Origin of the sequence: Cupriavidus phytohabitans (genome assembly GCF_000426345.1) — a bacterium.
Lineage (GTDB): Bacteria > Pseudomonadota > Gammaproteobacteria > Burkholderiales > Burkholderiaceae > Cupriavidus.
Genome location: NZ_AUFE01000006.1, coordinates 110,574 through 168,038, shown reverse-complemented (window position 1 = coordinate 168,038; position 57,465 = coordinate 110,574). Strand labels below are relative to the sequence as shown.

Below are 57,465 nucleotides of genomic sequence, written 5' to 3'. Positions count from 1 at the left end.
TCGAGACCATTCCCGGCAAGAACTACATGGGGCTGGAGCTGCCCAATCCGAAGCGCCAGACCGTGCGGCTGTCGGAGATCCTGGGCTCGCAAATCTACAACGAGAGCGCTTCCAGCCTGACCATGGCGCTGGGCAAGGACATCGCCGGCAAGCCGATGGTGGCGGACCTGGCCAAGATGCCGCATTGCATGGTCGCGGGCACCACGGGCTCGGGCAAGTCGGTGGGCATCAACGCGATGATCCTGTCGCTGCTGTACAAGGCCAAGCCGGACAACGTCCGCCTGATCCTGATCGATCCCAAGATGCTCGAAATGAGCGTCTACGAGGGCATCCCGCACCTGCTGTGCCCGGTGGTGACCGACATGCGCCAGGCCGGCAACGCGCTGAACTGGGCGGTCGGCGAGATGGAGCGGCGCTACAAGCTGATGAGCAAGCTTGGCGTGCGCAACCTGGCCGGCTACAACAAGAAGATCGACGAGGCCGCGGCCAGGGAAGAGAAGATCCCGAACCCGTTCAGCCTGACCCCGGACGCGCCGGAGCCGTTGGACAAGCTGCCCACCATCGTCATCGTCATCGACGAGCTGGCCGACCTGATGATGGTGGTCGGCAAGAAGGTGGAAGAGCTGATCGCCCGCATCGCGCAGAAGGCGCGCGCCGCCGGCCTGCACCTGGTGCTGGCCACGCAGCGCCCGTCGGTGGACGTGATCACCGGCCTGATCAAGGCCAACGTGCCGACCCGCATCGCCTTCCAGGTCAGCAGCAAGATCGACTCGCGCACCATCCTCGACCAGCAGGGCGCCGAAGCGCTGCTGGGCATGGGCGACATGCTCTACCTGGCGCCGGGCACGGGCCTGCCGGTGCGCGTGCATGGCGCCTTTGTCTCTGACGATGAAGTCCACCGCGTGGTGGAGAAGCTGAAGGAAGGCGGGGACGCCAACTACATCGAAGGCATCCTCGAAGGCGGCCTCACGGACGACGGTGGCGGCGATGGCCTTGGCGGCGGCGCCGGTATCGGCGGTGGCGGCGGCGAGGCCGATCCGCTGTATGACCAGGCCGTGGAAGTGGTGCTGAAGAACCGACGCGCGTCGATCTCGCTGGTACAGCGCCACCTGCGCATCGGCTACAACCGCGCCGCGCGACTGCTGGAAGATATGGAGAAGGCCGGGCTGGTGTCGGCGATGTCGGGTAATGGCAATCGCGACATCCTGGTACAGGGCGGTGGCGCGGCTGCGCGGGATGATGATTAAAGCGCAGGCGGGTATCCCGGCTGGCCGCGGATTGGCCCAGCGTAATATCCGGTTACCCGTGTAGCACGGGCAGCACGGAATCCTGTACCAACTGCCGGCTCTAACCAGGCACGTTGACGGTGCGGCCGGCTGCCGGAGCAGGTGCCGCACTACGGCAACGCATTCGATAACAACCAGGATCCAGAATCATGCGCAACCGCATCCTTGTGTCGGCCTGCGCCGCGCTGGCGATGTTTGCCATCCAGGCGCCGGCCCATGCCGCAGCCACCGACCAGCTGCAGAGCTTTGTCACCGGTGTGAAGAGCGCGCGCGGCGAATTCACGCAGCGCCAGGTCAAGGGCCAGGGCGCCAGTGTCAAGGTGACCGGCAACTCCAGTGGCACCTTCGTGTTCTCGCGCCCGGGCAAGTTCACCTGGCGCTATACCAAGCCCTACGAGCAGTTGCTGCAGGCTGATGGCCAGACCCTGTACATCTATGACAAGGACCTGAACCAGGTCACCGAGCGCAAGCTCGATGCCGCGCTCGGTTCCAGCCCGGCGGCGATCCTGTTCGGCAGCAACGACCTGGAAAAGAACTTCGCCATCAAGAACGGCCCGACCCGCGATGGCGTGGAATGGCTGGAACTGACGCCCAAGGCCAAGGACACGCAGTTCGAGCGCATCGGCATCGGCTTCAAGGGCGGCAACCTTGAAGCCATGGAGTTGCGCGACGCCTTCGGCAACACCACCTTGCTGACCTTCACGAACATGCAGAAGAACCCGCCGCTGGCGGCCGATGCGTTCCGGTTCACGGTGCCCAAGGGCGCCGATGTGATGAAGCAATGAGGCCCGCCATGATTGCGAACTCAGCCATGGCCGCTCGCATCGTCGCTGCCCGCGGACGCTACGGTGCAGCGATCCTGGCCGGTGCCGGCGCGCTGGCGCTGGCGGCTTGCACCAGTACCGGCGGCGGTGCCAGCAAGTTCGATGTCGAATCCTTCCTGCGCGCGCCGGACACGGCGTTGCCTGAAGTGCTCGGCAACGCGGCATTCCTGAAATCCACGCGCGTGCCGGTATCGGAATGCGCGGTCATGCTGCAGTCCGCCAACACCGGCGTGCTGGAAGACCTGCCGCCGAGCAGCAACGCGCGCGGCCCCGCCTGGCTGCTGCATCCCACGGGCAAGCCCGAGCAGGTCTGGCTCGTCGTCAGCGAGTCAGGCGGTGAACGGACGTGTCACGGCCCGTTGCCGGCCGATGCGATGAAGACGCTGGCCGACCGCGCAAAAGGCTGATCTCGCCGGCTTCAGCGCTTTCTGGCGACCGGAACGCCCCTCGCGGTCATGTGTCCAAGCATCCTCATCCATGCAAAGGAACATGACATGACCGCCATCCGAACGACTTCCCGCGGACTGCTGTGGCTGGCCGCCGGCGCGGCCTTGCTGGCAGGTTGCGCGGCGCAACCCGGCGAGCCGGCACCGATGCCCGGCCCGCAAGGCGCACGCGGCACGCCGGCCGGCTGTGCCGCCGACAAGGTTGCCGACGACACCCTGGTAGGCAAGAGCGAGGCCGAGGCCATCGGTCTGCTGCAAGGCTGCGCGTGGCGGCTGGGCGAACGCGACGGGCAGCAGTTCCCGGGCACCATGGACTACAACCCTCAGCGCCGGACCCTCGGCATCAAGGCTGGCAAGGTTACGTGGGTGAGGCGCGGCTGAAGTGATGTGAAAGCGCGTCGGTGTATCGAGTTGCAAATATTGATCTCTCAACGGGCCGCCAACATGACAAAAATGTAATTTGACCGGCTGAACAAGAATCAATATTGTTTTTGGCTGTCCGGAATCCAATAACCGGGCAGTCCCGGGTGTCCCGGATGCTGGCGACTGCCCAACCAAGCTGGGGAGCCATCCGCGTGAAGACCACTATCCGAACCTTGCTGCCGCGTGTCGCGGCGCTGGCCCTGCTGACGCTGCCGCTCGCGGCGGCGGCGCAGGAAAAGGTGCTGAACCTCTATACCGCCCGCCACTACCAGACGGACGAGGCGCTGTACGCCAACTTCACCAAGCAGACCGGCATCAAGATCAACCGCATCGAAGGCCAGGAAGACCCGCTGCTGGAGCGCATCCGCAATGAAGGCGCCAACAGCCCGGCCGACGTCTTCATCACCGTCGATATCGGCCGGCTGTGGCGGGCCCAGCAGGCCGGCGTGTTCGCGCCGGTCAAGTCCAAGGTGCTGGATTCGCGCATTCCCGCCAAGTACCGCGACCCGAACGGGGAGTGGTTCGGCTTCTCGGCGCGCGGCCGCGTGATCGCGTACAACAAGACCGCGCTCAAGGCTGGCGACATCGCCACCTACGAGGACCTGGCCGACCCCAAGTGGAAGGGCAAGGTTTGCACGCGTTCCAGCGGGCACGTCTACAACCTGTCGCTGGTGTCCAGCCTGATCGCGCACGACGGCGAGGCGCGCACCGAGCAGTGGGCGCGCGGCGTGGCAGCCAACCTGGCGCGCGCGCCCAAGGGCGGCGATACCGACCAGCTCAAGGCCGTGGCCGCGGGCGAGTGCGACGTGGCGATCTCCAACACCTACTACATCGCGCGCCTGCTGAAGTCGACCAAGCCGGAAGACAAGGCCGTGGCCGACAAGCTGGGCGTGGTGTGGCCCAACCAGAAAAGCCAGGGCGTGCACATGAACATCTCTGGCGGCGGCATGCTGAAGCACGCGCCGAACAAGGAGGCGGCGGTCAAGTTCCTGGAGTACCTCGCCAGCGACGAGGCGCAGCGCTACTTTGCCGACGGCAACAACGAATGGCCGGTGGTGCAGGGCGTGAAGGTCAGCAATCCGGCGCTCGATGCGCTGGGCGAGTTCAAGGCCGACAGCATCAACGTGGCCGAGCTGGGCAAGTACCAGCCGCAGGCGCAGAAGCTGCTGGACCGCGCGGGCTTCAAGTAAGCCGCCGGGCCGGGCCGGCCGTCCCTGCACGAGGGGTGGCCGGCCGGTTCCGCATCAGGTTCCACATCAAGGCAGGAACCGCTTGTTCCCCTTCACCTCGGCCGGCTCGACCTTGCGGAACGTCAGCTTGACGCTGCTGTCGAGCCGCCGCCCGGCCTGGCGCCGGATCAGCGCGCGGCGCAGCAGGCCCTTGTGGCCGACCGTGCCTTCCGCATAGGGCTGGTCCCCGATCGTTCCCAGCGCCATGGCGGCCAGCGCCTGGTTGCGCTCCGCCGCACTCTTTTCCAGCAGCCTGTCCAGCGCCATGCGGGCGCGCACCTGCGCGGCCAGCGCCGTGTCGCCGGGATTGGCGCGGGCACGCTCGGCGTCCCATGGCAACCGCACCTTGCCCGCCAGCCGGCGCAGTGCCGCGCGCAGTTCGGCGCCGTCCATGCGCGTTTCCTGCACGATCCACACCGCATCATGGCGCACTGCCGCTTCGGCATCCGCCATGCGGCGTACCAGCGCGGGCTGCAGGCCGGGTGAGGTGAACTGGCGAGCGCGGCGGATCGCGTTGAGCGCGATGCGGCGCACCTGCGGGTTGGCGTGGTCGGCAAGGTCGTCGATGATGCGGGCCGCGGTAGCGGCGGATTCGATCATCTCGGCCAGTTGGCCGGCCAGCGAGATTTCTTCCACGCCGCTCAGCGTGTTGCGGTTGACCAGCCGGTTCAGCTTGAACAACAGGATGTGGTATCGCAGCATACGCCCCCCTCATGCGTTCCGGCGGCAGGCGCCGAAAGGCCCGGCGTGCCGCTGTTCTTGTCCCCGGGCGAGCGCCGGGCCATGAAACGCTATCGGCGCGGCGGGGCGGGACTTTAGCGGGTTGGCGGGCGGCTCAGCGTTGCGCCTCGCGCCGGATCGTGCGCGATAGCAAGATTACCGGCAGCAGGCCGACGGCGACGATCACCAGCGACGCCGTCGCGGCTTCGGTCAGGCGTTCGTCGGCGGCGAGGTTGTAGGCCTGCACGGCCAGCGTATCGAAGTTGAATGGCCGCATCACGAAGGTGGCCGGCAGTTCCTTCATCACATCGACGAAGACGATCAGCGCTGCCGTCAGCAGGCTGCCGCGCAGCATCGGGAAATGCACGCGCCGCAGCGTGGCGCCGGGGCCGTGGCCGAGGCTGCGCGCGGCGGCGTCCATGCTGGGCGTGATCTTGCCCAGCCCGGCGTTGACCGTCTGCAGCGCCACGCCCAGGAAACGCACCAGCAGCGCATAGACCAGCGCCGCGATGCCGCCGGTCAGCAGCAATCCGACCGACAGCCCGAACTGCTGCTGCAGCCACGCCGACAAGGCATTGTCGAAGCGCGCCACCGGCACCAGCACGCCCACGGCGATGACCGAGCCGGGCAGCGCATAGCCCATGCCGCAAAGCCGCGTCAGCCCGCGCACCAGCCAGCCGCGCCGGCCGTTCGCGGCGCGGCCGGCGTAGCCGATCGCCAGCGCCACCAGCACCGCCGCCAGTGCCGTCGCGCTGGCCAGCAGGAAGCTGTTGCGCACCAGCCCGACAAAGCGCGGGCCGAACTGGGCGTCGCCGTCGGTAAAGGCCATGCGGCACAGCATCAGCGCGGGCACCAGGAAGCCCAGCAGCACCGGCACGGCGCAGGCCGCCAGCGCGAGCCAGCCGCGCGTGCCGCCGAGCGTCCATGCCGCGGCGCGGCGCTGGTTGCCGTAGACCTGCGCACGGCCGCGGCTGGCGCGTTCCATCAGCAGGATCGCCGCGACGAACAGCAACATGCATGCCGACAGTTGCGCCGCCGCATTCTTGTCGCCGAGCGAGAACCACGCCCGGTAGATGCCGGTGGAAAACGTGGGGATGGCAAAGTACGCCACGGTGCCGAAGTCGGCCAGCGTCTCCATCATCGCCAGCGCGGTGCCGGCGACGATGCCGGGCCGTGCCAGCGGCAACACCACGCGCCAGAGCCGGCTCCAGGTACCGTGGCCGAGCAGGCGCGCGGCTTCGATTGTGTTCTGTGTCTGCTGCAGGAAGGCGGCGCGCGCCGTCAGGTAGACGTAGGGATACAGCACCAGCGAGAACAATGCGATGGCGCCGCCCATCGAGCGGATGTCCGGGAACCAGTAGTCGCGCGCCTTCCAGCCGGTCAGCTCGCGCAGCCAGCCTTGCACCGGCCCGGCGAACTGCAGCGCATCGGTGTAGGCGTAGGCGATCACGTAGGCCGGCATCGCCATCGGCAGGACCAGCGCCCATTCCATCACGGCATGGCCGGGGAAGCGGTAAGTCGAGACCAGCCATGCCGTGGTCACGCCGAGCAGCAGCACGCCCGCGGCCACGCCCAGCAGCAGCCAGATGGTGTTGAAGACGTACTCTGCCAGCACCGTGTCGATCAGGTGGCGCCAGGTCTCGCCAGCGGGCAGCAGCACGGCAGAGGCGACCACCAGCACCGGCACGGCGATCAGCAGCGCCATCACGAGCGTGGCCAGGGTCAGGGGGTGGAAGCGGCGGCGGCTGGGCAGGAGCATGCGGTGGATTCGATGGAAGCGCGCCCGGGCAATGTGGTGCCGGCGCGGCGCGGGCTGCCGCATTCTAGCAATGCCGCGCACGAGATGGCCCGCGGCGCGGCCCCACATCCCTATAATGCGCACATGCGAACCGATTCCTATTCCCGATTACCCGCATCCCCGGCGCGTACGCGGCCGATGACGCGCAGCGGCACCCGCGAGGCTGCCGCCGGCGCCGCCGTCATCGAGGTCGACCGGATCCGGCATGCCTTTGGCCGGCACGCGGTGGTCAAGGGCCTGTCGTTTGCGCTGGCGCGCGGCAATATCGCGTGCCTGCTGGGTCCCAGCGGCTGCGGCAAGACCACGGTGCTGCGTGCCATCGCCGGCTTCGAGCCGTTGCAGGACGGCCGCGTCGTGCTGGACGGACAGACCGTGTCGTCGTCGGACGCGCTGGTGCCGCCGGAGCAGCGCCGCATCGGCATGGTGTTCCAGGACTATGCGCTGTTCCCGCACCTGGATGTGGCCGCCAACGTCGGTTTCGGGCTAACCCGTGCCGGCCGCGCCGAGCGAGCGGCGCGGGTGGAAGAGGTGCTGGAACTGGTGGGACTTGCCGGCTCGGGGAGCAAGTATCCGCACGAGCTGTCCGGCGGCCAGCAGCAGCGCGTGGCGCTGGCGCGCGCACTGGCGCCGCGGCCCGAGCTGTTGCTGCTGGACGAGCCGTTCTCCAACCTCGATGTCGATTTGCGCGAGCGCCTGAGCCTGGAAGTGCGCGCGATCCTGAAGGCACAAGGCACCACCGCCATCCTGGTCACGCACGACCAGTACGAGGCCTTTGCCATGGCCGACGAGATCGGCGTGATGCATGACGGCGTGATCGAGCAGTGGGGCAGTGCGCATGAGCTGTACCACCGCCCCAAGTCGCGCTTCGTCGCCGGCTTTATCGGCCAGGGCGTGCTGATGCCGGGGCACCTGCGCGGCGATGCGCGGATCGAAGTGGAGCTGGGCATGCTGCAACCGGCCGTGCCCCTGCAGTTGCCCGCGGATTCCGCCGTCGACGTGCTGGTGCGCCCTGACGACATCGTCCACGACGACGCCAGCCCGATGCAGGCGGAAGTGGTGCACAAGGCCTTCCGGGGCGCCGAGATCCTGTACACGCTGCGGCTGGCCAGCGGCGGCCGGGTGCTGGCGCTGGTGCCCTCGCACCACAACCACGCGGTGGGCGAGCGCATCGGCATCCGCGTCGAGATCGAGGACGTGGTCGCCTTTGCCGCCTAGTCCGACGCGCAGGCCCGGCACCTGAGCGCGGGGCGCCGATGGTCTACACTGTGGCGTTCTGCAATCGCAAGGTTTGATGACGTGGCGGACTCGCTGTTCTCCGATACCCCTGACCGTTCCCGCCAACCGCTGGCCGAGCGCCTGCGGCCGCGCACCATCGACGAGGTGATCGGGCAGCAGCACCTGCTGGGCCCGGGCAAGCCGCTGCGCGTGGCGTTCGAGTCTGGCGAGCCGCATTCGATGATCCTGTGGGGCCCGCCCGGCGTGGGCAAGACCACCCTGGCGCGGCTGATGGCCGATGCCTTCGACGCCGAGTTCATCGCGCTGTCGGCGGTGCTGTCGGGCGTCAAGGACATCCGCGAGGCGGTGGAGCGCGCCGAGCAGTTCCGCGCGCACGGGCGGCGCACGCTGGTGTTCGTCGACGAGGTGCACCGCTTCAACAAGAGCCAGCAGGATGCCTTCCTGCCGCACGTCGAGAGCGGGCTGTTCACCTTCATCGGCGCGACCACCGAGAATCCATCCTTCGAGGTCAACGGCGCACTGCTGTCGCGCGCGGCGGTCTATGTGCTCAAGAGCCTGGACGATGCCGAGCTGACCCAGCTGGCCCTGCGCGCCTCCGAAGAACTGGGAGGCATCAGCTGGCAGGACGAGGCCCTTGCGCTGATCGTGGCATCGGCCGACGGCGACGGGCGCAAGTTGCTGAACAACATAGAGATCGTGGCGCGCGCCGCGCGTACCGCCGGCGCCGCGCAGATCGATACCGCGCTGCTGGGCAGCGCGCTGTCGGAAAACCTGCGCCGCTTCGACAAGGGCGGCGATGCCTTCTACGACCAGATCAGCGCGCTGCACAAATCGGTGCGGGGCTCGGACCCCGATGCCGCGCTGTACTGGTTCTGCCGCATGATCGATGGCGGCGCCGATCCGCGCTACCTCGCGCGGCGCATCGTGCGCATGGCGTGGGAAGACATCGGGCTGGCCGATCCGCGCGCCGCGCGCATCACGCTGGATGCGGCGGAGACCTACGAGCGGCTGGGTTCGCCCGAAGGGGAGCTGGCGCTGGGCCAGGCGCTGATCTACCTGGCCGTCGCGCCCAAGTCCAATGCCGGCTACAACGCGTACAACGCGGCGCGCGCCTTCGTCGGCAAGGACAAGTCGCGCGCGGTGCCGGTGCACTTGCGCAATGCGCCGACCAGGCTGATGAAGGAGCTTGGCTACGGCCATGCTTACCGCTACGCGCACGACGAGCCCGAAGCCTACGCCGCCGGGGAGCATTACTTTCCGGACGACCTGAAGGCGCAGGGCTGGTACCAGCCGGTGCCGCGCGGGCTGGAAGGCAAGATCGCCGAGAAGCTGCGCCACTTGCGCGAACTGGACGATGCCTGGCATCGCGAGCAGCGTGCCGCGAAGCCGAAGGACCACGGCAAGGGCGGCAAGACCAGCGAATAGGTTTGCCTGTTTGCCAACGTGTGTGCAGTAAAATGGCGGGTCCGCCGGCATGTCGCTGGCCCTGCACTTCAAACAAGCAACATGCTCGACATCCAGCTGTTCCGCAAAGACATCGACGCCGTGGCGCAACGCCTTGCCACGCGCGGCTTCCAACTCGACGTGGCGGCGTTCCAGGCACTCGAGGCCGAACGCAAGCAACTGCAGACCCAGACCGAGGAACTGCAGGCGCGCCGCAACAGCCTGTCCAAGCAGATCGGCATGCTCAAGGGCAAGGGCGAGGACGCCTCGGCGGTGATGGCGGAAGTGGGCGGCATCGGCGACACGCTCAAGGCGGCGGCCGCGCGGCTCGACGAGATCCAGGCGCATCTGTCTGATCTGATGCTGTCGATCCCCAACCTGCCGCACGAAAGCGTGCCGGTGGGTAACGACGAGACCCAGAACGTCGAGGTGCGCCGCGTGGGCGAGCCGCGCCGGTTCGACTTTGAAGTGCGCGACCACGTCGACGTGGGCGAGAAGCTGGGCCTGGACTTCGACACCGCGGTCAAGGTGACCGGCTCGCGCTTCTCGATGCTGCGCGGCGGCGTGGCGCGCATGAACCGCGCGCTGGTGCAGCTGATGCTCGATACCCATACGCAGGAGCACGGCTATACCGAGATGTACGTGCCGTATATCGTCAACGCGGCATCGATGCGCGGCACCGGCCAGCTGCCCAAGTTCGAGGAAGACCTGTTCAAGGTGCCGCGCAAGGTGGGTAGCGAGGAAGGGGAGCGCATCGAGAACTTCTACCTGATCCCGACCGCCGAGGTGCCGCTGACCAATATCGTGCGCGACGCCATCGTCGCCGGCGAGAAGCTGCCGCTGCGCTTCGTCGCGCATACGCCGTGCTTCCGCTCGGAAGCGGGTTCGTACGGCAAGGACACGCGCGGCATGATCCGCCAGCACCAGTTCGACAAGGTCGAGCTGGTGCAGGTCGTTCCGGCCGCGCAATCGTTCGACGCGCTGGAAGAGCTGACGAGCCACGCCGAGGCGATCCTGAAGAAGCTGGAACTGCCGTTCCGCACCATCGTGCTGTGCACGGGCGACATGGGCTTCGGCAGCACCAAGACCTATGACCTCGAAGTGTGGATCCCGGCGCAGAACACCTACCGCGAGATCAGCTCGTGCTCGAACATGGGCGACTTCCAGGCGCGCCGCATGCAGGCGCGCATGCGCGCGGGGCAGGGCAAGCCGGAACTGGTGCACACGCTGAACGGCTCGGGCCTGGCCGTGGGCCGCACGCTGGTGGCAATCCTCGAGAACTACCAGAACGCCGACGGCTCGGTCACGGTGCCGTCCGCGTTGCAGCCCTACATGGGCGGCGTCACTCGCCTGGAACCGGAGCTGTAAAAAATCTGTTGCCGGCCTCTTGCACTGGCCGGCACGGTGTGGCTATAATCTCGGTTTCGCCACACGGCAAAGCAGTTACCGGAGAGGTGGCAGAGTGGTCGAATGTACCTGACTCGAAATCAGGCGTACCGGCGACGGTACCGTGGGTTCGAATCCCACCCTCTCCGCCAGACAAGAAGCTGCCCGGTCTCGACCGCCGGACAGGCAACAACAGTGTAGTAAAACTCAGGCCGACGCCCACGCAAGTGAGCGTCGGTTTTGTTTTTTTGCGGTCGGTTTCATTGCAGCCAGCGCCTGGCGGTGCACTATCATGGCGATCCAGCGGACTGCCATGAACGAGGCCACCGATGACACTGCCACCCGCCACGCCTGCCGAATTCCACGGCGACCCCGCCGAACTGCCCGACGACCCTGACCTCATTGCCGGCATGCCGTACCGCCACCATAAGGGCGGTGCCTATGCCGTCGTGGGTATCGGTCGCCTTGAGGCCGACCTTGCGCCGGCTGTCGTCTATCGCGCGATGCGCGATCCCGCCTTGCTCTGGGTGCGCCGCGCCGACGTATTCACCGAACCCGTGACGACGCCGCAGGGCGAGGTGCCGCGCTTTGCCCCGGACTGGCCCGCGGCGCTGGCCTGCCTCGACTTCCTGCCACGCAAGACGGTGCTGGATGTGCTGGCGCTGTATGACTCGGCATACCGGCACTACCACGGGCGCCGCCATGTCCTCGAGATGTTCGAAGTCGCCCACGCGCGCGGCGTCGCGCTGGATCCGGCGCAGGCGCTGGCGGTGCTGTGCCACGACGCGGTCTATGTGCCGGGTTGCGAGCACAACGAGTCGGCTTCGGCTGCCCTGGTGGAGACCATTGCGCCGGAGGTGGACCGTACCGACCTCGGCCGTGCCGCGCAGATCGTGCGCGACACCCGCACGCATACGCCCACCATCGACGGCGCGGACACCGTGCTCGATCTCGACCTGTTCCGGCTGGCCGCGCCGCCCGGCATATTCGATGCCCACAGCGCCGATGTCTTCGCCGAGAACCGCGCCATGCTGGCCGCGCGCACCGGTTTGCACGGCGATGCACTGCTGGCGGAGTTCGGGCGCCACCGTGCCGCCTTCCTCGGCGAACTGGCGCAGCGGCCGCGCCTGTTCCTGACGCCGGCCTTTGCCGACTGCGAGGCGCCGGCGCGCGGCAATATCGCGCGCATCGGCGGCACCGGCGTGTCGCGTGCCTGAACTGCCGGCGCGCGTGGGCGCGATCGCCGATGCATGGCTGACGCCCGGCACGGCGCTGGGATTGCTCGGGTTGTTCACGCTTGCCACTGTGTTGCTGCTGTGCCTGGTGGCGCTGTTGCGCCCGCTGGTGCGCTGGCTCGACGGCATGCGCGTCTGGGGCGCCGGTGCCTTGTCGACGCGCGTGGCCGCACAGCACCGGCCGCGCCGGTTGAGCACGCTGACGCTGCGCGTGCTGGAACGCGATATCGCCGAACTGCTGCTGGTGCTCGTGGCCGGCGCCGCGCTGCTGGCTTGCGGAGCAGCGCTGTTCTGGCTCGCCGCCGAAATCGCGCAGGGCGAGGAAGTGGTCCGTCTCGACCAGCTGGTGTTCGCGCAGCTGCGCGCATGGCGTCGCGGCTGGCTCGATATCGCCATGGTCGCGGTGACCGAGCTGGGCGGTGCGCGCATCTCGGTGGCGGTCGGCGTGGCGGTGTTCGCGTGGCTGTGGTGGCGGCGCGCGTGGGTTACGGCGCTGTACTGGGCCGCGGCGCTGCTCGGCGCGCGCGCCTGCGTGATGGCGCTCAAGTTCGGCATGGCGCGGGTGCGGCCGGCCAGCATCTATAGCGGGCTGGAGTCGTATTCCTTTCCCAGCGGCCACGCCACCAGCAGCATGGTGACGTACGGCTTCCTGGCGTTCCTGCTGTGCCTGCGCCAGCCATGGCGCGTGCGCATCCCGGTGCTGGCGCTGACCGTGGTGGCGGTGGTGGCGATCGGAGTGTCGCGGCTGTACCTGGGCATGCACTGGCTGTCCGACGTGGCAGCGGGCTATGCGCTGGGGCTGGCGTGGATCGCGTTGCTCGGCACCGCCTACCGCACGCTGCACGTGCCGGCGCCACGGGATGTGGTGGCGCCGTGGCGGCTCGGCGCGGTGGCCGCGGCCGCGGTGGTGGTGGCGTTCAGCTACGTGGCGTGGTTCCGCATGCCGGATACGCTGGAGCGTTATCGGCAGGCAGGATCGGCTACGGCTGCCGCGCAGCAGGCTCTTCTGGCGCGGGCAGGCGCGATACCAGCAGCTGGTCGATCTTGTGATGGTCGATGTCCAGCACTTCAAAGCGATAGCCCGCCACGGTAATTGACTCGGATTTCTTCGGGATGCGCTTGAGCGCGTAGATCACCAGCCCGCCGGCGGTGTCGACATAGTCCTCCCCGGGCAGGGCATCGAGTTCCAGCGCTTTCTTCAGGTCCACCAGCGGCGTCAGGCCGTCGACCAGCCACGAGCTGTCGTCGCGGCGCACGATCTGCTCGTCTTCGCTGGAGTAGAGGATGTCGCCCATCAGCGCGCCGACGATATCGTCGAGCGTGACGATGCCCACCACCAGCCCGTACTCGTTCATGACCACGGCAAAGTTCTGGTGCATCTCGCGGAAGCGCGTCAGCCCCTCGGACAGCGTCAGCGTGTCGGGGATCACCAGCACGTTCTTGTCGTGGTGGCGGCCGATATTGCCGATCACCGCGGCGGTCTCGTCGGCCAGCAGCAGCTGCAGGATGTCCTTGGAATCGATATAGCCCTGCACGTCATCCAGGTCGTGCCCGCACACCGGGTATTGCGCATGCGGCTGGTTGACCAGCTTGCGCCGAACGCTGTCGGCTGGCTCGTCCAGGCTCAGCCAGACCACGTCGTCGCGTGGCGTCATGATCGCGGTGATGCCCTTGAAGCCGAGCTCGAACACATTCTCGATCAGGTGCAGCTCATGCTTGTGCAGCACGCCCGCCTCGGCCCCGGCATCGACCATGGCGGCGATGTCCTCGGTGGTGATCTGGTCGACCGGCTTGGTCGGCAGTCGCAGCAGCCGCAGCGCGGCATCGGCGGCGGCGTTGAAGACCCACACCAGCGGCTTGAGCACGCGCAGCAGCGTCAGCATGGGGGCGATCACGGCCAGCGCGCACGCTTCCGGGAATGTCATTGCGATGCGCTTGGGGATCAGGTCGGCAAACTGGATGAACAGCAGCGTCACGATCAGGAACGAGCCGATATTGGCCACGCGCTGCGCGTGGACCACCTGCATATACGGCGACAGCGTTTCCAGCAGCAGGTCGGACACGTGCTTCTCGCAGAGGATACCGGCGAGGATGGCCACGCTGTTGACGCCGATCTGCACGATGGTGAAGAAATTCCCTGGCTCTTCCTTGAGCAGCAGTACGCGCGTGGCGCGGCCATCGCCGCGATCGGACAAGACCTGGAGCTTGGTGCGGCGTGCGGCGGTCAGCGCGATCTCGGAGATGGAGAAGAAGGCGCTGACCAGGACAAGGGCGATCAGGGTCAGGACGAACATAGGCGGTCTGGCGCTTGCGGCCAGCGAGTGCAGGCGTCCTGAATGATGGTGCACCGCCTGTAACGCTGTCAAATCGGCGCCGGCGCGGCTGTCACTCCAGTATCGCCGTGCGCACCCTGGCGCCGCCCGGCAGCGCGCCGTCCAGGCTGACCACCGGCGTTTCCAGCCGCTGCGGCAGCGTGGCCGCCAGTTCCTGTGCGGCCTGCGCGAACTGCACGCGCAGGTCGTCGGCCAGGCTGGAGCCGGCGCGGTGGCTGGCGCGCAGCATCTGGATCTCGAACGGCAGTTCCGGCGCCACGTCATGCAGCGCCACATGGGCGGGGTTGGCGCTGAGCGCGGTGTACTGGTCCAGCAGCGTCAGGCCGAGTCCGGCATCGACCAGCGCCAGCGCCAGCGAGTAGGTCTGCACCTCCAGCGTCGAGCGCGGCTCGAGCGCGTGCCGCGCCAAGGTCTGGCGCACCAGCAGGCCGAGTGAGCTGTTGTCGTCATAGCCGATGAAGGGGCGGTCCATCAGCCGCTGCATCGGCACCTGGCGGCGGCGCCCTGCGGCGGGCAGCGGCTGGCCGCGCGGCACCGCCAGCAACATGCGGCCGCTGGCCACCGGTTCGCTTGAAATGGCCTCGTGGCGCGGCGGCGAGAAGGCGAAACCCAGGTCGATCTGGTTGGCCAGCAGCGCGCCGACGATCTCATCGGTATGGTGGGTCAGCACCTGCACCTGGGTGTCGGGGTGGCGCGCGCAGAAGCGCCGCACCGCCGGCACCAGCAGCGGGTTGGCCAGGCTCGGCGTGGCCGCCACGCGCAGGCGCCCGGCGCCCTTGTGGCGCAGGCTTTCCGAGACGCGCCGCACCCGCTCGATCTCGCCGTATAGCCTTTCGACATCGCCATACAAGGCGTTTGCCTCAGGCGTCGGCTGCAGCCGCCCGCGCACGCGTTCGAACAGGCGAAAGCCGAGCGAGGCCTCGGCATGCTGCAGCACGCGCGTGACCACGGGCTGGGACACATGCAGCAGGCGCGCGGCTTCGCTGACGGTGCCGGTCAGCATCACGGCGCGGAAGACTTCGATCTGGCGCAGGCGCATGGGATTTGGGGCGTCTGGAACGATAGGCACAGGCCATCCATAGCCTGAAGACATATTCTGGCACGTATTCGCATTGGGCAAGCCGGCCCCGCTGTTTTACGCTCTGGCATCGGTCTTTTGATGCGGCAAGGAAGTCAATGCGGGTAGTGATCGTGGGCGCCGGCGTGGTCGGCATGACAACGGCGTGGCGCCTGGCCCAGGACGGGCACGAGGTGACGGTGCTGGAACGGCACCAGGGTCCGGGCGAGGAAACCAGCTTTGCCAATGGCGGGCAGCTCAGCTACAGCTACGTGGCGCCGCTGGCCGGACCGGGCGTGATGGGCAAGGTGCCGGGCTGGCTGCTGCGGCGCGATTCGCCGATGCGCTTCCGCCCTGTAGCCGATCCCGCGCAATGGCGCTGGCTGGCCGCCTTCATGGGCGCCTGCAATGCCAGCACCAGCGAGGCCACCACGCGCAAGCTGCTGCGCCTGGGTTTCTACTCGCGCGACCAGCTCCAGGCGTTCGTGGCGCAGCACGAGCATGAGGACAGCGGTTTCGGCTTCGACTTTGCGCGGCGCGGCAAGCTGGTGGTGCATCGCGATGAAGCGGCGTTCGCCTCGGCCTGCCGGCTGCTGGACTACCAGGCCAGCCTGGGCTGCGAGCAGCAGGCGATGGACCGTGATGCCTGCGTCGCGCTGGAGCCTGCGCTGGCCGGCATCCGCAACGAGATCGCCGGCGCCATCTACACGCCGAGCGAGGAGGTGGGCGATTGCCACCGCTTCTGCGTGTCGCTGGCACGGTTGGTGCAACACGGCGGCGGCACTGGCGTGTCGCTGCGCTTCGGCACCGTGGTGCAGGGGCTGGTGCAGCAGGGCGGGCGCGTGACCGGCGTGCGCACCGACACCGGCGAGGTGCCGGCCGACGTGGTCGTGGTCGCGGGCGGCATCGGCAGCGTGCCGCTGCTGCGCCCGCTGGGCGTGCGGCCGATGCTGTGGCCGCTCAAGGGCTACAGCATCACGGTGCCGCTGGCCAGCGGCGCACGCGCGCCACATATCAGCGTAACGGATTTCGCCAACAAGATCGTTTACGCGCGGATCGGCAATACACTGCGGGTGGCGGGCATGGCCGACCTGGTGCGCGGCGGCACCCGCATCGACCCGGAGCGGGTCGGCACTCTGGTGGCGCAGACACGCGCACTGTTCGACGGCATCGTGCCTGACCTGCCGCTGGCGCAATTGCAGCCGTGGGCGGGGCTGCGCCCGGCCACGCCGGACGGGCTGCCGCTGATCGGGCCATCGCGCGTGTCGGGCTTGTGGCTGAACCTCGGCCACGGCGCGCTGGGCTTCACGCTGGCGATGGGCAGCGCCGGTTTGCTGGCCGACCGGCTGGCGGGGCGTCGCCCGGCCCTCGACGCCGCGGATTTCGATGCCGCGCGCGCTTAGCGCAGCGCCATGCAGCAATGGTTCCTGCAGTACCCGTGAGTTCGCATTACCTCGAGAAAACGAGCCTCAATGACCAAGCCCCACTACAAGGAGCGCGACATGAAACCACTGCACACCCGCCCAGCCACCCGTCCTGTCACCCGCCATATTCTCGCGGCCGCCGCGCTGCTGCTCGCTGCCGGCGCGGCCCAGGCTGCCGACGGCGACACGCTGAAGAAGATCAAGGACAGCGGCGTGATCTCGCTGGGCTACCGCGAATCGTCGATCCCGTTCTCGTACACCGACGGCAAGGAGGTGATGGGCTACTCGCACGAGATCCTGCTGCAGATCGTCGACAAGGTGAAGAGCGAGCTGAAGATGCCGAACCTGCAGGTGCGGCTGACGCCGATCACCTCGCAGAACCGCATCCCGCTGGTGCAGAACGGCACCATCGACATCGAATGCGGCAGCACCACCAATAACCTGGAGCGCCAGAAGCAGGTGGCATTCTCCAACAGCCTGTTCGTCTACGGCATCAAGATGCTGACCAAGAAGGACTCCGGCGTGAAGGAGTTCACTGACCTGAAGGACCGCAACGTGGTCACCACCGCTGGCACCACCGGCGAGCGCCTGCTGGTCAAGATGAACGGCGAGAAAGCGATGAACATGAACCTGATCAGCACCAAGGACCATGGCCAGTCCTTCCTGATCCTGGAAAGCGGCCGCGCCGCTGCCTTCGTCATGGACGAGCCGCTGCTGTATGGCGAGCGCACCAAGGCCAAGAGTGCGGGTGATTGGGTGGTGGTCGGCGCTCCGCTGCAGACCGAGAACTATGCCTGCATGTTCCGCAAGGACGATCCTTCGTTCAAGAAGCTGGCTGACGGGGTGATCGCCGACCTGCAGACCAGCGGCCGCGCGGAGAAGCTCTACAACAAGTGGTTCATGTCGCCGATCCCGCCGCGCAACATCAACATGAACTACCCGCTGTCGGCAGACATGAAGGCGCTGTTCGCGGCACCCAACGACAAGGCCTACCAGTAACGGGGGAGGGGGCATGGCCGCCGTGGCGCATGGATCGCCCCGGCGGTTATATAGCCATGATGAATCGTTATTTCGCCTTCGATAGCGTTTGCGGTAGTGTAGAGCCCGATATAGGCTCATAGCAGCACAACCGGCCGGCAGCCTGCCACGAGAGGCCAGCCGGTGTTGCCTGCCCACTTGCTGCCTCATTGCCGTCTATGCGCATTCACTGGAGAACATATGCGATCGATTCGTACTGGCTGGTTCAAGTCGCTGCTGGCGGCCTCGCTGATGGCCGGGGCCGGCCTGGCGGCCACCGCGGCCCATGCCGCTGACCTGCTCGATACCGTCAAGCAGGCTGGCGTGCTCAAGATCGGACTGGAGGGCACGTACCCGCCGTTCGGCTTCCGCGGCGCCAAGAACGAGCTGGAAGGGTTTGATGTCGACGTGGCGCGTGCGGTGGCGGGCAAGCTCGGGGTCAAGCCCGAGTTCGTCACCACGGAATGGAGCGGCATCATTGCCGGCCTGCAGGCGGGCAAGTTCGACGTGATCGTCAACCAGGTCAACGTCACGCCGCAGCGCCAGCAGGTGCTGGACTTTTCTACGCCCTACGTCTACTCCGATGCGCAACTGATCCAGCGCAAGGACGACAAGCGCCAGTTCAAGTCGCTGGAAGACCTGAAGGGCCACAAGCTCGGCGTCAGCCTGGGGAGCAATTACAACGAACTGGCGAAGTCGGTGGCGGGCATCGACGTCAAGACTTATCCCGGCGCGCCCGAGTACCTGCGCGACCTGGCGGCACAACGCGTCGACGCCGCGCTGAACGACCGGCTGATGGTCGCCTACCTGGTCAAGACCGCCAACCTGCCGCTGCGGCCTGGCGCGATCGTGGCGGGTGCCACCACGCAGGTGGCCATCCCGTTCCGCAAGGACAACCCCAAGTTCGCGCAGGCCATCAACCACGCGCTGGAAGACCTGGGCAAGGACGGCACGCTTGGCAAGCTGTCGGTGAAGTGGTTCGGTACCGACGTGACCAAGCCCGCCGGCAAGGCGGTCAAGTAAGCCGATCAAGTAAGCCGATCAAGTAAGCCGGCCAGCGAGCCGGGCGGTATCATGTCGCGGCGCGGCGGCCTGCATGGCTGCCGCGCCGCTTTGTTTTCTTACCTTTAGTCCGCCGTCACGCCCATGTCCGCTCTCCAGCTTGTCATCGATTCCCTGCCCGTGCTGCTGCAGGGTACGCTGCTGACCATCAAGTTCGCATTGTGGTCGATGCTGTTCGGGCTGGTGATCGGCACCGTGGTGGCGCTGATGGGCATCAGCCACAGCCGCCCGCTCAAGGCGGTGGCGCGCACCTATGTCAGCATCATGCGCGGCACGCCGCTGCTGGTGCAGATCTTTGTCGTGTACTACGGACTGCCGGGTGTCGGCATCGCGCTGGAGCCCACGCCGGCCGGCGTGCTGACGCTGAGCCTGAACGTGGGGGCGTACCTGTCGGAAAGCATGCGCGGCGCCATCCTGGGCGTGGCGCGCGGACAATGGCTGGCGGCGTACAGCCTGGGACTGACGCCGGCGCAGGCGCTGCGCTACGTGGTGGGCCCGCAGGCGCTGCGGCTGGCGGTGCCGAGTTTGTCGAACAGCCTGATCAGCCTGATCAAGGATACGTCGCTGGTGTCGGTGATCACGGTGACGGAACTGCTGCGCACCGCGCAGGAGGTCATCGCGGCGACGTACCAGCCCTTGCCGCTGTACCTGGCGGTGGCGGCGATCTACTGGGTGTTGAGCACGGGGTTGTCAGGGCTGCAGCATATGCTGGAGCGGCGGTTGTCGTTGCCGGCGAGGCATTGAGATCAGCCTTCCTACACGCAAAAAGGCCAGTTCTGCGGAACTGGCCTTTTTGTTGCTGAGGAAGCTCAGATTGCGCGTGTTTGCTCCCCTTTTATGGGAGAGGGGAGCAAACCACCGGCGGAATTGAATTAACCCTGCGCGATCCGCCCCGCAATATGCCCCAGCGCCTCTTCCACCTGGTCCACCAGGACCAGGCACAGGTCGCCCGGCTTCAGGTGCGACAACGCGGTGTCGATGGCCAGGAATTCGCCGCGGATTTCCTCGACCTGGCTCGTGCGCTGCGCCCCCTGCAGGCCTTCGCGCAGCAGCGCCAGCACCTCGCCGTCGGCACGCCCGCGCTGGCACTGGTCCTGGTACAGCACCACTTCGTCAAACACGCCGCCAAGGATCTGCGTCTGCCGGCGGATGTCCTCGTCGCGGCGGTCGCCGGCACCGCTGATCACGACCAGGCGGCGGCCGGCCGGCATGGTCTCGACCGCGTTGCACAATGCCTGGATCGCGTCCGGGTTGTGGCCATAGTCGGCGATCAGCATGGCGCCCTTGTAGTCGAACACGTTGAAGCGGCCGGGAGCCGTCGCGGCGTCATTGACGAAGGTAGCCAGGCCGCGGCGGATGATGGCCCAGTCGATGCCCAGCGCCCACGTGGCGGCGATCGACGACATCGCGTTCTCGACCTGGAAGCCGATGGTGCCGTTGCGCGTCAGCGGAATCTCCGCCAGCGCCAGGCGCACCTCGGTGTCGCCTTCGGCGGCCACGATCTCGGCACCGTCGACAAAGACCACGCGCTTGCCCTGAGCGCGGTGCGTGGCCATCGCCGGCTGGTTGGGGTCGTGCGCGAAGAAGGTCACGCCGCCGGGACAGGCATCGGCCATGCGCACCACCATCGGGTCGGCGGCATTGAGGACGGCCGTGCCGTGCGGCGCGACGTTCTGCACGATCACGCTCTTGAGCACCGCCAGGTCTTCCACCGAATTGATGTACGACAGGCCCAGGTGGTCGCCTTCGCCGACATTGGTCACCACGGCCACGTCGCAACGGTCGAAGGCCAGGCCTTCCCGCAGCAGGCCGCCTCGCGCGGTTTCAAAAACGGCCGCGTCGACATCGGGGTGCAGCAGCACGTTGCGGGCGCTGCGCGGGCCGCTGCAGTCGCCGGTGTCGATGCGCTCGCCCTGGATATAGACGCCGTCGGTGCCGGTCATGCCCATGCGCAGGCCGCTGGTGGCCATGATATGGGTGATCAGGCGCACGGTCGTGGTCTTGCCGTTGGTGCCGGACACGGCCACCACCGGGATGCGGCCATCGTCGCCATCGGAGAACATGGTCGAGATGATCGCCTCGCCCACCGCGCGGCCCTTGCCGTACGATGGCTGCAGGTGCATGCGCAGGCCCGGCGCGGCGTTGACCTCGACGATGCCGCCGGCCTGTTCCTCGAACGGCTTGAGCATGGTCTCGCACACCGCGTCGACGCCGGCGATGTCCAGGCCCACCATCTGCGCCGCGGCCACGGCGCGCGCGGCGATGTCCGGGTGGACGTCGTCGGTCACGTCGGTGGCGCTGCCGCCGGTGGACAGGTTGGCGTTGTTGCGCAGTACCACGCGCGTGCCCTTGGCCGGCACGGAATCGGCGGTCAGGTGCTGCTTGGCCAGCACCGCCAGCGCGATATCGTCGAAACGGATCTTGGTCAGGGAGGTGGCATGGCCCTCGCCGCGGCGCGGGTCGCGGTTCACTTCCTCGACCAGCTCGCGCACGGTGTGCACGCCGTCGCCGGTGACCTGGGGCGGGTCGCGGCGCGCGGCCGCCACCAGTTGCTTGCCCACCACCAGCAGGCGGAAGTCATGGCCCGGGATGTAGCGCTCGACGATCACGTCGGAGCTGATGTCCGCGGCAACCTCGTAGGCCGTCATCACCTCCTCGCGGGTGCGGATGCGCACCGCCACGCCCTTGCCCTGGTTGCCGTCGCGCGGCTTGACCACCACCGGGGCGTCGATCTCCTGCGCGGCGGCCCAGGCTTCCTCGGCGCTGCGCACCGAGCGGCCCAGCGGCACCGGCACGCCGGCGGCGTGCAGCAGGCTCTTGGTCAGTTCCTTGTCCTGCGCAATCGATTCAGCCACTGCGCTGGTGCGGTCGGTTTCGGCAGCCTGGATGCGGCGCTGCTTGCTGCCCCAGCCGAACTGCACCATCGAGCCCTGCGTCAGGCGCCGGTAGGGGATGCCGCGGGCCACGCCCGCGTAGACGATCGAGCCGGTGCTGGGGCCCAGGCGCACGTCCTCGTCCAGCTCGCGCAGGCGGTGCAGCGCGTCGGCCAGGTCGAAGGCGGTGTCGTCGCGCGCGGCCAGGCACAGGACCTCGGCCAGCTCGAATGCCAGCCGGCCGACTTCTTCCTCGCTGTACTGCACGATCACCTGGTAGGTGCCGGGCTCGATCGTCTGAGCGGTGCGGCTGAATGTGACCGGGCAGCCGGCGGCCGCCTGCAGGCGCAGCGCGGCGACTTCGAGGACGTGCGCGAGCGAGAGTTCGCCCGATTCCTCGTCCGGGCGCAGCGGCCCGATCTCGGGAAAGCGCGCGCGCAGCCGGTCTTCAAAGCCGGGCAGGTCCGACAGCATGTCGGCGGTGTCCTGGCAGGCCACGATCGCTTCAACGGCGGTGTGGCGGCACCACAGGTTCGGGCCCCGCAGGGCCCGGATACGGGAGACTTCCATGGAATGGTTCCGTGTCTTCAATGCGCTGTGTTCAGGCGCCGCTTCAGGCGCGGCGCGCAGGCTGGCCCATCCACTGGTGCACCAGGTCGACGGTGGCCGCGGTGGCGGCCTCGTCGCACTGCAGCACCAGCAGGTCGCCCGGCACCAGCTGGCCGAGTGCGGTCTCGATGGCTTGGGCACGTGCGCCTTCGTCGATGATCTTGGTCACGCGGCGGCCTTCGTACAGCCCTTGCTTGAGCAGCGCGCGCGCCTCGGCATCGGCAAGGTCGCGCTTGACGCTGCGGTCTTCGCACAGGAAGACGCGGTCGAAATGCTGGCCCAGCACCTTGCCCTGACGCACCAGGTCTTCATCGAGGCGTTGCACGCCGGCACCGTAAACCACCATGCGGCGTTCGGACGGGAAACGGTCCAGCGCGACCGCCAGCGCTTCCAGCGCGGGCGCGTTGTGGGCGTCGTCGACGACCACGGTGGCGCCGTTGCGCTCGAACAGCGTGAAGCGGCCCGGCACGTCGACCTGGCCGACGTCGAAGGTCACCACGCCGGCGCGGATCAGGTCGTTGGAGATGCCCAGCGCCCAGCCCGCGGCCACGGCCGCCAGCACGTTCTCGACCTGGAATGCTACGCGGCCGGCGTAGGTCAGCGGCACCGCGGCCACGTCGACGAGCGGCGTTTCCTTGCTGCCGGTGGCCAGCACGATCTTGCCTTCGCGCACATACACTGCGCGCTTGCCTGCGGCGCGGTGCGACATGATCGCGGGCAGCTCCGGCGTCAGGCCGAAGAAGATCACGTCGCCGTCGCACAGCTCGGCCATCTCGACCAGGCGCTCGTCGCGCGCGTTCAGCACGGCGGCGCCGTCCTTGAGCACAACGTCCACCTGCGTGCGCAGCACGTTGTACATGCGGTCCTCGTCCTCGACGTAGTAGTCGCCGAGGTGGTCGGGCTGGTCGAAGTTGGTGACCACGCCGACCTGGCAGCGGTCATAGACCAGGCCTTCGGACAGGATGCTGCCGCTGTCGTTCTCGAACACGGCGGCCTCGACCGCGCGGTTCATCAGGATGCGGTGGCCGGCGTCCCAGTTGGCGCGGTCGCCGCCCTGCACCAGGCGGCGGTCCAGGAACAGGCCGTCGCTGCAGGCCAGGCCGGTATGCTTGCCAGACAGCTGCAGCAGGCGCGCGACCAGGCGCGCCACCACGGTCTTGCCGTTGGTGCCGGTCACGCCGACGACCGGGATGCGGCCGCAGTCGTCCTGCTCGGACTCGGGGAACAGGTGGTTGACGATGGCGCGGCCCACCGGACGCGGCGTGCCTTCGGCCGGCTTGATGTGCATCAGCAGGCCCGGACCGGCGTTGACCTCGACGATGGCGCCGCGCTGTTCAGCCAGCGGGCGCGAGATGTCCTCGGCCACGAGATCCACGCCGGCGATGTCCAGCCCAACCACGCGCGCGGCCAGCGACGCATGCGCGGCCACGCTCGGGTGGACGCGGTCGGTCACGTCGAAGGCAACGTTGCCGTTGCGCTGGATCAGCACGGTGCGGCCTTCCGCCGGCACCGAGCTGCCGTCCATGCCCTGGCGCTTCAGCTCCAGGCGCGCGGCGGAATCCAGGCGCACGCGGTTCAGCGGATGGTCTTCGGTGCTGCCCCGGCGCGGATCGGAATTGATCTGCAGCTCGATCAGCTCGTCGATGGTGGACTTGCCGTCGCCGACCACGCAGGCAGTCTCGCCCATCGCGGCGGCAACCATGCGGCCGCCCACCACCAGCAGGCGGTGTTCGTTACCGGGAATGAAGCGCTCGACGATGACGCCGCTGCCTTCGTCCAGCGCCACCGCGTAGGCGGTCTCGACCTCCTCGCGGGTGACCAGGTTGGTAAAGACGCCGCGGCCGTGGTTGCCGTCATAGGGCTTCACCACCACCGGCACGCCGATGTCTTCGGCGGCGTCCCAGGCGTCTTGCGGCGAGTCGACCATGCGGCCTTCCGGCACCGGCACGCCGCACGACTCGAGCAAGCTCTTGGTCAGGTCTTTGTCGCGCGAGATGCTTTCGCCGATGGCGCTGGTCCGGTCGGTCTCGGCCGTCCAGATGCGGCGCTGGCGTGCGCCATAGCCCAGCTGGACCAGGTTGCCGTCCGACAGGCGGATGGCGGGGATGTCCCGGTCGTCGGCCGCATCGACGATGCACGCGGTGCTGGGGCCGAGGCAGTGCTCGTCGACCAGGCGGCGCAGGTGGTCCACGGCGGCGGCGACGTCGAAGGGACGGTCCTCGATCGCGGCCATGACCAGATCGCGCGCGCTGAACAGGGCGGCGCGGGTGACTTCCTCGTGCCAGGCACGGACGATCACCTTGTAGACGCCGCGCACCGGGGTCTCGCGCGCCTTGCCGAAGCCGCCGGGCATGCCCGCCAGGTTCTGCAGCTCAAGCGTCACATGTTCCAGGATATGGCCGGGCCAGGTGCCTTCTTTCAGCCGCTGCAGGAAGCCGCCGCGCTCGCCGATACTGCAGCGATGCTCGATCAGCGAGGGCAGCCATGCCGCCAGGCGCTCGTAGAACCCCGGAATCGTGTTGGAGGGAAAGTCCTCCAGTTCCCCGATATCGACCCACGCCTCCAGCACGGGCCGATATGTCCACATATTCGGGCCGCGCAGCGACATGACATCGAAAATCTCAATGTCCTTCTTTTTCATTGAATTTGCTTGAGGCAGTGGGCGGAACGCCCGAGAAATGGAAGCCTAACCTTTCAATAACGTTACAGCTTAGTACAGGTTGACTTTCTTCGATTAAAAGTGTTTGTGCAGTGCATCAGGACGACCCGCGGTTCGCTGTTATTTACGCTGTTATGTATACTGCGGGCGAATTCACGGGCAGCCAGTCCGCGCCCGGCCTAAATTTGTTTCAAGTTATGTCCTTTCCCCCTGGACGCTGCACGCTGCGCCATCCATGACCCAGTCCTCCCTGCCTGCCCTCAACACACCCACCTCCGACGAGCCCTGGCGTGCCGGATCCGGAACGTGGCTCCGTCCCGGTGAGAACGTCCTGGCCGGACTGGTGCTGGACCTCGACGCGAGGCTGCATTTTACCCAAGGGTGGCTGGTTGTGACGGACCAGCGCATCGTCGCCCGCGCGTCCGGTGAAAAAAATGTGCGGGAATGGAACATCTCGCCCGAACTGCGCCTTTCCCATACTGATCATGCGGGGGTCGGGGCCCTCGAACTGGCTGGGCCGGGCGGGCGGCTGGCCAGTTGGCGATATACGCTTGGTTACAATCCTGCCGCGCTGCGGCTGGCCGACCAGTTCGAAACGCGGCGCGACGCAGCTTCCGCGGTCGGGGCGGGCGAGTCAGGCGGAGTGGTCTGCCCGACCTGCAAGGCGCCGCTGCCGCCGGATGATGAGGAGTGCCCGCAGTGCAACCGTGAGCTGGAAACACCGCCGTCGACCTGGGCGCTGCTGCGCCTGTGGCGCTTTGCGCAGCCTTACCGCTGGCAACTGCTGGCCGGTTTCATGCTGACGCTGCTGTCCACCGGCGCCACGCTGGTACCGCCGTACCTGACCATGCCGCTGATGGACAAGGTGCTGATTCCGTATCAGAACGGGGTGCCGATCGACTACGACCTGGTGCGCATGTACCTTAGCGGCCTGCTCGGCGCCGCGCTGGTGGCATGGAGCCTGGGATGGGCGCGCACCTATCTGCTGGCGCGCGTATCCGAGCGCATCGGTGCCGATTTGCGCACAACAACCTACGAACATCTGCTTAAGTTGTCGCTCGAATATTTCGGCGGCAAGCGTACCGGTGACCTGATGGCCCGCATCGGCTCGGAAAGTGACCGCATCTGCGTGTTTCTGTCGCTGCACCTGCTGGACTTTGCCACCGACGTGCTGATGATCGTGATGACGGCGGTGATCCTGGTTTCGATCAACCCCTGGCTGGCGCTGGTGACGCTGGTGCCGCTGCCGTTCATCGCCTGGATGATCCATCTGGTGCGCGACCGCTTGCGGCACGGCTTCGAGAAGATTGACCGCATCTGGTCGGAGATCACCAATGTGCTGGCCGACACCATCCCCGGCATCCGCGTGGTCAAGGCCTTTGCGCAGGAAAAGCGCGAAGTGACACGCTTCCGCGAGGCCAACAAGCATAACCTCGCCATCAACGACCGCGTCAACGCGGTATGGTCGCTGTTCACGCCGACCGTGACGCTGCTGACCGAGATCGGGTTGCTGATCGTGTGGGTGTTCGGCATCTGGCAGGTCTCGCACAGCGCCATCACGGTAGGCGTGCTGGTAGCCTTCCTGACCTATATCAGCCGCTTCTATACGCGCCTCGATTCGATGAGCCGCATCGTTTCCGTCACGCAGAAGGCCGCGGCGGGTGCCAAGCGGATCTTCGACATCCTTGACCATGTCTCGAGCGTGCCCGAGCCGGTGCGTCCGGCGAAGCTCGACAAGGTCGAAGGCGCCATCGACATGCGTGACCTCGGCTTCCGCTATGGCAACCGGGCGGTGATCTGCGGGCTGGACCTGTCGATCGCCCCGGGCGAGATGATCGGGCTCGTCGGGCACAGCGGCTCGGGCAAGAGCACGCTGGTCAACCTGATCTGCCGCTTCTACGATGTGTCGGAAGGGGCGATCCGTGTCGACGGCGTCGATATCCGCTCGCTGCCGGTGTCCGAGTATCGCCGTCATATCGGCCTGGTCCTGCAGGAGCCGTTCCTGTTCTTCGGCACCATTGCCGACAACATCGCCTATGGCAAGCCCGATGCGACGCGCGAGGAGATCATCGCCGCCGCGCGCGCCGCGCACGCGCACGAGTTCATCCTGCGCCTGCCGCACGGCTATGACTCGCTGGTAGGAGAACGCGGCCAGGCCCTGTCGGGCGGCGAGCGCCAGCGCATCTCGATCGCGCGTGCGCTGCTGATCAACCCGCGCATCCTGATCATGGACGAGGCCACGTCGTCGGTGGACACGCAGACCGAGAAGGAAATCCAGAAGGCGCTAGACAACCTGGTGCAGGGCCGTACCACCATCGCCATCGCGCACCGGCTGTCGACACTGCGCAAGGCCGACCGCCTGGTGGTGATGGACCGCGGCAAGATTGTCGAAGTCGGCAGCCACGATGAGTTGCTGTTGCGCGAGGGCGCTTACTTCAAGCTGTACCAGGCGCAGGCGCGCAATGTCGATACCGAAGACGAGGACCGGGAAGAAGCCGTGACCCAAATGCCGGAGGTGGCAAATGTCCACTGACACGAAATTGGCGGACATCTATGCAGCAGCCAGCGCGACCTTCACGCTGTCGCGCAATCCGTTCGGCCGCCTGACGTTGATCCATGGCGACGGCACTGTCCACGAAGGGGTGGTGCCGGTGCGGGCCTTTCCGATCTCCGCACCGCAGGGCGGCATTGGCATGATGAGCGCAGACGGGCATGAGGTGGTATGGATTCCACGGCTCGAGAGCCTGCCTGCGGCGGAGCGCAGCATGATCGAAGAAGAACTCGCGTCGCGCGAGTTCATGCCGGAGATCGAGCACATCGTCGAGGTCTCGACATTTGCCACGCCGAGCGTGTGGACCGTGCAGACCGATCGCGGCCGCACGTCACTGGTGCTGCGTGGGGAAGAGGCGATCCGCCGCCTGTCCGGCAATACGCTGATGGTCTCGGACAGCCACGGCATCCATTACCTGATCCGCGACCTGATGGCGCTGGACAAGCGCAGCCGCAAGCTGCTGGACCGGTTCCTCTGATAGCCGGCACGAAGGCGGCGCAAGCCGCAGCAGCGGCGCCTGACGGCGCCGCGTTTCTACTGGTAATCCAGCGTAAATATCATGGCACTCGACACCGTACCAGGCGACGGTGTGCCGCCCAGGGCGACATAGCGCGCGCCAAAGCCGTAGGTGGAAGGCACGTTGGCGGCAATGTTGCCCATGGCATTGCGTACTTGAAGCGGCACGGGCGCGCTGCCACTGGCGTTGACGATCTGCACCCCCGCACCGCTGGCCCTGCCGCTTGTCCCCGCATTGGCGATTCCAAGTATGCCGTTGGGCGCTGATTGCACCGGGGTTCCGCCCGCGCCGTCCAATGTCAGGCCGACGATGGCATTTCCGCTGCAGGTCAGCTGGATCGAGAAGGGCGTATTGCCGGCGGCACCCTGGGTCGCCAGCGTACTGGCGCTGACGTTGGGCAATGTCACCACGGCGGGGTAGTTGACATTGCAGGCAATCTCTCGCGGCGAGGCACTGCCTGAGAAGCCGATGTAGTTGACGTAGCCGCCGCCGAGCGCTCCTGCCGTCGAGCCCTTGTAGACGCCAAAGCCGAAGCGTGTCTGCGTGGGATCGAGATCGCCGGTGGAAATGACCCCGGTCTTCACGAATTCCACCGAAACCGATACGGAATAGGTCATGTCCGCATTGACCGTGCCGAGGTTGGCGGCGCGTGTATCGCAATTGACCCCCCAGGCATTGGTCATCGGCTGTCCCGAGGCGTTGCGCAGCCGGATGCCAACGCCGGCGACGCCGGTGGAATAGACGCCCGGCATGACTTCGCTGCCCGAACCGTAGTAGCAGGAAATGATCGGCGCGCCGGCAACCACGTATGGCGGGGTCACCGTGCATTGGCCAGTGAAGGTGTAGTAGCGGACGGTACCCGGAATTGCGCTGCCGACGGGCAGGTTCACAGCCACCGCCATATTGTTCATGGTCTGCAGATAGGGCATGGCGGGCGTGGCGGTACAGTCGGCATGGGCGAGATGCGGGGCTGTCAGGCACGCGAGCACCAGAAGCCAGCGTTTGAGCGCGCCGAGCAGGCGGGTACCGGTGGGTAGAGCGTTGTGCATAGGTCTCAGCGATTGCGGGAGGCTGGCGGCGGCCTTGCCTGCCAGTTCGCGTTGGCTGGAGTTGGCGCCGCCTTGCCGGTTGGAGGACGAGCCAACTGTAGTCGCACTGCTCAGCGCCTAAGGTCGGAAAATTCCCGATGCACCGGGAAAATTTCGGCAGTTGCGGCGCTCATGCCGAAACCGGCGCTGCTGATCGGAGCGTCGCTGAAGTACGCCTAGTGCAGTACGTCCGAGCCGTCTTCGTCTTCGTCCCAGTCCTCGTGCATCACCGGCAGCTCCGGCACCATGTCGAACACCATCGAGTGGAAGCGCACGCTGAACCACGCCCGGAACATAGGCAGCGACAGCGTTTCCGGCCAGGCCGAATCGTCGAACCACTCGCCCAGCATGAATTCGAAGAACGCCTGCCAGCGCTTCTCCACCCAGCGCACGGCGTTGTCATGCGAGTCGGCAAGCTCGTCGGGCAGCAGGAACACGCTCTGGTCCTCGCGCACCTGCTCGAGCGTGAGGTTGGGCACGGGCTGCGGATCGACGGCCTGGATCCAGTCCAGGAACGGCTGTTCCGGCACCAGGGCGACCATGGAGCGGTTGACGAGGAAGCGGGGGTGATCTGACATGGCGAGACGCGAGGCGGGGAGAACTTCACACAAGAAACGGGCCAGATGGCCCGTTCAGGATCCTGCGCTGCTGTCGCAGCGAGGATGGTGCGGTGTACTGGTGGAGCCGGCGGGAATCGAACCCGCGTCCGCAAGCCCTCCACAGAGAGTTCTACATACTTAGTTCTGTCATTTGATTTAACCGGCGCATCGCGGACGAACACGCTCTACGACGGCGAGTCACTAGGTTTTCGTCCCCGGACCCGTGACACTTCCGGAGCTTATCTGACGTAAATGACCTCGCGTGGTCTTGCGACCCTAGCCCGTCAGCGAGCCAGTGCGAGGACGGCGGCCCTTAGGCTGCCAGTGCGTAACGTTCGTCGTTAGCAGTTATTGCATTCCCATTGATTAACGAGGTGACGGGTCCTCGGTATGCCCTCCACTGCTTTGTAACCCACGTCGAAACCAGGTCGGCCCCAGTGAGAAGAAGCTGGATTGTACCCGGTTGGATGGAAAGTGTCTCGGGTAGTTCCATACCGGCCACCCGTGCGTCGGCCGCCACATCGCTAGCTGACGGCTGCGGGCACCAGCAGGGGAATCAGTTCGGACGGATGGCGCACCAGGTGGTCGGCGCCCCAGGCCTCCGGCGGCTCGCCATCGCCGCAGTAGCCATAGGCTGCCGTGACCGTGATCATGCCGGCGGCCTTGCCTGCCTGGATGTCGCGCAGGTCGTCGCCGACGTACACGCAGCGGCACGGATCGACGCCTGCGCTCGCCGCGGCGTGCAGCAGCGGGGCAGGGTGGGGCTTGGCATGGGCCGTGGTGTCGCCGCTGACCACGGCACTGGCGCGCGGCGCGAGCCCGATGGCGGCGACCAGCGGCACCGTGAAGCGCGCGATCTTGTTGGTGACGATGCCCCAGGGGATGCCGGCCGCTTCCAGTGCCGACAGGACCTGCGGCATGCCGTCGAACAGGCGCGTGTGGACGGCGATGTCGGCTTCGTAGTAGTCGAGAAAGATATCCCGCAGCGCCGGAAACTCCACGTCTTCCGGCGCCAGCCCGAAAGCCGCGCCGAGCAGGCCGCGCGCGCCATGCGAGGCGACCGGGCGCAGCTTCTCATACGCCACAGGCGGGCGGCCGCGCTCGATCACGAGCCGGTTGGCCGCGGCGGCCAGGTCGGGGGCCGTGTCCGCCAGCGTTCCGTCCAGGTCAAAGAAGACGCCCGCGATGCCCCCGCTCATGCGGCCACCCGGCGGAACGCCATCATGTAATTCACATCCGTATCGCGGCCCAGCGCATAGACCTGCGACAGCGGGTTGTAGGTCATGCCGCGCATCTCTATCAGATCCAGCCCGGCATTGCGCGCAAAGCGCGCCAGCTCGGATGGCGTGATGAACTTGTCATAGTCGTGCGTGCCGCGCGGCAGCATGTTCAATACATACTCCGCACCCACGATGGCCAGCAGGTATGCCTTCAGGTTGCGGTTGATGGTCGAGAAGAAGACGTGGCCACCCGGCTTCACCAGCGTCGCGCAGGCTTGCACGATGGAGGCCGGGTCCGGTACGTGTTCCAGCATCTCCATGCAGGTTACGATATCCACACTGGCGGGCTCGCGCGCCGCCAGCGCTTCTGCCGCGATCTCCTCATAGGTCACGGCAACGCCGGACTCCAGGCTGTGCAGGTCCGCGACCTTCAGCGCCTTGCTGGAGAGATCGATGCCGCGCACGGTCGCGCCAAGGCGTGCCATGCTCTCGGACAGGATGCCGCCGCCGCAACCCACGTCGACCACGCGCTTGCCGGCCAGGCCGGCGAGCCCGTCGATCCAGCCCAGGCGCAGCGGATTGAGTTCGTGCAATGGCTTGAACTCGCTCTCGGGATCCCACCAGTGGTGGGCCAGCTCGCTGAACTTGTCGATTTCCTTGGGGTCGGCGTTCCGGCGCAGCGGATCGGGATGGGCGGACAGGGTCTGGGAAGGCAACGTCATCGTATGCGGGCCGGCGGCAACTGCCCACGCCGGCGGAGGAGGTGTGTGGGCAACTGTATCAAAAAAAAAGCCCAGCTTGCGCTGGGCTTTCTTGATCGGAAAGGATCCGATTAACGTGCGCTGCGGGTGCCGACCACTTCGACTTCCACGCGGCGGTTCGGCTGCTGGCAGGCGATCTGGGCCTTGCGGTTGCCCTTGCACGACTTCGGATCGACCTTCAGCTGGCGCTTGCCCTTGCCTTCGGTGTAGACGCGGTTGGCTTCAACGCCCTTGCTCACCAGGTAAGCCTTGACCGATTCAGCACGGCGGATCGACAGGCGATCGTTGTACTTGTCCGAACCGAACGAGTCGGTGTGGCCAACGGCGATGATGACTTCCAGGGTGATGCCTTGCAGCTTCGAGACCAGGTCGTCCAGCTTGGCCTTGCCTTCGGGCTTCAGCACGGCCTTGTCGAAGTCGAACAGGGTGTCAGCAGCGAAAGTGACCTTCTCGCTCGAGACGACCGGCGGAGCCACCGGAGCCGGTGCCGGGGCCGGTGCTGCGGGAGCCAGGGCGCCGTCGCACAGGGCGTTGGCGGTGGCCGGAGTCCAGGAGCTGTCGCGCCAGCAGAGCTCGTTCGTGCCATTCTTCCACACGTACTCGCTCGTACCGTTGCCCCAGTTATCGTTCACTGCCTTCTTTTCGTAGGGGACGGACTGGGCTTGAGCGGATGCAGCCATTACTGCGGTAGCTGCAACGAGCGCGAGCTTGGCAAATTTTTTCATATTTCTCCTCTCAGGATGAGATCACCGCAGGGTTACTGCGAGCAAATGGACGAAAACAAGTCATACATTCTTCGGAGTATAACATTCTCGATGTGGTGTATGCTCCACTTCGAACAATGTCTGGCTCTTCGCTGGGGAATTGTGCCACAAGGGTCGTTTCCTAAGAAGTAAATATATTCGATTCGCCCCACGGGTTTTGGGCCTGTGGTGTTTGTGCAACATGGGTCTTGTGTCGCCCGCAAAGCCTTGTGGCATCAGGGTTTCCGGGATTCGGGCAGAGCCGCCGGCCGGCTCCGGGAGGGCTGTCCGGGCGCCGTAAGCCGGGGGTGCCGGCATGTTAGAATGCCACGTTGCCCAGCCGTCAGGCGCCTGCCCGCGCCACGTGAAAAAGGGCCTGTCATTCGCTTAAACCTGCCGCATAAAACACGCCGCAATGGATCCATTCGCAAAAGAAACCCTTCCGGTCTCCCTCGAAGAGGAAATGCGCCGCTCCTATCTCGACTACGCCATGAGCGTGATCGTGGGGCGCGCGCTTCCCGATGTGCGGGACGGCCTGAAACCGGTGCACCGGCGCGTGCTGTATGCGATGCACGAGCTCAACAACGATTGGAACCGTCCGTACAAGAAGTCGGCCCGTATCGTCGGGGATGTGATCGGTAAGTATCACCCTCACGGCGACACTGCTGTATACGACACCATTGTCCGCATGGCGCAGGACTTTTCCCTGCGTTACATGCTGGTGGACGGGCAGGGCAATTTCGGATCGGTCGATGGCGATAACGCCGCGGCCATGCGTTATACCGAAATCCGCCTGTCGAAAATCGCCCACGAGATGCTGCACGATATCGACAAGGAAACCGTCGATTTCGACAGCAACTATGACGGCTCTGAAAAAGAGCCTTCTATTCTCCCGGCCCGTATTCCCAATCTGCTAATCAACGGTTCCTCGGGTATTGCAGTGGGTATGGCCACCAATATCCCGCCGCATAACCTGAATGAAATCGTCGACGGCTGCCTGCATCTGCTGCGCAATCCGCAGGCGACGGTGGATGAACTGATTGAATTGATTCCGGCGCCGGATTTTCCCACCGCCGGCATTATCTATGGCATCCAGGGCGTGCGCGAGGGCTATCGCACCGGCCGCGGCCGCGTGGTCATGCGCGCCAAGACGCACTTCGAGGACATCGACCGGGGCCAGCGCCAGGCAATCATCGTCGACGAGCTGCCCTACCAGGTGAACAAGCGCACTCTGCTGGAGCGCATCGCCGAGCTGGTCACTGAGAAGAAGATCGAGGGCATCTCGGATATCCGCGACGAATCCGACAAGTCCGGCATGCGCGTGGTGATCGAACTCAAGCGCAACGAGGTTCCCGAGGTCGTCCTCAACAACCTATATAAGAACACCCAGCTGCAGGACACCTTCGGCATGAACATGGTGGCGCTGGTCGACCGCCAGCCGCGCCTGCTGAACCTGAAGCAGATGCTGGAATACTTCCTCGCGCACCGCCGCGAGGTCGTGACCCGCCGCACCGTGTTCGAACTGCGCAAGGCGCGCGAGCGCGGCCATGTGCTCGAAGGCCTGGCCGTGGCGCTGGCGAACATCGACGAGTTCATCGCCATCATCAAGGCCGCGCCGACGCCGCCGATCGCCAAGCAGGAACTGATGTCCAAGGCCTGGGATTCCAGCCTGGTCCGCGAGATGCTGGCACGGGCCGAAGGCGAAACCCCGGGCGGCCGTGCATCGTACCGGCCGGACGGCCTGCCGGCGGTATTCGGCATGCAGGCTGACGGCCTGTACAAGCTGTCCGACAGCCAGGCGCAGGAAATCCTGCAAATGCGCCTGCAACGCCTCACCGGGCTGGAACAGGACAAGATCGTCCAGGAATACCGCGACATCATGGCGGAAATCGCCGACCTGCTCGATATCCTGGCGCGTCCGGAACGCATTACCGCGATCATCACCGACGAACTGACTGCCATTCGCGCCGAATTCGGCGATGACCGCCGTTCGCAGATCGAACTGAACGCGACCGAGCTCGACACCGAGGACCTGATCACGCCGCAGGACATGGTGGTCACCCTGTCCCACAGCGGCTATATGAAGAGCCAGCCGATCTCCGAGTACCGCGCGCAAAAACGCGGTGGTCGCGGCAAGCAGGCGGCGGCAACCAAGGAAGACGACTGGATCGATACCCTGTTCGTGGCCAACACCCACGACTACATCCTGTGCTTCTCGAACCGCGGCCGGCTGTACTGGCTGAAGGTCTATGAGGTGCCGCAGGGCTCGCGCAACTCGCGCGGCCGTCCGATCGTCAATATGTTCCCGCTGTCGGACGGCGAAAAGATCAATGTGATCCTGCCGGTGCGCCAGTTCGACGCCGAGCACTTTATCTTCATGACCACTGCCCGCGGCACGGTCAAGAAGACCGCGCTGACCGAGTTCTCCAACCCGCGCAAGGCCGGCATCATCGCGGTCGACCTGGATGACGGCGACTACCTGATCGGTGCTGCCGTGACCGACGGCCAGCACGACGTGATGCTGTTCTCCGATGCCGGCAAGGCGGTGCGTTTCGATGAGAACGACGTTCGCCCCATGGGGCGGCAGGCCCGTGGCGTGCGCGGCATGAATCTCGAAGACGGCCAGGCTGTGATCGCCATGCTGGTGGCGCCGGCGGAAACCGCCGAGGAAGCCGAGACGGGCGGCCGCGGCAGCGTGCTGACCGCGACCGAGAACGGCTACGGCAAGCGCACACCGATCGCCGAGTACACTCGACACGGCCGCGGCACCAAGGGCATGATCGCGATCCAGACCAGCGAGCGTAACGGCCGCGTGGTGGCGGCGGCGCTGGTTTCGCCGGAAGACGAAATCATGCTGATCACCACCGGGGGCGTGCTGATCCGCACCCGTGTTGGTGAAATCCGCGAGATGGGCCGCGCCACACAGGGCGTCACGCTGATCAACGTCGACGAGGGCACCAAGCTGTCCGGCCTGCAGCGCATTGTCGAGAGCGACGCCGACAATGGCGCCAGCCCTGAAGAGACGGAAGAGGCGGGCGGTAATGCCGATGCCGACGCCAATTCGTAACCAAATGGCCCCACCACGCGTTAAAACGTAAATTGTTGCAACAACAGGACGTCAGCCGGAACTCGACTTGCGGCTGTCCGGACTAAAACGGACGTATTTACCAGGGAGTCACAATGCTCAAAACCTATCGACGTATCGCTGTTCTGGCCGCTTTCGTTCCGACCTTCATGGTGGCGCAGCATGCCCATGCACAGGACGCGGAAAAGACGGCAGCCATCAAGGAACTGCTTTCCGTCATGCAGGCTGACCAGGCCGTCAAGGGCCAGGCAGAAAACTGGCAGCAAGGTGCCAAGCAGGAAGCCCCGCTGGTGCTGGAGCAGGTTCTGGTCGAGAACAAGACCCTGAGCGACAAGCAGAAGCAGGCCGCGGTTGAAAAGCTGAAGAAGAACGGCGCGGTCCAGCGCATGGTCGATGGCGCCGGCACGGCATTCAATACCGACGGTTTCCGCAAGGATGCCATCCAGGCCCACTATGACGCCTTCGGCAAGTACTACTCCACGCAGGAACTGAAGGACCTGACCACGTTCCTGAAGTCGCCGACCGGCCAGAAGTTCATGGCCAACCAGGGCAAGGCGACCCAGGAGATCTGGGGCTCGATGATGCAGAAGTACGGCCCGCAGGTCGGCAAGTCGATGCGCGACGCCGCCGAGAAGGAAATCACCGCCGCGTCGAAGTGATCTTCGCCGCCGGGCCGGACTGAGGCAATGCGCCGCAGTGCGCCGTTCTGGCCGCCTCGCGCGGGCCGGTGCGGCGCCGGGGTCCGGCCCCGGGCGCCCAACCGGGCGCAGGTTTGAGGGATAATGGCTGCTTGGGTAACTCCGGCAGCCATTTTTCCTTTTCCCGTCTCATGAACGATCCCCAGAATCCCGCACTTGCCGGCATGATGCAGCGTGCATTGGCCGAACGCGTCTACAACTTCTCCCCGGGCCCGGCCATGTTGCCGGCCGAAGTGCTGCAGCAGGCTGCCGAGGAAATGCTGTCATGGCGCGGGACGGGGGTTTCCGTGATGGAAATGAGCCATCGCAGCCGTGAGTTCGAGGGCATCCACAACGAGGCCATCGCCGATCTGCGCGAGCTGCTGCATATCCCCGACAATTTCCGCGTGCTGTTCCTGCAGGGCGGGGCCATCGGCGAAAACGGCATCGTGCCGCTGAACCTGATGCGGCTGCGCAATGCAGAGCAGCCCAAGGCCGATTTCGTCGTCACCGGCACCTGGTCGATCAAGACCGAGCAGGAAGCGCGCCGCTTCGGCGCGGTCAATATCGCCGCGTCCAACGAGGCGGAAAAATTCCACCGAATTCCCGCTGTTGCCGACTGGAAGCTGTCGGATGACGCCGCGTACGTGCACCTGTGCACCAACGAGACCATCGTTGGCGTGGAGTTCCAGGACATTCCCGATATCGGCCAGGTCAAGGGCAAGCGCGTGGTGGTGGCCGATGCCTCCAGCCATATCCTGTCGCGCCCGATCGACTGGTCGCGCGTGCAGGTGGTCTACGGCGGCGCGCAGAAGAACATCGGCCCGGCCGGGGTCACCATCGTGATCGTGCGCGAGGACCTGCTTGGCCATGCGCATCCGCTGTGCCCGTCGGCATTCAACTGGCGCCAGGTGGCGGAGCACAACTCGATGTACAACACGCCGCCAACTTACGCCATCTACATCGCCGGGCTGGTCTTCAAATGGCTCAAGCGCCAGGGCGGCGTTCCGGCAATCGAGCAGCGCAACATCGCCAAGGCTACCGCGCTGTACGATTTTCTGGACCAGAGCGACTTCTACCGCAACGAGATCGATCCGAGCTGCCGTTCGCGCATGAACGTGCCGTTCTTCCTCGGCGACGAATCGCGCAACGATGCTTTCCTGGCGCAGGCACGCGCCAATGGCCTGGTACAGCTCAAGGGACACAAGACCGTGGGCGGCATGCGCGCCAGCATCTACAACGCGATGCCGCTGGAAGGCGTGACGGCGCTGATCGATTTCATGCGCGAGTTCGAACGCACCTCGGCCTGAGGTGCGTAGCTGCGACACAGCCTGCGCGCCATTGCGCGCGGCGGCTGTCGCGGACAGGTTTTTCCCCGGCCGCCGCGCCCCGGCGGCCCACCGGATTCATACAATGACAAGTCAAGACAGCACCCCTGCGCACGAGGAGACGCAGCCCAACGGCAATCACCAGAGCGAGGCCGAACGCAACCTGTCGGTCGAGCTGGCGCCGCTGCGCGAGCAGATCGACACGGTGGACCGCGAACTGCTGGCCATGCTGAACCAGCGCGCCAGGCTCGCGCTCGAGGTCGGCGAGGTCAAGAAAAAGTATGGCGCGCCGGTGTTCCGCCCCGAGCGCGAACTTCAGGTCATCCGCAAGGTGCAGGGCGCCAACCCGGGTCCGCTGCTGGGCGAGAGCGTGGCAGCGATCTGGCGCGAGGTGATGTCCGCCTGCCGCGGGCTGGAGAAGCCGCTGGAGGTCGCTTTCCTGGGCCCGGCCGGCACCTTCTCCGAGCAGGCGCTGTTTGCGCACTTCGGCCATGAAGTGAGCGGCGTGCCTTGCCCCAGCATCGACGAAGTGTTCCGCGCGGTGGAGGCGGGTACTGTCGAGTACGGCGTGGTGCCGGTGGAAAATTCGACCGAGGGCGCCGTGTCGCGCACGCTCGATCTGTTCCTGCAGACGTCGCTGAAGATCAGCGGCGAGATCGCGCTGAAGGTTCACCACAACCTGATGGCATCCACGCCCGACATGAAGGGCGTGACCGTGGTGCGCGCGCACGCGCAGGCGCTGGCGCAGTGCCAGCACTGGCTGACCGCCAACTATCCGCACCTGGAGCGCCAGGCGGTATCGAGCAATGCCGAAGCGGCGCGCATGGCCAGCGAGGATCCGACCGTCGCGGCGATCGCCGGCGAATCCGCCGCCAACCGCTACCACCTGCACCTGGTGCGCACGCATATCCAGGACGATCCGCACAACCGCACGCGTTTTGCCGTGATCGGCCGCTACGAGACCGAGCCATCGGGCAGCGACCAGACCTCATTGATCCTGTCGGTGCCGAACAAGGCCGGCGCGGTGTACCAGCTGCTCGCGCCGCTGGCCGAGAACGGCGTGTCGATGTGCCGCTTCGAATCGCGTCCGGCGCGCAGCGGTGCCTGGGAGTACTACTTCTACGTCGACGTCGAAGGGCACCAAAATGAGCCGGCGGTGGCGCGTGCCATCGACGAACTGCGCCGCAACGCGGCCTATCTGAAGGTGCTGGGCTCGTATCCGTCGAGCAAGTAAGGTGAACAAGTAAGGTCAGCGCAACCGTAGCAAGGAGACGAGATGGCGGAGCAGGGTAAGCAGGGCGGCACGGTGTTCGGGCCGGACTATGTGCGGGCGATCTCGCCGTATGTGGCCGGCAAGCCGATTTCGGAAGTCGCGCGCGAGTTCGGGCTGGACGAGGCCGGCATTATCAAGCTTGCCTCCAACGAGAACCCGCTGGGCATGCCGGCCTCCGCGCAGCGCGCCGTCGCTGCCGCTGTGGCTGAGCTGGGACGCTACCCCGATTCGAACTGCTTTGCGCTGAAGGCCGCGTTGTCGGCGCGTTTCGGCGTGCCGGACGACTGGCTCACGCTCGGCAACGGCAGCAACGATATTCTGGAGCTGGCGGCGCATGCGCTGGTCGAGCCCGGCCAGTCGATCGTCTATGCCGAGTACTCGTTCGCGGTCTATGCGCTGGCGACACAGGAGATCGGCGCACGGGCCATTGAAGTCCCTGCGCGCGCCTATGGCCACGATCTCGATGCCATGGGTGCTGCGATCGCGCCGGATACGCGGCTGGTCTTTATCGCCAACCCCAACAACCCCACCGGCACCTTCCTGCCGGCTGCGCAGATCGAAGCCTTCCTGCGGGTGGTGCCTCCAAACGTGGTGGTCGTGCTGGACGAGGCCTACAACGAATACCTGGATGCCGATCAGCAATACGATTCGATCGAGTGGGTGCGCCGCTATCCCAACCTGATGGTCTCGCGCACCTTCTCCAAGGCGTATGGCCTGGCGGGACTGCGCATCGGCTATGCGGTGGCGCAGCCGGCATTGACCGATCTGCTCAACCGCATCCGCCAGCCGTTCAATGTCAACAGCGTGGCGCAGGCAGCGGCGATTGCCGCGCTGGGCGATGCCGAGTTCCTGCGCCGCAGCGCGGAGCTGAACCGCGCGGGCAAGGCGCAGCTGGTCGAGGCCTGCGATCGTCTCGGGCTGGAATACGTGCCATCGTCGGGCAACTTCGTGCTGGTCCGCGTCGGCGATGACGACGGTGCCGGTGCGCGCGTCAACCTGGCCTTGCTGAAGCAGGGCGTGATCGTGCGCCCGGTGGGTAACTACAACCTGCCGCGCTGGCTGCGCGTGACCATCGGCCTGCCCGAGGAAAACGCTGCCTTCATTGCGGCACTGGAGCGGGCGCTGGCTTAGAACCCGTTTCATAATGAAAAAGGGGACGCGTTCAGGCCAGGCGCGGCGCAGGCTAGGCGTGGGCCGCCGGCCTTGGTTATTCCAAGGTCAAGGCCCGCAACAACGCATGCGCCGCGCCTGGCCTGAACCCGAAGGGAAGGCTGCTGCCGGGCCGCATGGCGTTGTTGTGGCCTCCTTGCGTGGAATAACCACGCCGCGTCGGCCACGCCTAGCCCTGCGGCCCGGCAGCAGCCTTCGCGCCTCTTTTTCATTATGAAACGGGTTCTTGAGCCCCGCTACAATCGCGGCGTTTCGCGCCGGGCCGGTGTGCCCGGCGCCGTGCCTTTTTGCTATCGCTCGGCCCGGCCGAGCCACTGCCCGTCGGGCCTGAAATCGTGAGTGCTTTGCATTTTTCCCGTGTTGTCATTGTCGGCGTCGGCCTGATCGGCGGCTCGCTCGCGCTGGCGCTCAAGCGCGCCGGCGTGGCGGGCACGGTGGTCGGCGTGGGCCGGTCGCCCGCGTCGTTGCAGAAGGCGCTGGACCTTGGCGTGATCGACGAAGCGGCGACGCTGGCCGATGCTGCTCGTGGCGCCAGCGTGATCGTGCTGTGCACGCCAGTGGCGCAGAATTTCGCACTGCTGCATGCGCTCGAGCCGCACCTGCAGCCCGGCACCATCGTCACCGACGCGGGCAGCACCAAGTCCGACGTGATCATGGCGGCCAAGACCGCGCTTGGCGACAAGGCCGCGCAGTTCGTGCCGGCACACCCCATCGCCGGGCGCGAACTCAACGGCGTGGAAGCGGCGCTCCCCGACCTCTACGTCGGCAAGAAAACCGTGCTGTGCCCATTGCAGGAGAATTCTCGCGATGATGTCGCTGCCGTCCGCGCGATGTGGGAAAGCGCCGGCGCGCAATGCCACGTGATGTCGGCGGTGCAGCACGACGCGGTGTTCGCGTCGGTCAGCCACTTGCCGCACGTGCTGTCGTACGCGCTGGTGGCGCAGGTGGCCAATGCCGAAGACGCCGAGTTGAAACTGGATTTCGCCGGTGGCGGCTTTCGCGATTTCACGCGCATCGCGGCGTCGTCGCCGGAAATGTGGCGCGACATCTGCGTGGCCAACCGTGATGCGTTGTTGCGCGAACTCAATACCTACCAGTCGGTGCTCGCGCACCTGAAGACACAGATCGAGAAGGGCGACGGCGACGCGCTCGAACGCATCTTCACGCGCGCCAGCAAGACCCGGCTGGCCTGGGGCGCAGAACGCGCCGCGGGCAACAACCATATCGAACCGTAGAACCGTAGTATCGAACCACAAGACAGCGCGGGCGCGGCACGCTGCCGCGCCGCGACTGAATCGCTGAATTTGCCTTACCGCGGCGCCCCGGCGCCCTCCGAGACCATGGAACACCTGACGCTAGGCCCCCTGACCCGCGCCACCGGCACCGTGCGGCTGCCGGGCTCGAAGAGCATCTCCAACCGCGTGCTGCTGCTGGCCGCGCTGGCCAGCGGCGAAACCCGCGTGCGCGACCTGCTCGATTCCGACGACACCCGCGTGATGCTGCAGGCGCTGCGCACGCTGGGCGTGGTATGGCGGCAGGACGGCGCCGACTACATCGTCACCGGCGCCGGCGGGAACTTCCCGAACAAATCGGCCGAGCTGTTCATGGGCAATGCCGGCACGGCGATCCGCCCGCTGACGGCAGCGCTGGCGCTGCAGGGAGGCAGCTACAAGCTGTCGGGCGTGCCGCGCATGCACGAGCGCCCGATCGGCGACCTGGTCGACGGCCTCCGCCAGATCGGCGCGGTGATCGACTACCTCGGCAACGAAGGCTTCCCGCCGCTGCATATCCAGCCGGCCGGCATCCGCATCGACGCGCCGATCCGCGTGCGCGGCGATGTGTCGAGCCAGTTCCTGACCGCGTTGCTGATGAGCCTTCCGATGGCGCAAAGCAACAGCGGCCGGATCGAGATCGAGGTGGTGGGCGAGCTGATCTCCAAGCCCTATATCGAGATCACGCTGAACCTGCTGGCGCGCTTCGGCATCCAGGTCGAGCGGCAGGGCTGGGAGCGCTTCGTGCTACCGGCGGGCGCGGCCTACATGTCGCCCGGCGAGATTTATGTGGAGGGCGATGCCTCCTCGGCATCGTATTTCCTGGCGGCCGGCGCAATCGGCGGCGGGCCGGTGCGGGTGGAGGGCGTGGGCATGTCCAGCATCCAGGGCGACGTGCGCTTTGCCGATGCGCTCAACCGCATGGGCGCTAACATCATGGCCGGCGACAACTGGATCGAAGTGCGCGGTACGGAACGCGAAGACGGCCGCCTGCACGGCATCGAGCTGGACTGCAACCACATCCCGGATGCGGCAATGACGCTGGCGGTGGCGGCGCTGTTTGCCGAAGGCACCACGACACTGACCAATATCGCCAGCTGGCGCGTCAAGGAAACCGACCGGATCGCCGCGATGGCAACGGAACTGCGCAAGCTGGGCGCAGTCGTGGAAGAAGGGGCGGACTATCTGCGTGTGACGCCGCCGCCCGCCTGGCAGACCCCGGCCGACGGCATTGGCACCTATGATGACCATCGCATGGCGATGTGTTTCTCGCTGGCCGCATTCGGACCGCTGCCAGTGCGGATCAACGACCCAGGCTGCGTGGCAAAGACGTTCCCGGACTACTTCAGCGTCTTTGCCGGCGTTACGCGCTGACCAGATCTCCGGGCGTTGCCGGGGTGCTGGTTGCTGCAGGGACGGCGGCCGCATGGCGGCGCTCGCGCCGTTCCCAGTAGCGATCGAAGAAGTAGTGGGCCACGGTATTGACGGCCGGTTCGATGAACGTGACGGCGCCGCTGATGGCAATGCTGCCGGTCAGCGCATACGTCACGCTGAAAGCGATGCCGAGGTGCATGATGCCGAACGTCAGGGTTTTTGCCATGGTAGATTGCCTCGCGATCGAAAACTGGAGGGTGCGCACCGCAATGCGGCAAAGCACCGTGAATCAAATAATAATGATTCTCAGTTGCCTTAACAATAAATCGTTTCTTTGAGTGTCATAACCAATGACTATTGTCAACGTCATCGCCATTGACGGGCCGACCGCTTCCGGCAAGGGTACGGTTGCACACAAGGTCGCCGATGCGGTGGGCTTCCATCTGCTCGACAGCGGGGCCCTGTACCGGCTGGTGGCGTTGGCAAGCGATCGCGCCGGCGTTGACCTGGCCGACGTGGACACCCTTGCAAAGGTCGCTTCCCGCCTCGAAGTGAAGTTCGGCCCTGACCGGGTCTGGCTGCAGGGCGAGGAAGTCAGCCTGGCGATCCGGGCCGAGGCCATCGGCAACCGCGCCTCGGCCATTGCCGTGCACCAGCCGGTGCGCGACGCGCTGACCCAGTTGCAGCGCGATTTCCGCAAGCTGCCCGGGCTGGTCGCCGATGGCCGCGACATGGGCACCGTGATCTTCCCGGACGCCCAACTGAAAGTGTTCCTGACGGCAAGTGTCGAGGCGCGTGCTCGCAGGCGCTATAAACAATTGATTGATAAGGGAATTTCTGCTAATATCGAAGACCTTTTGCGTGACCTCGAGGCGCGCGACGCGCGGGATCGCAACCGCGCGGCCGCACCGCTGCGTCCCGCCGAGGATGCAAAGCTGCTCGATACCTCCGACATGACGGTGGATCAGGCAGTGGCGCAGGTGCTGGAGTGGTTTGCCGCTGTGCGGTCCGATGCATGAATGCATCGGACGCATGACAAGTGAACGGACCTCGCCCGCACCGGCTGGCGCCAGCCCGGACATGCCTGATCGGCCCGGCGCTGGCTTTTGTGAAACCTGACCCCGCTGCACTGGCAGACTGAGCGCGATAGTCGCGCCGGCCAGCGTACTGCGGATTTCACCTTACGTTTATGTCCGACCTGCAAACTAACGAATCCTTTGCCGCACTGTTCGAGGAATCGATCGCCCGCTCCAATATGAAGGCTGGCGAAGTGATCTCCGCTGAAGTCGTGCGCATCGACCACAACTTCGTGGTCGTCAACGCCGGCCTCAAGTCCGAGGCATTTGTGCCGGTGGAGGAGTTCCTGAACGACCAGGGCGAACTCGAAGTGCAGGCCGGCGACTACGTCTCCGTGGCCATCGACGCACTCGAGAACGGCTATGGCGACACCATCCTGTCCCGCGACAAGGCCAAGCGCCTGGCATCGTGGCTGAACCTCGAGAAGGCGCTGGAAGACGGCGAGATCATCTCGGGTACCGTGACCGGCAAGGTCAAGGGCGGCCTGACCGTCATGGTCAACGGCATCCGCGCGTTCCTGCCGGGCTCGCTGGTTGACGTGCGTCCGATCAAGGACACCACCCCGTACGAAGGCAAGACCCTGGAATTCAAGGTCATCAAGCTGGACCGCAAGCGCAACAACGTTGTGCTGTCGCGCCGTGCCGTGGTCGAAGCCACGCTGGGCGAAGAGCGCCAGAAGCTGATGGAAACCCTGAAGGAAGGCGCCATCGTCAACGGTATCGTCAAGAACATCACCGACTACGGTGCGTTCGTTGACCTGGGCGGCATCGACGGCCTGCTGCACATCACCGACCTGGCCTGGCGCCGTGTCCGCCACCCGAGCGAAGTGCTCTCGGTTGGCCAGGAAATCACCGCCAAGATCCTCAAGTTCGACCAGGAAAAGAACCGCGTCTCGCTGGGCGTGAAGCAGCTGGGCGAAGATCCGTGGGTCGGCATCTCGCGCCGCTACCCGCAAGGCACCCGCCTGTTCGGCAAGGTGACCAACCTGACCGACTACGGCGCGTTCGTCGAGATCGAAGCCGGCATCGAAGGCCTGGTGCACGTGTCGGAAATGGACTGGACCAACAAGAACGTTGCCCCGTCCAAGGTTGTCCAGCTGGGCGACGAAGTGGAAGTCATGGTCCTGGATATCGACGAAGACAAGCGTCGTATCAGCCTGGGCATGAAGCAGTGCAAGGCCAACCCGTGGGACGATTTCTCGCGTAACCAGAAGAAGGGCGACAAGCTGAGCGGCCAGATCAAGTCGATCACCGACTTCGGCGTGTTCATCGGCCTGCCTGGTGGCATCGACGGCCTGGTGCACCTGTCCGACCTGTCCTGGCAAGAGTCCGGCGAAGAGGCCGTGCGCAAGTACAAGAAGGGCGACGAAGTCGAAGCCGTGGTTCTGGGCATCGACGTCGACAAGGAGCGCATCTCGCTGGGCATCAAGCAGCTGTCGGGCGATCCGTTCAACAACTTCATCTCGGCCAACGACAAGGGCTCGCTCGTTACCGGCACTATCAAGGCCGTTGACGCCAAGGGCGCCGTGGTCCAGCTGGCTGACGACGTGGAAGGCTACCTGCGTGCATCGGAAATCTCCGCTGACCGCGTGGAAGATGCCCGCAACGTGCTGAAGGAAGGCGAGCAGATCACCGCCCTGGTGGTGAACGTCGACCGCAAGTCGCGCAACATCAACCTGTCGATCAAGGCCAAGGACAGCGCAGAGCAGCAGGAAGCGATGCAGAAGTTCCAGGCTGACACCGGCACGGCTGGCACGACCAACCTCGGCGCCCTGCTGAAGGCCAAGCTCGGCCAGGACAACCAGTAATCGCAGGCCCCCGCGCTTGCGCGAATGCCCATGACCAAGTCGGAGCTCGTCGAAAAACTGGCTGCCCGCTTCCCCCAGCTGCTGCTGCGGGATGCGGACATCTCGGTCAAAACGATACTCGACGCGATGTCCGATGCGCTGGCCGATGGCCATCGCATCGAGATCCGCGGATTCGGCAGTTTTGGTCTGAACAAGCGTCCGCCTCGCGTGGGGCGCAATCCCAAGTCCGGCGAACGGGTGCTGGTACCTGAGAAACGGGTACCGCACTTCAAGGCGGGCAAGGAGTTGCGCGAACGGGTTGACCGCAGCCAGCCGGCGCCTGCGGGCGTCAATGGCAACGGCCATTCCGTCGGCACGGCCCAGGCCGTGCCGGGCAAGGCAGGCCCTGGCGCCGCTCCGGCGGCGCTGCACGAGGGTGGACTGAACCTGGTCCGCTCCTGACCATCGCCTGCCTGCCCAGTTGACTGGTAAGTCAAGAAAAGCGCCCTTCGGGGCGCTTTTTTTGTTCTGCGCTTGCTGGCCCGCGTTGCTGGGGGCCGGCGAGGCATCGCCGCACAATACGTGTCAGCGCCCGCAGCGCTGCGCGCGTTAGCCTCCCGTAACCGCCGCGTTACCGAATCGACGAAGTGATTCCGTTACAATGCCGGGGTCATTGCCGGCCCGCGCACATGCGCCGGCGCCGCCTAAACGTCACGCTGCCAAGCTGCCTACCTGCATGAAACTGTTCGCCTGGATCGTCCGTATCGTCGTATTCGTGCTGCTGTTCGTGCTGGCGCTGCGCAATACCGCTGACGCTTCGCTGCAGCTGTTTTTCAACGCCGTCTGGCACGCCCCGCTAATCCTTATCCTGTTCGCCGCCTTCGTGCTTGGCGCGGTCGCGGCGCTGGCCTCGGCGGCACCTGGCCTGATGCGCCAGCGGATGGAGGTCGCCAGGCTGCGCCGCGCGCTGACGCAAGCGCAGGCGGCCGCCGCATCCGCATCGCCGCAACCGGCGGCTGCAAGCACGGCCACGCCGCGCGACGCCAAGCCGGTCCCTTACAACGTAGTCGGCCCGAAAGTCTGATCCATGATGTTTGAAACCTGGTGGTTGCTGGCGCTGCCACTTGTCTTTGGCCTTGGCTGGATGGCGGCGCGCTTCGACGTGCGGCAACTCATCAGCGAGCAGGGCGCGCTGCCGCGTTCTTATTTCAAGGGCCTCAATTTCCTGCTCAACGAGCAACCCGACAAGGCCATCGACGCCTTTATCGAGGTGGCCCGCCTTGATCCCGAAACCACCGAACTCCACTTTGCCCTCGGCGCGCTGTTCCGCCGCCGCGGCGAAACCGAGCGCGCCATCCGCGTGCACCAGAACCTGGCGACCCGTCCCGACCTGCCCGAGCCGGAGCGCGAACATGCGCTCTACGAGCTTGGCCAGGACTTCCTGCGCGCCGGCCTGCTGGACCGCGCCGAGGAGTCGCTGCGCCGGCTGATGTCCGGCCCGTATGCAGCCTCGGCCAAGCGCGTGCTGCTTGAGCTGTACGAGGTCGAGAAGGAGTGGCAAAAGGCCATCGACGCCGCGCGCGAGCTGCAGACGCTGGAGCAGAAGAGCTACAGCCTGCAGATCGCCCAGTTCTGCTGCGAACTGGCGCAGGACGCGCTGCAGCGCAAGCGTCCCGAGGATGCGGTGAAATGGCTGAACCAGGCCATCGCGGAAAATCCGGCCAATGTGCGTGCCCCTATCCTGCTGGGTGACGTGGCGGCGGCCTCCGGCGATGCACGCGCGGCGCTCGGCCACTGGCTGGGCATCGAACGACAGGACGCCTCCTACCTGCCGCTGGTCGCCGATCGCGTGGTCAAGGCCTATGCCAGCCTGCAGCAGGAAGGCACGGCGCTGGAGTGGCTGCACGGCCTGCTCAAGGGCAAGCTCGCACCGGAACTGCTCGACACTGCATACAAGTCCGAGCTTGAAACGAACGGCCCCGAAGCCGCGGCGCGCCTGATGCGCGAGCAATTGCGGCGCCAGCCCACGCTGCTGGCGCTGACAAAGTACTTCGAGGCGCAGGCCGCCGTGACCTCGGCCGAAGTGCCGGCCGGTGCCGATGTCCCCGCCGAGGACGGCGCCGGCGACCGCGATCAGGAAACCGGCGCGATCCGCGACCTGCTGCAGGCGCGCACGCGCAACCTGGCGCGCTACACCTGCCGTGAATGCGGTTTCCGCGCCCGCCTGTTTTACTGGCAATGCCCGGGCTGCAATCGCTGGGAAACCTACGCGCCGCGGCGTTCCGAGACGCTGGGCTGAGCCCGGCGCGCAGCACTACAGAATCTGATCTGAAGCCATGAAAGTTACCATTATCGGCAGCGGCTATGTCGGCCTCGTCACCGGCGCTTGCCTGGCGGAGCTGGGCAACGATGTGTTCTGCCTCGACCTGGACGAAAAGAAGATCGCGCTGCTCAACGCGGGCGGCGTGCCGATCTACGAGCCGGGCCTGCAGGAACTGATCCAGCGCAACCGCGCCGCCGGCCGCCTGGTCTTTTCGACCGACGTCGCCGCCAGCGTGGAGCATGCCGACGTGCAGTTCATCGCGGTCGGGACGCCGCCGGACGAAGACGGCTCGGCCGACCTGAAGTACGTGCTGGCCGCGGCGCACAACATCGGCCGGCACATGACCGGCTTCAAGGTCGTGGTCGACAAATCCACCGTGCCGGTGGGCACGGGCGACCGCGTCACTGCCGCGATCCGCGAGGAACTGGCCGCGCGCGGGCTGGAAGACCTGCAGTTCTCGGTGGTTTCGAACCCCGAGTTCCTGAAGGAGGGCGCCGCCGTCGAGGACTTCATGCGCCCCGACCGCATCGTGCTGGGCTGCAACCCGGACGCTGCCGGCCGCCATGCGCAAGCCACCATGCGCACGCTGTACGCGCCGTTCAACCGGCACCATGAGCGTACGTTCTACATGGACGTGCGCTCTGCCGAGTTCACCAAGTACGCGGCCAATTCGATGCTGGCCACGCGTATCTCATTCATGAACGAACTGGCCAACCTGGCCGACGAGGTCGGCGCCGATATCGAACTCGTGCGCATGGGTATCGGCTCCGATCCGCGTATCGGCTACAGTTTCCTGTATGCCGGCGCGGGATACGGCGGTTCGTGCTTTCCCAAGGACGTGCAGGCGCTGATGCGCACCGCGGCCGACCATGGCAAGCCGATGCGCGTGCTCGAGGCGGTGGAGGCCGTCAATGGCGCGCAGAAGCGCGTGCTGGGCGAGAAGATCGTGCGCCGCTTCGGCGATGACCTTGCCGGCCGCTCCTTTGCTATCTGGGGGCTGGCATTCAAGCCCAATACCGACGATATGCGCGAGGCGCCGTCGCGGATCCTGGCGCGGGAACTGGTGTCACGCGGCGCGTCACTGCGCGTGCACGATCCGGTATCGATGGCGGAAGCACGCCGCGCGCTGGAGTCTGACCTGTCCGACCTGCCTGAGGCCATGGCGCGCGTCAGCTTCCACGACAACCAGATGGATGCGCTGGACGGCGCCGATGCGCTGGTCATCGTGACCGAATGGAAGGTATTCCGCAGTCCTGACTTCGGCCAGATCAAGCGGCGGCTGAAGACGCCGGTGATCTTCGACGGGCGCAACCTGTATGAGCCCCAGGCCATGGCCGAGAGCGGCGTCGAGTACCACGCCATCGGCCGCCCGGCCCGGCCCGGACAACAGGCGGCGCACGACTCCGCGAACAAATAGAGCGTGCACGGGTCAACGACTGATCAACTGACATGCTGACGAGGCGGCGCTGGCTGCCTCGCAATCGCCAAGGATCTTCATGAACAAGACCATCCCGCAGGAACAGATCCGGCAGTCTCATATCCTGGTGGTCGGCGACATGATGCTGGACCGCTACTGGTTCGGCGACGTCGAACGCATTTCGCCGGAAGCCCCGGTGCCGGTGGTGCAGGTCAAGCGCAGCGACGAGCGCCTGGGCGGCGCCGCCAACGTGGCGCGCAACGCCGCCGCGCTGGGCGCGCGCGTGGGCATGCTGGGCGTGGTCGGCGACGACGAGCCGGCGCGCACGCTGGAGGCGCTGCTGGCCGAGAGCCGCGTCGAGCCCTACCTGCACCGCGATCCCAAGCTGAACACCACCATCAAGCTGCGCGTGGTCGCCCACCAGCAGCAGTTGCTGCGCGTGGACTTCGAGAACGCCCCGGCGCACGAAGTGCTGGCCGCGGTACAGGACCGGTTCCAGGGCCTGATCAACGACTACCAGGTGCTGGTGCTGTCCGACTACGGCAAGGGCGGCCTGACGCACGTCTCCCGCATGATCGACGCCGGCCGCGCGGCCGGCCGCAAGGTGCTGATCGACCCCAAGGGCGACGACTACTCGCGTTACCGCGGCGCCACGCTGATCACTCCCAACCGCTCCGAGATGCGTGCCGTGGTCGGCGCCTGGAAGACCGAGGCCGACCTCACCATCCGCGCCCAGAACCTGCGCCGCGAGCTGCAGCTCGAAGCGCTGCTGCTGACGCGCTCGGAAGAGGGCATGACGCTCTACACGGAAGCCGAAGTGCTGCACGTGTCGGCCCAGGCGCGCGAGGTCTATGATGTATCGGGTGCCGGCGATACCGTGATCGCCACGCTGGCCACCATGCTCGGCGCCGGCGTGCCGCTCAAGGAAGCCGTCCAGCATGCCAACCGCGCCGGCGGCATCGTGGTCGGCAAGCTCGGCACCGCCGTCGTCACCTACCCCGAATTGTTCGGCGCCGCCCCGTGACGCGCGGCGCCCATTACTGAAGCGACCATGACCATCATCGTGACCGGCGCCGCCGGCTTTATCGGCAGCAACCTTGTCAAGGGCCTGAACGACCGGGGCGAGACCAATGTCATCGCCGTCGACAACCTGACCCGCGCCGACAAGTTCCACAACCTCGTCGACTGCGAGATCTCCGACTACCTGGACAAGGAGGACTTCCTCGAGCGCTTTGCCAAGGGGCAGTTCGGCAAGGTCCGCGCGGTGTTCCACGAAGGCGCCTGCTCCGACACCATGGAGAGCGACGGGCGCTACATGATGGAGAACAATTACCGCTACACGCTGTCGCTGATGGAAGGCTGCCTGGAGCAGGGCGCGCAATTCCTCTATGCCTCATCGGCCGCGACCTACGGCGCCTCGCAGGTGTTCCGCGAGGACCGCGAGTTCGAGCGTCCGCTGAACGTGTACGGCTACTCCAAGTTCCTGTTCGACCAGATCGTGCGGCGCAGGCTGCCGTCGGCGCTGTCGCAGGTCGTGGGCTTCCGCTATTTCAACGTGTATGGTCCGCGCGAGAACCACAAGGGCCGCATGGCCTCGGTGGCCTTCCACAATTTCAACCAGTTCCGCGCCGACGGCACCGTGAAGCTGTTCGGCGAGTACGGCGGCTACGGTCCCGGGATGCAAAGCCGCGACTTCATCTCGGTCGAGGACGTGGTCAAGGTCAACCTGTACTTTCTGGACCATCCGGAGAAGTCCGGCATCTTCAACCTGGGCACCGGCCGGGCACAGCCGTTCAACGACATCGCCGTTACCGTGGTCAACACGCTGCGCGAGGCGGAAGGCAAGCCGCGGCTGTCGCTGGAAGAGCTGGCGCAGGAAGGCCTGGTCGAGTACGTCAAGTTCCCGGACGCGCTGCGCGGCAAATACCAGTGCTTTACGCAGTCCGATGTGTCGAAGCTGCGCGGCGCCGGCTACAACGAGCGGTTCCTGACGGTCGAGGAAGGCGTGGCGCGCTACTGCCGCTGGCTGATCGAGCGCAACGGCTGACGCTGGCACCCGTAATACTGCGATTCCAATGACCGGCCGACACGTTTTCGTGCGGCCGGTGTCAATTTGTGTTGCCGTACGCGCTGCCGTGGCGCGCTGAACCTATCCTGAGCTGGCCTCGCCGCAGTGGCGGGGTGGTACTTCACACCATCCACAGCAAAGGAGCTTTCATGTTCAAGCATTGGGTCTGGCAACTCGTCCGTCGTTTTTTCCTGCTGGCTGCGATGTGCCTGTGCGCGGGCGGCGCGGCGCATGCCGCCATCGACGTCAATACGGCCGACGAGGCCGCGCTGACTTCGGTCAAGGGCGTTGGCCCCGCCACCGCACGCAATATCGTCGATGAGCGCAACAAGCGCGGCCCGTACAAGGATGCCGCCGATCTTGCCGAGCGCGTCAGCGGGGTGGGCCCGAAGTCCGTGGCCAGGTTGCAGGAAGGGGGGATGGTGTTCGGCGCCGCCGCCGCCGCTGCGCCGGCCACTGCGGCCCCCGCGGCCCCCGCGGCCCCCGCGGCCACCGCGGCCAAGCCCGGCAAGGCGGCAGCCTCACCGCCAGCCGCAGCCGCCAAGGCAGCTCGCTGAAGCATCAGGCGGAGCCTGTCGCCCTGTGCCTGGTCCGGATGCGCCCGGGCTCGTCCTTGCTGGTACGTCTCGTGCTACACCTGTGCAGCTTCGCAGCCATCTGGCTGCGGAGTATCATGCGGACGCCGCGCCGGCAGGATGTGCCGCGCGCGCGCCCCGACCGGCAATATGCAGCCGGTTGGCGGCGATCACCAACCACAATCGCGGCGGCCGCTGACGCAGCGGCCCGCCCCGGACACAGGGAGTACAACACATGGCGAATGGCGAGGACGCGGGTTTCCTGCCGAAATGGCGGCTCAAGACCGAAGGGGTAATCGGGCCCGACGAACGGCTGCCGGCCGGGCAGACGCTGCTGGCCGGCATCCAGCACGTGGTGGCGATGTTCGGCTCGACCGCCATCGCGCCGATCCTGATGGGCTTCAATCCCAATATCGCCATCCTGTTTTCCGGTATCGGCACGCTGATCTTCTTTCTGTGCGTGCGCGGCCGGGTGCCCAGCTACCTTGGTTCGAGCTTTGCCTTCATCGCCGTGGTGATCGCTGCCACAGGCTATGCCGGCAGCGGCCCCAACCTCAATATCCCGGTGGCACTGGGCGGCATCATTGCAGCGGGCGCTCTCTACACGCTGATCGGCGTGGTGGTGCAGGCCGTGGGCTACGCCTGGGTGGAAAAGCTGATGCCGCCGGTGGTCACCGGCGCGATCGTCGCGGCCATCGGACTGAACCTGGCCCCGGTCGCGGTCAAGGCGGTCAGCGGCTCTTCGCTTGACACCTGGGTGGGCCTGCTGACGGTGCTGGCCGTGGGCCTGGTCGCAGTGCGCGCGCCAGGCATGCTCGGACGCCTGCCGGTGCTGATCGGCGGACTGGTGGGGTACGTTGCCTACTACGTGGGCACCAACGTGATGGGACTGGGCAAGCCGATCGACTTCTCCAGCGTTGCCGCGGCCAGCTGGTTCGGCCTGCCTGCGTTCACCGCACCGGCGTTCGAGGTCAGCGCCATGCTGCTGATCGCCCCGGTGGCGATCGTGCTGGTGGCAGAGAACCTCGGCCACATCAAGGCCATTGGCGTGATGACGGGCCGTAACCTCGATCCGTATATCGGCCGCGCGTTTATCGGCGACGGCATCGCGACCATGCTGTCGGCCAGTGGCGGCGGCACCGGCGTGACCACCTATGCCGAAAACATGGGTGTGATGGCGGTCACCAAGATCTACTCCACGCTGATCTTCGTGGTGGCGGCGGCGGTGGCCATCGTGCTGGGCTTTTCGCCCAAGTTCGGCGCGCTGATCCTGACCATCCCGGGACCGGTGATCGGCGGCCTGACCATCGTGGTGTTCGGCCTGATTGCCGCGACCGCGGGCCGGATCTGGGTGCAGAATAAGGTGGATTTCTCCAGTTCGCGCAACCTGATCACGGTCGGCGCCACCCTGACGGTGGCCGCGGGCGACCTGACGCTGAAGCTGGGCGGCATGACGCTGGGTGGCATCGGCACCGCCACCTTTGGCTGCATCCTGCTGTACCACCTGCTGGGCGAAGGCAACCACGAGGCCGACTGAGTCGCGCGGGGAATCGGGGAATCGGGGAATCGGGGAATCGGGAAGTGGGGATGCGGGGTCGGGCGCATTGGTGCAAATCCCGCCTCCGGCGAGGGAAAGGGGACTGGATTACAATGGCCGGCGAACCTGACCTACCCTCGCCACCCCCTCCCCCATGGCTTACAAGACTATTGAAGACACCATCGGCAATACGCCGCTGGTCAGATTGCAGCGCATTCCCGGTGCCGCCAACGACGCGCGCGGCAATGTGATTCTCGGCAAGCTGGAAGGCAACAACCCCGCCGGTTCGGTCAAGGACCGCCCGGCGGTATCGATGATTGCCCGTGCCGAGGCGCGTGGCCGCATCAAGCCGGGTGACACGCTGATCGAGGCGACGTCGGGCAATACCGGCATCGCGCTGGCCATGGCGGCCGCCATCCGCGGCTACAAGATGGTGCTGATCATGCCGGAGGATCTGAGCCTGGAGCGCCGGCAGAGCATGGCGGCCTACGGTGCCGAAATCGTCCTGACCCCGGTTAAGGGCGGCATGGAATACGCCCGCGACCTGGCGGACGCGATGGAGCGCGAAGGCAAGGGCGTCATCCTCGACCAGTTCGCCAACCCGGACAACCCGCAAGCGCACTATGAAGGCACTGGCCCCGAGATCTGGCGCGATACCGAAGGCCGTGTCACCCATTTTGTTTCGGCAATGGGCACCACCGGCACCATCACCGGCGTGTCGCGCTATTTGAAAGAGCAGAACCCGGCGATCCAGGTCATCGGCGCCCAGCCGGCCGAAGGCTCTCGCATCCCGGGCATCCGCAAGTGGCCGGAAGCCTACCTGCCCAAGATCTATGACCCCGCGCATATCGACCGCACCGAGCCCGTGAGCCAGGCCGATGCCGAGCACATGGCGCGGCGCATGGCGGCTGAAGAGGGCATCTTCTGCGGCATCTCGGCGGCCGGCGCATTGTGCGTTGCGCTGCGGATTGCCGAGGAAGTGGAGAACGCCACCATCGTCTTCGTGGTGTGCGATCGCGGCGACCGCTACCTGTCGACCGGAGTGTTCCCGGCCTGATTCGGGAGGCGATGCCAGACAGAAAAGCCTCGCGCAAGCGAGGCTTTTTTGCGTCCGGGTGTCAGGTTTGGCTCAGCCCATCGCCGCCTTGACCGCTTCGCCCAGCTGGTACACCGCCAGCGCGTAGAAGAAGCTGCGGTTATAGCGCGTCAGCACATAGAAGTTGCGCAGGCCCAGCAGGTACTCGGTAGGCTGGTCCGGCGTGGGCAGGTCGACCACCAGCACGCCGGTCTCGCCTTCGCGTGCCGTGTCGATGGGCTCGTCCACGCGCAGGCCCGCGCGGGTGAGCTGGTTGAGCGTGCGTGTCGGCCACGGCTCGCCATCCGCCGCAGCGGTGGCGACGCCGAGGCTGCCGCTGTCGCCGGCAATGCGCCATGCCACCGGCCGGCCCGGTTCCCAGCCGTGCAGCTGCAGAAAGCGCGCCACACTGCCGATCGCATCAGTCGGGCTGTTGCGCAGGTCGATACGGCCGTTGTTATCGTAGTCGATCGCATATTCGCGCAGGCTGGTCGGCATGAACTGCGGGATGCCGATCGCGCCGGCGTATGAGCCCAGCACCGAGTACACATCGGTGCGCGTATCGCGGCACCACAGCAGGTAGTCGGCCAACTGGTTGCGGAACAGCGTGGAGCGCGCGGCGCGGTTCGGCGTGTCGGGGTAGTCGAAGGCCAGCGTCGACAGCGAATCGAGCACGCGGAACGTGCCCATGTCGCGGCCATAGATGGTTTCCACTCCAATGATGCCAACGATCACCGAGGCCGGCACGCCGAATTCGGCCTCGGCGCGGCGCAGCGTGTCGCGGTTATCCTGCCAGAAGCGCACGCCGGCATTGATGCGGATCGGCTCGATAAAGCGCGAGCGGTAGGCGCGCCAGCTTTTGCGCCCGACGGTGGCGGGCGGCATGATCAGGCGCACCACGGTCGAGGAATAGACCGCCTGGCCGAACCAGTCCTGCAGCGCGCCGCGGTCGAAGCCATGGCGCGCCACCATTTCATCGATAAAGGCGCGGGTTTGCGGGTTGTCGCGGTAGCGGCCGGGTTCGATTTCTTCTTCACGCACGCTGACGCGGCGCTTGCCTGCGGCGAGAAGGCTGGGGGAGAGGCCGCAGAGTCCGAGTGCGGCAGCGGAAAGCGCGGCGCCCAGCAGGGGGCGTCGCAGTGAGCGCTGGGTGTCGGTCATGGTGTCCTTTGCAAGTCGCTCCGAGTATAGCGGATGCCACTGCAGCGGCCCGGCGCGAACCCGGCACGTGCCCGCGGGAATCGGCTCAACCGCGCGCCTGCCGAGAGGACGCGCATTGGGTGGCTGGGTCCGCGCTGTGCTAACGTAGCGAATGGAGACAACCGAGCGACGACAAGAGATGCCGACCGGCTATTACACGCACCCCGAGTTCCAGCGGCACGAGATGGGGCATTTCCATCCCGAGTGTCCGGAACGCCTGCAGGCGATCGAGGATCACCTGATTTCGCACGGCCTGGACGGGCTGCTGGAACGCCGCGAGCCCACGCCGGCCACACGCGAGCAGATCGAGCGCGTGCACCGGGCCGACTATGTCGATTCGCTGGAAAGCGCCAGCCCGGCCAGCGGCTACTATCCGATCGACCCGGATACGTCGATGAACGCCCACACCCTGAGCGCGGCCACGCTGGCCGCCGGCGCCGCGGTGGCGGCGACCGATGCGGTGATCGCGGGCGAGTTCGAGAACGCCTTCTGCTGCGTGCGCCCGCCCGGCCACCATGCCGAGCCGGACCGCGCCATGGGCTTCTGCTTTTTCAACAACGTGGCCATTGCCGCACGCCACGCGCTGCAGGCGCATGGGCTGGAACGCGTCGCCATCATCGATTTCGATGTCCACCACGGCAACGGCACCGAGGCGGCCTTCCGCGGCGACGAGCATGTGCTGATGTGCAGTTTCTTCCAGCACCCGTTCTACCCGTACAGCGGCACCGAGCACCTGGCGGCCAATATGGCAAACATCCCGCTGCCGGCCTACACCAACGGCATGGTCGTGCGCGAGGTGGTCGAGACCATCTGGCTGCCGCGCCTGCATGAGTTCCGCCCGCAGATGCTGTTCATCTCGGCCGGCTTCGACGCGCACCGCGAGGACGACCTGGGGCAGATGGGCCTGGTGGAACAGGACTATGCGTGGATCACCGGCCAGCTTGTCGACGTGGCGCGCACGCACGCGCAGGGACGCATCGTCAGCTGCCTGGAAGGCGGCTACAACCTGAGCGCGCTCGGGCGCAGCGTGCTGGCGCACCTGAAAGTCCTGCTGGAACGATAGGAGGCATCCGCCATGGCAGAAAACGATGCGCGCCTGGACGCGCCGCTGCTGACCGAAACGCGCGATGCCGCGGGCGTGGCGCGCGTGACCATGAACCGACCGCAGGCCTTCAACGCCTTGTCCGAGGGCCTGCTGGACGCGCTGGCCGAGACCTTCGGGCGCCTAGCCGCCGACGACGCCGTGCGCGTGGTGGTGCTGGCCGGTGCCGGCAAGGCCTTCTGCGCCGGCCATGACCTGCGCGAGATGCGCGCCACGCCGTCGCACGACTATTACCGGCGCCTGTTCGACCGCTGCACGCGCGTGATGATGGCGATCCAGAAGATGCCGCAGCCCGTGATCGCGCGGGTACAAGGCATCGCCACCGCGGCCGGCTGCCAGCTGGTGGCGATGTGCGACCTCGCGGTAGCCGCCGATGATGCGCGCTTTGCGGTGTCCGGCGTCAACCTCGGCCTGTTCTGCGCGACACCGGGCGTGGCGCTGTCGCGCAACCTGCACCGCAAGCAGGCAATGGAAATGCTGCTGACCGGCGACATGATCGATGCCGCCACCGCGCGCGAGCGCGGGCTGGTCAACCGCGTGGTGCCGGTCGCCGCACTGGACGACGAGGTGGCGCGGCTGGCCGCCAGC

Annotated in this window: 49 protein-coding genes, 1 tRNA gene and 1 other RNA gene (2 of these 51 running past the window's edge); 37 read left to right on the top strand and 14 right to left on the bottom strand. The window is 66.3% G+C overall.

Annotation, left to right across the window (positions count from 1 at the left end; all coding sequences use genetic code 11):
- The 5 genes from K309_RS0106935 to K309_RS0106915 all read left to right on the top strand — a co-directional run.
- Window positions 1-1,247 carry the 3' portion of a DNA translocase FtsK gene (locus K309_RS0106935; protein ID WP_029045743.1) on the top strand. 1,081 nt of this gene lie to the left of the window's left edge, so the window shows 1,247 of its 2,328 coding nt (coding positions 1,082-2,328); the start codon falls outside the window, past its left edge; its stop codon occupies window positions 1,245-1,247.
- A gap of 188 nt (window positions 1,248-1,435) precedes the next feature.
- Window positions 1,436-2,071: an outer membrane lipoprotein chaperone LolA gene (gene lolA, locus K309_RS0106930; protein WP_029045742.1), complete on the top strand. Its 636-nt coding sequence runs from the start codon at window positions 1,436-1,438 to the stop codon at window positions 2,069-2,071.
- An 8-nt stretch (window positions 2,072-2,079) separates the two neighbouring features.
- Window positions 2,080-2,517 carry a hypothetical protein gene (locus K309_RS0106925; protein WP_084402369.1) on the top strand — a complete coding sequence of 146 codons (438 nt, stop codon included), beginning with the start codon at window positions 2,080-2,082 and terminating at the stop codon, window positions 2,515-2,517.
- A gap of 87 nt (window positions 2,518-2,604) precedes the next feature.
- Window positions 2,605-2,937 carry a hypothetical protein gene (locus K309_RS0106920; protein WP_029045740.1) on the top strand — a complete coding sequence of 111 codons (333 nt, stop codon included), beginning with the start codon at window positions 2,605-2,607 and terminating at the stop codon, window positions 2,935-2,937.
- A 194-nt stretch (window positions 2,938-3,131) separates the two neighbouring features.
- A complete protein-coding gene (locus K309_RS0106915) occupies window positions 3,132-4,169 on the top strand; it encodes a Fe(3+) ABC transporter substrate-binding protein (RefSeq protein ID WP_029045739.1) in 1,038 nt (345 codons plus the stop codon).
- A 66-nt stretch (window positions 4,170-4,235) separates the two neighbouring features.
- Here the strand turns inward: K309_RS0106915 and K309_RS0106910 are convergent, their stop codons facing one another.
- A complete protein-coding gene (locus tag K309_RS0106910; RefSeq protein WP_029045738.1) occupies window positions 4,236-4,910 on the bottom strand; it encodes a hypothetical protein in 675 nt (224 codons plus the stop codon).
- 133 nt (window positions 4,911-5,043) lie between these two features.
- Window positions 5,044-6,687, bottom strand: a complete 1,644-nt coding sequence (locus K309_RS0106905) for an ABC transporter permease (RefSeq protein ID WP_029045737.1) — start codon at window positions 6,685-6,687, stop codon at window positions 5,044-5,046.
- A 123-nt stretch (window positions 6,688-6,810) separates the two neighbouring features.
- On the opposite strand from K309_RS0106905, the gene K309_RS0106900 reads away from it, so the two are divergent.
- From K309_RS0106900 to K309_RS36070, 6 genes are all read left to right on the top strand, one after another.
- Complete coding sequence (locus K309_RS0106900; RefSeq protein ID WP_029045736.1) at window positions 6,811-7,941, top strand: ABC transporter ATP-binding protein; 1,131 nt, start codon at window positions 6,811-6,813, stop codon at window positions 7,939-7,941.
- An 81-nt stretch (window positions 7,942-8,022) separates the two neighbouring features.
- Window positions 8,023-9,387 carry a replication-associated recombination protein A gene (locus tag K309_RS0106895; protein WP_029045735.1) on the top strand — a complete coding sequence of 455 codons (1,365 nt, stop codon included), beginning with the start codon at window positions 8,023-8,025 and terminating at the stop codon, window positions 9,385-9,387.
- Between the two features lie 81 nt (window positions 9,388-9,468).
- A complete protein-coding gene (serS, locus tag K309_RS0106890) occupies window positions 9,469-10,773 on the top strand; it encodes a serine--tRNA ligase (protein WP_029045734.1) in 1,305 nt (434 codons plus the stop codon).
- An 80-nt stretch (window positions 10,774-10,853) separates the two neighbouring features.
- Window positions 10,854-10,943: transfer RNA gene (locus K309_RS0106885), tRNA-Ser, on the top strand.
- A 177-nt stretch (window positions 10,944-11,120) separates the two neighbouring features.
- Entirely contained in the window at window positions 11,121-12,008 is an 888-nt protein-coding gene (locus K309_RS0106880; RefSeq protein WP_051320364.1) for a DUF1653 domain-containing protein, read from the top strand.
- Complete coding sequence (locus K309_RS36070; RefSeq protein ID WP_051320363.1) at window positions 12,001-13,119, top strand: phosphatase PAP2 family protein; 1,119 nt, start codon at window positions 12,001-12,003, stop codon at window positions 13,117-13,119. The genes K309_RS0106880 and K309_RS36070 overlap by 8 nt, the downstream gene beginning before the upstream one ends.
- On the opposite strand, the gene paeA is transcribed toward K309_RS36070, so the two are convergent.
- Both paeA and K309_RS36065 read right to left on the bottom strand, forming a co-directional pair.
- On the bottom strand, window positions 13,007-14,320 hold the full coding sequence (paeA, locus tag K309_RS0106870) for a polyamine export protein PaeA (RefSeq protein WP_029045732.1): 1,314 nt from the start codon (window positions 14,318-14,320) through the stop codon (window positions 13,007-13,009). The two genes, K309_RS36070 and paeA, sit on opposite strands and share 113 nt — an antisense overlap.
- A 91-nt stretch (window positions 14,321-14,411) precedes the next feature.
- Window positions 14,412-15,398 (bottom strand): LysR family transcriptional regulator, encoded by a 987-nt coding sequence (locus tag K309_RS36065; protein ID WP_051320362.1) that lies wholly within the window; start codon window positions 15,396-15,398, stop codon window positions 14,412-14,414.
- Window positions 15,399-15,535: 137 nt separating this feature from the next.
- On the opposite strand from K309_RS36065, the gene K309_RS0106860 reads away from it, so the two are divergent.
- The 4 genes from K309_RS0106860 to K309_RS0106845 all read left to right on the top strand — a co-directional run bounded on the left by K309_RS0106860 (window position 15,536) and on the right by K309_RS0106845 (window position 19,663).
- On the top strand, window positions 15,536-16,819 hold the full coding sequence (locus K309_RS0106860) for a D-amino acid dehydrogenase (RefSeq protein ID WP_029045731.1): 1,284 nt from the start codon (window positions 15,536-15,538) through the stop codon (window positions 16,817-16,819).
- 99 nt (window positions 16,820-16,918) lie between these two features.
- Window positions 16,919-17,839, top strand: a complete 921-nt coding sequence (locus K309_RS0106855; protein WP_029045730.1) for a glutamate/aspartate ABC transporter substrate-binding protein — start codon at window positions 16,919-16,921, stop codon at window positions 17,837-17,839.
- A 219-nt stretch (window positions 17,840-18,058) separates the two neighbouring features.
- Complete coding sequence (locus tag K309_RS0106850) at window positions 18,059-18,880, top strand: transporter substrate-binding domain-containing protein (protein ID WP_029045729.1); 822 nt, start codon at window positions 18,059-18,061, stop codon at window positions 18,878-18,880.
- 123 nt (window positions 18,881-19,003) lie between these two features.
- A complete protein-coding gene (locus tag K309_RS0106845) occupies window positions 19,004-19,663 on the top strand; it encodes an amino acid ABC transporter permease (RefSeq protein WP_029045728.1) in 660 nt (219 codons plus the stop codon).
- Window positions 19,664-19,791: 128 nt separating this feature from the next.
- Here the strand turns inward: K309_RS0106845 and cphA (K309_RS0106840) are convergent, their stop codons facing one another.
- The gene (gene cphA, locus K309_RS0106840) at window positions 19,792-22,362 is read right to left on the bottom strand and encodes a cyanophycin synthetase (protein ID WP_029045727.1); all 2,571 of its coding nucleotides are present in this window, start codon (window positions 22,360-22,362) and stop codon (window positions 19,792-19,794) included.
- Between the two features lie 43 nt (window positions 22,363-22,405).
- Complete coding sequence (gene cphA, locus K309_RS0106835; protein ID WP_029045726.1) at window positions 22,406-25,042, bottom strand: cyanophycin synthetase; 2,637 nt, start codon at window positions 25,040-25,042, stop codon at window positions 22,406-22,408.
- 253 nt (window positions 25,043-25,295) lie between these two features.
- Between cphA (K309_RS0106835) and K309_RS0106830 the strand changes: the two genes are divergently transcribed.
- Complete coding sequence (locus K309_RS0106830; protein WP_029045725.1) at window positions 25,296-27,593, top strand: cyanophycin metabolism-associated ABC transporter; 2,298 nt, start codon at window positions 25,296-25,298, stop codon at window positions 27,591-27,593.
- The gene (locus K309_RS0106825) at window positions 27,583-28,089 is read left to right on the top strand and encodes a cyanophycin metabolism-associated DUF1854 family protein (protein WP_051320361.1); all 507 of its coding nucleotides are present in this window, start codon (window positions 27,583-27,585) and stop codon (window positions 28,087-28,089) included. The genes K309_RS0106830 and K309_RS0106825 overlap by 11 nt, the downstream gene beginning before the upstream one ends.
- Before the next feature lie 56 nt (window positions 28,090-28,145).
- Here the strand turns inward: K309_RS0106825 and K309_RS0106820 are convergent, their stop codons facing one another.
- The 6 genes from K309_RS0106820 to ompA all read right to left on the bottom strand — a co-directional run bounded on the left by K309_RS0106820 (window position 28,146) and on the right by ompA (window position 32,521).
- Window positions 28,146-29,177, bottom strand: a complete 1,032-nt coding sequence (locus tag K309_RS0106820; protein ID WP_051320360.1) for a fimbrial protein — start codon at window positions 29,175-29,177, stop codon at window positions 28,146-28,148.
- A 215-nt stretch (window positions 29,178-29,392) separates the two neighbouring features.
- Entirely contained in the window at window positions 29,393-29,794 is a 402-nt protein-coding gene (locus K309_RS0106815) for a hypothetical protein (protein WP_029045722.1), read from the bottom strand.
- Between the two features lie 98 nt (window positions 29,795-29,892).
- Window positions 29,893-30,251, bottom strand: a transfer-messenger RNA (tmRNA) gene (gene ssrA / locus K309_RS39520).
- 88 nt (window positions 30,252-30,339) lie between these two features.
- Entirely contained in the window at window positions 30,340-31,014 is a 675-nt protein-coding gene (gene gph, locus K309_RS0106810) for a phosphoglycolate phosphatase (protein WP_029045721.1), read from the bottom strand.
- Window positions 31,011-31,757, bottom strand: a complete 747-nt coding sequence (gene ubiG / locus K309_RS0106805; protein WP_029045720.1) for a bifunctional 2-polyprenyl-6-hydroxyphenol methylase/3-demethylubiquinol 3-O-methyltransferase UbiG — start codon at window positions 31,755-31,757, stop codon at window positions 31,011-31,013. The genes gph and ubiG overlap by 4 nt, the downstream gene beginning before the upstream one ends.
- Window positions 31,758-31,867: 110 nt before the next feature.
- Window positions 31,868-32,521: an outer membrane protein OmpA gene (gene ompA, locus K309_RS0106800; protein WP_029045719.1), complete on the bottom strand. Its 654-nt coding sequence runs from the start codon at window positions 32,519-32,521 to the stop codon at window positions 31,868-31,870.
- Window positions 32,522-32,954: 433 nt separating this feature from the next.
- Here ompA and gyrA point away from each other — a divergent pair, with 433 nt between their 5' ends.
- The 7 genes from gyrA to aroA all read left to right on the top strand — a co-directional run bounded on the left by gyrA (window position 32,955) and on the right by aroA (window position 42,717).
- Window positions 32,955-35,606 (top strand): DNA gyrase subunit A, encoded by a 2,652-nt coding sequence (gene gyrA, locus K309_RS0106795; protein WP_029045718.1) that lies wholly within the window; start codon window positions 32,955-32,957, stop codon window positions 35,604-35,606.
- Window positions 35,607-35,719: 113 nt separating this feature from the next.
- Window positions 35,720-36,283: a DUF2059 domain-containing protein gene (locus K309_RS0106790; protein ID WP_029045717.1), complete on the top strand. Its 564-nt coding sequence runs from the start codon at window positions 35,720-35,722 to the stop codon at window positions 36,281-36,283.
- Between the two features lie 170 nt (window positions 36,284-36,453).
- Entirely contained in the window at window positions 36,454-37,611 is a 1,158-nt protein-coding gene (gene serC, locus K309_RS0106785) for a 3-phosphoserine/phosphohydroxythreonine transaminase (protein ID WP_035876948.1), read from the top strand.
- A gap of 103 nt (window positions 37,612-37,714) precedes the next feature.
- Window positions 37,715-38,863: a prephenate dehydratase gene (gene pheA / locus K309_RS0106780; RefSeq protein ID WP_029045715.1), complete on the top strand. Its 1,149-nt coding sequence runs from the start codon at window positions 37,715-37,717 to the stop codon at window positions 38,861-38,863.
- 42 nt (window positions 38,864-38,905) lie between these two features.
- Window positions 38,906-40,033, top strand: coding sequence for a histidinol-phosphate transaminase (hisC, locus tag K309_RS0106775; RefSeq protein ID WP_029045714.1), 1,128 nt, complete (start codon window positions 38,906-38,908; stop codon window positions 40,031-40,033).
- Between the two features lie 374 nt (window positions 40,034-40,407).
- Window positions 40,408-41,307, top strand: a complete 900-nt coding sequence (locus tag K309_RS42825) for a prephenate dehydrogenase (protein WP_029045713.1) — start codon at window positions 40,408-40,410, stop codon at window positions 41,305-41,307.
- 105 nt (window positions 41,308-41,412) lie between these two features.
- Entirely contained in the window at window positions 41,413-42,717 is a 1,305-nt protein-coding gene (aroA, locus tag K309_RS42820) for a 3-phosphoshikimate 1-carboxyvinyltransferase (RefSeq protein ID WP_029045712.1), read from the top strand.
- On the opposite strand, the gene K309_RS0106760 is transcribed toward aroA, so the two are convergent.
- Window positions 42,707-42,943, bottom strand: a complete 237-nt coding sequence (locus K309_RS0106760) for a DUF2061 domain-containing protein (protein WP_029045711.1) — start codon at window positions 42,941-42,943, stop codon at window positions 42,707-42,709. The two genes, aroA and K309_RS0106760, sit on opposite strands and share 11 nt — an antisense overlap.
- A 124-nt stretch (window positions 42,944-43,067) precedes the next feature.
- Here K309_RS0106760 and cmk point away from each other — a divergent pair, with 124 nt between their 5' ends.
- The 11 genes from cmk (at window position 43,068) to cysM (ending at window position 54,557) form a co-directional block, all read left to right on the top strand.
- Complete coding sequence (gene cmk, locus K309_RS0106755) at window positions 43,068-43,736, top strand: (d)CMP kinase (protein WP_029045710.1); 669 nt, start codon at window positions 43,068-43,070, stop codon at window positions 43,734-43,736.
- 170 nt (window positions 43,737-43,906) lie between these two features.
- The gene (rpsA, locus tag K309_RS0106750; RefSeq protein ID WP_029045709.1) at window positions 43,907-45,601 is read left to right on the top strand and encodes a 30S ribosomal protein S1; all 1,695 of its coding nucleotides are present in this window, start codon (window positions 43,907-43,909) and stop codon (window positions 45,599-45,601) included.
- Between the two features lie 30 nt (window positions 45,602-45,631).
- On the top strand, window positions 45,632-46,042 hold the full coding sequence (locus K309_RS0106745; protein ID WP_029045708.1) for an integration host factor subunit beta: 411 nt from the start codon (window positions 45,632-45,634) through the stop codon (window positions 46,040-46,042).
- Window positions 46,043-46,316: 274 nt separating this feature from the next.
- Window positions 46,317-46,664 (top strand): LapA family protein, encoded by a 348-nt coding sequence (locus K309_RS0106740; protein WP_029045707.1) that lies wholly within the window; start codon window positions 46,317-46,319, stop codon window positions 46,662-46,664.
- A 3-nt stretch (window positions 46,665-46,667) separates the two neighbouring features.
- Window positions 46,668-47,879, top strand: a complete 1,212-nt coding sequence (lapB, locus tag K309_RS0106735; RefSeq protein WP_029045706.1) for a lipopolysaccharide assembly protein LapB — start codon at window positions 46,668-46,670, stop codon at window positions 47,877-47,879.
- Between the two features lie 37 nt (window positions 47,880-47,916).
- Window positions 47,917-49,320 carry a UDP-glucose dehydrogenase family protein gene (locus tag K309_RS0106730; protein ID WP_029045705.1) on the top strand — a complete coding sequence of 468 codons (1,404 nt, stop codon included), beginning with the start codon at window positions 47,917-47,919 and terminating at the stop codon, window positions 49,318-49,320.
- A 79-nt stretch (window positions 49,321-49,399) separates the two neighbouring features.
- The gene (gene rfaE1 / locus K309_RS36060; RefSeq protein WP_051320359.1) at window positions 49,400-50,344 is read left to right on the top strand and encodes a D-glycero-beta-D-manno-heptose-7-phosphate kinase; all 945 of its coding nucleotides are present in this window, start codon (window positions 49,400-49,402) and stop codon (window positions 50,342-50,344) included.
- A gap of 27 nt (window positions 50,345-50,371) precedes the next feature.
- Complete coding sequence (gene rfaD, locus K309_RS0106720) at window positions 50,372-51,367, top strand: ADP-glyceromanno-heptose 6-epimerase (RefSeq protein WP_029045704.1); 996 nt, start codon at window positions 50,372-50,374, stop codon at window positions 51,365-51,367.
- Window positions 51,368-51,537: 170 nt separating this feature from the next.
- Window positions 51,538-51,945: a ComEA family DNA-binding protein gene (locus tag K309_RS0106715; protein WP_029045703.1), complete on the top strand. Its 408-nt coding sequence runs from the start codon at window positions 51,538-51,540 to the stop codon at window positions 51,943-51,945.
- 253 nt (window positions 51,946-52,198) lie between these two features.
- Window positions 52,199-53,500: a solute carrier family 23 protein gene (locus K309_RS0106710; protein WP_029045702.1), complete on the top strand. Its 1,302-nt coding sequence runs from the start codon at window positions 52,199-52,201 to the stop codon at window positions 53,498-53,500.
- Between the two features lie 154 nt (window positions 53,501-53,654).
- Complete coding sequence (cysM, locus tag K309_RS0106705; protein WP_029045701.1) at window positions 53,655-54,557, top strand: cysteine synthase CysM; 903 nt, start codon at window positions 53,655-53,657, stop codon at window positions 54,555-54,557.
- 72 nt (window positions 54,558-54,629) lie between these two features.
- Here cysM and mltB read toward each other — a convergent pair whose 3' ends face one another.
- Window positions 54,630-55,736, bottom strand: coding sequence for a lytic murein transglycosylase B (gene mltB / locus K309_RS0106700; protein ID WP_029045700.1), 1,107 nt, complete (start codon window positions 55,734-55,736; stop codon window positions 54,630-54,632).
- A gap of 178 nt (window positions 55,737-55,914) precedes the next feature.
- On the opposite strand from mltB, the gene K309_RS0106695 reads away from it, so the two are divergent.
- Both K309_RS0106695 and K309_RS0106690 read left to right on the top strand, forming a co-directional pair.
- Window positions 55,915-56,838 (top strand): histone deacetylase family protein, encoded by a 924-nt coding sequence (locus tag K309_RS0106695; RefSeq protein ID WP_029045699.1) that lies wholly within the window; start codon window positions 55,915-55,917, stop codon window positions 56,836-56,838.
- A gap of 12 nt (window positions 56,839-56,850) precedes the next feature.
- Window positions 56,851-57,465, top strand: the 5' portion of a protein-coding gene (locus K309_RS0106690; protein WP_029045698.1) for an enoyl-CoA hydratase. It continues 189 nt past the right edge of the window; the window shows 615 of its 804 coding nt (coding positions 1-615); its start codon is at window positions 56,851-56,853; the stop codon falls past the right edge of the window.

Excerpts from the sequence above, each read along its gene's own strand:
- K309_RS0106710 (WP_029045702.1), top strand. The coding sequence starts at position 52,199 with ATGGCGAATGGCGAGGACGCGGGTTTCCTGCCGAAATGGCGGCTCAAG.
- K309_RS0106730 (WP_029045705.1), top strand. The coding sequence starts at position 47,917 with ATGAAAGTTACCATTATCGGCAGCGGCTATGTCGGCCTCGTCACCGGC.
- hisC (WP_029045714.1), top strand. The coding sequence starts at position 38,906 with ATGGCGGAGCAGGGTAAGCAGGGCGGCACGGTGTTCGGGCCGGACTAT.
- K309_RS0106910 (WP_029045738.1), bottom strand. The coding sequence starts at position 4,910 with ATGCTGCGATACCACATCCTGTTGTTCAAGCTGAACCGGCTGGTCAAC.
- gyrA (WP_029045718.1), top strand. The coding sequence starts at position 32,955 with ATGGATCCATTCGCAAAAGAAACCCTTCCGGTCTCCCTCGAAGAGGAA.
- cmk (WP_029045710.1), top strand. The coding sequence starts at position 43,068 with ATGACTATTGTCAACGTCATCGCCATTGACGGGCCGACCGCTTCCGGC.
- mltB (WP_029045700.1), bottom strand. The coding sequence starts at position 55,736 with ATGACCGACACCCAGCGCTCACTGCGACGCCCCCTGCTGGGCGCCGCG.
- K309_RS0106820 (WP_051320360.1), bottom strand. The coding sequence starts at position 29,177 with ATGCACAACGCTCTACCCACCGGTACCCGCCTGCTCGGCGCGCTCAAA.
- gph (WP_029045721.1), bottom strand. The coding sequence starts at position 31,014 with ATGAGCGGGGGCATCGCGGGCGTCTTCTTTGACCTGGACGGAACGCTG.
- K309_RS0106745 (WP_029045708.1), top strand. The coding sequence starts at position 45,632 with ATGACCAAGTCGGAGCTCGTCGAAAAACTGGCTGCCCGCTTCCCCCAG.
- K309_RS0106855 (WP_029045730.1), top strand. The coding sequence starts at position 16,919 with ATGAAACCACTGCACACCCGCCCAGCCACCCGTCCTGTCACCCGCCAT.
- cphA (WP_029045727.1), bottom strand. The coding sequence starts at position 22,362 with ATGGAAGTCTCCCGTATCCGGGCCCTGCGGGGCCCGAACCTGTGGTGC.
- cphA (WP_029045726.1), bottom strand. The coding sequence starts at position 25,042 with ATGAAAAAGAAGGACATTGAGATTTTCGATGTCATGTCGCTGCGCGGC.
- rfaE1 (WP_051320359.1), top strand. The coding sequence starts at position 49,400 with ATGAACAAGACCATCCCGCAGGAACAGATCCGGCAGTCTCATATCCTG.
- K309_RS0106715 (WP_029045703.1), top strand. The coding sequence starts at position 51,538 with ATGTTCAAGCATTGGGTCTGGCAACTCGTCCGTCGTTTTTTCCTGCTG.
- pheA (WP_029045715.1), top strand. The coding sequence starts at position 37,715 with ATGACAAGTCAAGACAGCACCCCTGCGCACGAGGAGACGCAGCCCAAC.
- rpsA (WP_029045709.1), top strand. The coding sequence starts at position 43,907 with ATGTCCGACCTGCAAACTAACGAATCCTTTGCCGCACTGTTCGAGGAA.
- K309_RS0106920 (WP_029045740.1), top strand. The coding sequence starts at position 2,605 with ATGACCGCCATCCGAACGACTTCCCGCGGACTGCTGTGGCTGGCCGCC.
- aroA (WP_029045712.1), top strand. The coding sequence starts at position 41,413 with ATGGAACACCTGACGCTAGGCCCCCTGACCCGCGCCACCGGCACCGTG.
- ompA (WP_029045719.1), bottom strand. The coding sequence starts at position 32,521 with ATGAAAAAATTTGCCAAGCTCGCGCTCGTTGCAGCTACCGCAGTAATG.
- cysM (WP_029045701.1), top strand. The coding sequence starts at position 53,655 with ATGGCTTACAAGACTATTGAAGACACCATCGGCAATACGCCGCTGGTC.
- K309_RS0106860 (WP_029045731.1), top strand. The coding sequence starts at position 15,536 with ATGCGGGTAGTGATCGTGGGCGCCGGCGTGGTCGGCATGACAACGGCG.
- K309_RS0106825 (WP_051320361.1), top strand. The coding sequence starts at position 27,583 with ATGTCCACTGACACGAAATTGGCGGACATCTATGCAGCAGCCAGCGCG.
- serC (WP_035876948.1), top strand. The coding sequence starts at position 36,454 with ATGAACGATCCCCAGAATCCCGCACTTGCCGGCATGATGCAGCGTGCA.
- K309_RS36065 (WP_051320362.1), bottom strand. The coding sequence starts at position 15,398 with ATGCGCCTGCGCCAGATCGAAGTCTTCCGCGCCGTGATGCTGACCGGC.
- K309_RS0106905 (WP_029045737.1), bottom strand. The coding sequence starts at position 6,687 with ATGCTCCTGCCCAGCCGCCGCCGCTTCCACCCCCTGACCCTGGCCACG.
- K309_RS0106830 (WP_029045725.1), top strand. The coding sequence starts at position 25,296 with ATGACCCAGTCCTCCCTGCCTGCCCTCAACACACCCACCTCCGACGAG.
- K309_RS0106815 (WP_029045722.1), bottom strand. The coding sequence starts at position 29,794 with ATGTCAGATCACCCCCGCTTCCTCGTCAACCGCTCCATGGTCGCCCTG.
- ubiG (WP_029045720.1), bottom strand. The coding sequence starts at position 31,757 with ATGACGTTGCCTTCCCAGACCCTGTCCGCCCATCCCGATCCGCTGCGC.
- lapB (WP_029045706.1), top strand. The coding sequence starts at position 46,668 with ATGATGTTTGAAACCTGGTGGTTGCTGGCGCTGCCACTTGTCTTTGGC.
- K309_RS0106760 (WP_029045711.1), bottom strand. The coding sequence starts at position 42,943 with ATGGCAAAAACCCTGACGTTCGGCATCATGCACCTCGGCATCGCTTTC.
- paeA (WP_029045732.1), bottom strand. The coding sequence starts at position 14,320 with ATGTTCGTCCTGACCCTGATCGCCCTTGTCCTGGTCAGCGCCTTCTTC.
- K309_RS0106900 (WP_029045736.1), top strand. The coding sequence starts at position 6,811 with ATGCGAACCGATTCCTATTCCCGATTACCCGCATCCCCGGCGCGTACG.
- K309_RS0106790 (WP_029045717.1), top strand. The coding sequence starts at position 35,720 with ATGCTCAAAACCTATCGACGTATCGCTGTTCTGGCCGCTTTCGTTCCG.
- K309_RS0106845 (WP_029045728.1), top strand. The coding sequence starts at position 19,004 with ATGTCCGCTCTCCAGCTTGTCATCGATTCCCTGCCCGTGCTGCTGCAG.
- K309_RS0106925 (WP_084402369.1), top strand. The coding sequence starts at position 2,080 with ATGATTGCGAACTCAGCCATGGCCGCTCGCATCGTCGCTGCCCGCGGA.
- rfaD (WP_029045704.1), top strand. The coding sequence starts at position 50,372 with ATGACCATCATCGTGACCGGCGCCGCCGGCTTTATCGGCAGCAACCTT.
- K309_RS0106850 (WP_029045729.1), top strand. The coding sequence starts at position 18,059 with ATGCGATCGATTCGTACTGGCTGGTTCAAGTCGCTGCTGGCGGCCTCG.
- lolA (WP_029045742.1), top strand. The coding sequence starts at position 1,436 with ATGCGCAACCGCATCCTTGTGTCGGCCTGCGCCGCGCTGGCGATGTTT.
- K309_RS0106740 (WP_029045707.1), top strand. The coding sequence starts at position 46,317 with ATGAAACTGTTCGCCTGGATCGTCCGTATCGTCGTATTCGTGCTGCTG.
- K309_RS0106880 (WP_051320364.1), top strand. The coding sequence starts at position 11,121 with ATGACACTGCCACCCGCCACGCCTGCCGAATTCCACGGCGACCCCGCC.
- K309_RS0106695 (WP_029045699.1), top strand. The coding sequence starts at position 55,915 with ATGCCGACCGGCTATTACACGCACCCCGAGTTCCAGCGGCACGAGATG.
- serS (WP_029045734.1), top strand. The coding sequence starts at position 9,469 with ATGCTCGACATCCAGCTGTTCCGCAAAGACATCGACGCCGTGGCGCAA.